Annotated in this window: 56 protein-coding genes, 1 tRNA gene and 9 pseudogenes (1 of these 66 running past the window's edge); 31 read left to right on the top strand and 35 right to left on the bottom strand. The window is 71.7% G+C overall.

The features are described from left to right. From ACN9MM_RS03100 to ACN9MM_RS03090, 3 genes are all read left to right on the top strand, one after another. A protein-coding gene (locus ACN9MM_RS03100; protein WP_426362158.1) for an RNA polymerase sigma-70 factor crosses the window boundary here: on the top strand, nucleotides 1–161 show its 3' portion. The gene continues 733 nt to the left of window position 1, outside the view; 161 of the gene's 894 nt are visible here — the last part of the coding sequence; the start codon falls outside the window, past its left edge; it ends in the stop codon at nucleotides 159–161. Nucleotides 162–248: 87 nt separating this feature from the next. Then, a complete protein-coding gene (locus ACN9MM_RS03095) occupies nucleotides 249–1058 on the top strand; it encodes an alpha/beta fold hydrolase (protein WP_426362157.1) in 810 nt (269 codons plus the stop codon). 32 nt (nucleotides 1059–1090) lie between these two features. Beyond that, on the top strand, nucleotides 1091–1912 hold the full coding sequence (locus ACN9MM_RS03090) for an SDR family oxidoreductase (RefSeq protein ID WP_426362156.1): 822 nt from the start codon (nucleotides 1091–1093) through the stop codon (nucleotides 1910–1912). Between the two features lie 25 nt (nucleotides 1913–1937). Here ACN9MM_RS03090 and ACN9MM_RS03085 read toward each other — a convergent pair whose 3' ends face one another. Beyond that, on the bottom strand, nucleotides 1938–2486 hold the full coding sequence (locus ACN9MM_RS03085) for a GNAT family N-acetyltransferase (protein ID WP_426362155.1): 549 nt from the start codon (nucleotides 2484–2486) through the stop codon (nucleotides 1938–1940). A gap of 167 nt (nucleotides 2487–2653) precedes the next feature. Between ACN9MM_RS03085 and ACN9MM_RS03080 the strand changes: the two genes are divergently transcribed. Continuing rightward, the gene (locus ACN9MM_RS03080) at nucleotides 2654–2902 is read left to right on the top strand and encodes a hypothetical protein (RefSeq protein WP_426362154.1); all 249 of its coding nucleotides are present in this window, start codon (nucleotides 2654–2656) and stop codon (nucleotides 2900–2902) included. 18 nt (nucleotides 2903–2920) lie between these two features. Beyond that, nucleotides 2921–3385, top strand: coding sequence for a hypothetical protein (locus ACN9MM_RS03075; protein WP_426362153.1), 465 nt, complete (start codon nucleotides 2921–2923; stop codon nucleotides 3383–3385). A 59-nt stretch (nucleotides 3386–3444) separates the two neighbouring features. Here ACN9MM_RS03075 and ACN9MM_RS03070 read toward each other — a convergent pair whose 3' ends face one another. Further along, nucleotides 3445–4347 carry an NAD-dependent protein deacetylase gene (locus ACN9MM_RS03070; RefSeq protein WP_426362152.1) on the bottom strand — a complete coding sequence of 301 codons (903 nt, stop codon included), beginning with the start codon at nucleotides 4345–4347 and terminating at the stop codon, nucleotides 3445–3447. Nucleotides 4348–4537: 190 nt separating this feature from the next. Here ACN9MM_RS03070 and ACN9MM_RS03065 point away from each other — a divergent pair, with 190 nt between their 5' ends. Next, nucleotides 4538–5155: an HAD family hydrolase gene (locus ACN9MM_RS03065; protein ID WP_426362151.1), complete on the top strand. Its 618-nt coding sequence runs from the start codon at nucleotides 4538–4540 to the stop codon at nucleotides 5153–5155. Between the two features lie 33 nt (nucleotides 5156–5188). Here ACN9MM_RS03065 and ACN9MM_RS03060 read toward each other — a convergent pair whose 3' ends face one another. Next, nucleotides 5189–6229, bottom strand: coding sequence for a vWA domain-containing protein (locus ACN9MM_RS03060; RefSeq protein WP_426362150.1), 1041 nt, complete (start codon nucleotides 6227–6229; stop codon nucleotides 5189–5191). Nucleotides 6230–6446: 217 nt separating this feature from the next. On the opposite strand from ACN9MM_RS03060, the gene ACN9MM_RS03055 reads away from it, so the two are divergent. After that, complete coding sequence (locus ACN9MM_RS03055; protein ID WP_426362149.1) at nucleotides 6447–6755, top strand: hypothetical protein; 309 nt, start codon at nucleotides 6447–6449, stop codon at nucleotides 6753–6755. 238 nt (nucleotides 6756–6993) lie between these two features. Here ACN9MM_RS03055 and ACN9MM_RS03050 read toward each other — a convergent pair whose 3' ends face one another. From ACN9MM_RS03050 to ACN9MM_RS03020, 7 genes are all read right to left on the bottom strand, one after another. After that, nucleotides 6994–7848 (bottom strand): ABC transporter permease, encoded by an 855-nt coding sequence (locus ACN9MM_RS03050; protein ID WP_426362148.1) that lies wholly within the window; start codon nucleotides 7846–7848, stop codon nucleotides 6994–6996. After that, nucleotides 7845–8930 carry an ATP-binding cassette domain-containing protein gene (locus ACN9MM_RS03045; RefSeq protein ID WP_426362147.1) on the bottom strand — a complete coding sequence of 362 codons (1086 nt, stop codon included), beginning with the start codon at nucleotides 8928–8930 and terminating at the stop codon, nucleotides 7845–7847. The genes ACN9MM_RS03050 and ACN9MM_RS03045 overlap by 4 nt, the downstream gene beginning before the upstream one ends. A 112-nt stretch (nucleotides 8931–9042) precedes the next feature. Beyond that, complete coding sequence (locus ACN9MM_RS03040) at nucleotides 9043–9198, bottom strand: VenA family class IV lanthipeptide (protein ID WP_352019973.1); 156 nt, start codon at nucleotides 9196–9198, stop codon at nucleotides 9043–9045. A gap of 141 nt (nucleotides 9199–9339) precedes the next feature. Next, nucleotides 9340–12060: a class IV lanthionine synthetase LanL gene (gene lanL, locus ACN9MM_RS03035; protein WP_426362146.1), complete on the bottom strand. Its 2721-nt coding sequence runs from the start codon at nucleotides 12058–12060 to the stop codon at nucleotides 9340–9342. Between the two features lie 179 nt (nucleotides 12061–12239). Beyond that, nucleotides 12240–12899, bottom strand: coding sequence for a CoA transferase subunit B (locus ACN9MM_RS03030; protein ID WP_426362145.1), 660 nt, complete (start codon nucleotides 12897–12899; stop codon nucleotides 12240–12242). After that, nucleotides 12899–13675: a CoA transferase subunit A gene (locus ACN9MM_RS03025; RefSeq protein ID WP_426362144.1), complete on the bottom strand. Its 777-nt coding sequence runs from the start codon at nucleotides 13673–13675 to the stop codon at nucleotides 12899–12901. The genes ACN9MM_RS03030 and ACN9MM_RS03025 overlap by 1 nt, the downstream gene beginning before the upstream one ends. Before the next feature lie 171 nt (nucleotides 13676–13846). After that, nucleotides 13847–15340 (bottom strand): extracellular catalytic domain type 1 short-chain-length polyhydroxyalkanoate depolymerase, encoded by a 1494-nt coding sequence (locus tag ACN9MM_RS03020; protein WP_426362143.1) that lies wholly within the window; start codon nucleotides 15338–15340, stop codon nucleotides 13847–13849. Nucleotides 15341–15639: 299 nt separating this feature from the next. On the opposite strand from ACN9MM_RS03020, the gene ACN9MM_RS03015 reads away from it, so the two are divergent. The 3 genes from ACN9MM_RS03015 (at nucleotide 15640) to ACN9MM_RS03005 (ending at nucleotide 20004) form a co-directional block, all read left to right on the top strand. Then, nucleotides 15640–16434 carry a 3-hydroxybutyrate dehydrogenase gene (locus tag ACN9MM_RS03015; protein ID WP_426362142.1) on the top strand — a complete coding sequence of 265 codons (795 nt, stop codon included), beginning with the start codon at nucleotides 15640–15642 and terminating at the stop codon, nucleotides 16432–16434. A gap of 77 nt (nucleotides 16435–16511) precedes the next feature. Next, nucleotides 16512–17876, top strand: a complete 1365-nt coding sequence (locus ACN9MM_RS03010; protein WP_426362141.1) for an MFS transporter — start codon at nucleotides 16512–16514, stop codon at nucleotides 17874–17876. Nucleotides 17877–17967: 91 nt separating this feature from the next. Then, the gene (locus tag ACN9MM_RS03005) at nucleotides 17968–20004 is read left to right on the top strand and encodes a helix-turn-helix domain-containing protein (RefSeq protein ID WP_426362140.1); all 2037 of its coding nucleotides are present in this window, start codon (nucleotides 17968–17970) and stop codon (nucleotides 20002–20004) included. Between the two features lie 258 nt (nucleotides 20005–20262). Here the strand turns inward: ACN9MM_RS03005 and ACN9MM_RS03000 are convergent. Next, a pseudogene (locus tag ACN9MM_RS03000) lies at nucleotides 20263–20350 on the bottom strand. A gap of 34 nt (nucleotides 20351–20384) precedes the next feature. After that, nucleotides 20385–20576, bottom strand: a complete 192-nt coding sequence (locus ACN9MM_RS02995) for a hypothetical protein (RefSeq protein WP_426368960.1) — start codon at nucleotides 20574–20576, stop codon at nucleotides 20385–20387. Between the two features lie 1099 nt (nucleotides 20577–21675). Between ACN9MM_RS02995 and ACN9MM_RS02990 the strand changes: the two genes are divergently transcribed. The 3 genes from ACN9MM_RS02990 (at nucleotide 21676) to ACN9MM_RS02980 (ending at nucleotide 22893) form a co-directional block, all read left to right on the top strand. Further along, nucleotides 21676–21942, top strand: a complete 267-nt coding sequence (locus tag ACN9MM_RS02990; protein ID WP_426362139.1) for a DUF4235 domain-containing protein — start codon at nucleotides 21676–21678, stop codon at nucleotides 21940–21942. Nucleotides 21943–22240: 298 nt separating this feature from the next. Further along, nucleotides 22241–22594 carry a PRC-barrel domain-containing protein gene (locus tag ACN9MM_RS02985; protein ID WP_426362138.1) on the top strand — a complete coding sequence of 118 codons (354 nt, stop codon included), beginning with the start codon at nucleotides 22241–22243 and terminating at the stop codon, nucleotides 22592–22594. A gap of 71 nt (nucleotides 22595–22665) precedes the next feature. Then, a complete protein-coding gene (locus tag ACN9MM_RS02980) occupies nucleotides 22666–22893 on the top strand; it encodes a DUF3253 domain-containing protein (protein WP_426368651.1) in 228 nt (75 codons plus the stop codon). Between the two features lie 169 nt (nucleotides 22894–23062). On the opposite strand, the pseudogene ACN9MM_RS02975 reads toward ACN9MM_RS02980, so the two are convergent. The 6 genes and pseudogenes from ACN9MM_RS02975 to ACN9MM_RS02950 all read right to left on the bottom strand — a co-directional run. Further along, a pseudogene (locus tag ACN9MM_RS02975) lies at nucleotides 23063–23303 on the bottom strand (thiamine pyrophosphate-binding protein); the annotation flags it as partial. A 109-nt stretch (nucleotides 23304–23412) separates the two neighbouring features. Further along, a pseudogene (locus tag ACN9MM_RS02970) lies at nucleotides 23413–23673 on the bottom strand (glutamate synthase-related protein); the annotation flags it as partial. Beyond that, nucleotides 23592–24137, bottom strand: coding sequence for a hypothetical protein (locus ACN9MM_RS02965; RefSeq protein ID WP_426362137.1), 546 nt, complete (start codon nucleotides 24135–24137; stop codon nucleotides 23592–23594). The gene ACN9MM_RS02965 and the pseudogene ACN9MM_RS02970, both read right to left, overlap by 82 nt. Nucleotides 24138–24196: 59 nt before the next feature. Then, the gene (locus ACN9MM_RS02960; RefSeq protein ID WP_426368650.1) at nucleotides 24197–24595 is read right to left on the bottom strand and encodes a CDGSH iron-sulfur domain-containing protein; all 399 of its coding nucleotides are present in this window, start codon (nucleotides 24593–24595) and stop codon (nucleotides 24197–24199) included. A 134-nt stretch (nucleotides 24596–24729) separates the two neighbouring features. Further along, the gene (locus tag ACN9MM_RS02955) at nucleotides 24730–25398 is read right to left on the bottom strand and encodes a HemK2/MTQ2 family protein methyltransferase (protein WP_426368649.1); all 669 of its coding nucleotides are present in this window, start codon (nucleotides 25396–25398) and stop codon (nucleotides 24730–24732) included. Nucleotides 25399–25444: 46 nt separating this feature from the next. After that, nucleotides 25445–25666, bottom strand: a complete 222-nt coding sequence (locus ACN9MM_RS02950) for a DUF6479 family protein (RefSeq protein WP_426362136.1) — start codon at nucleotides 25664–25666, stop codon at nucleotides 25445–25447. 248 nt (nucleotides 25667–25914) lie between these two features. Between ACN9MM_RS02950 and ACN9MM_RS02945 the strand changes: the two are divergent. Then, nucleotides 25915–26275, top strand: a pseudogene (locus tag ACN9MM_RS02945) (catalase); the annotation flags it as partial. 340 nt (nucleotides 26276–26615) lie between these two features. Beyond that, complete coding sequence (locus tag ACN9MM_RS02940) at nucleotides 26616–27800, top strand: zinc-dependent alcohol dehydrogenase (RefSeq protein WP_426362135.1); 1185 nt, start codon at nucleotides 26616–26618, stop codon at nucleotides 27798–27800. Between the two features lie 511 nt (nucleotides 27801–28311). On the opposite strand, the gene ACN9MM_RS02935 is transcribed toward ACN9MM_RS02940, so the two are convergent. The 6 genes from ACN9MM_RS02935 to ACN9MM_RS02910 form a co-directional block, all read right to left on the bottom strand. Next, complete coding sequence (locus ACN9MM_RS02935; RefSeq protein WP_426362134.1) at nucleotides 28312–28455, bottom strand: hypothetical protein; 144 nt, start codon at nucleotides 28453–28455, stop codon at nucleotides 28312–28314. Between the two features lie 35 nt (nucleotides 28456–28490). After that, nucleotides 28491–28622 (bottom strand): hypothetical protein, encoded by a 132-nt coding sequence (locus ACN9MM_RS02930; protein ID WP_426362133.1) that lies wholly within the window; start codon nucleotides 28620–28622, stop codon nucleotides 28491–28493. Nucleotides 28623–28752: 130 nt separating this feature from the next. Then, complete coding sequence (locus ACN9MM_RS02925; protein ID WP_426368648.1) at nucleotides 28753–28974, bottom strand: ANTAR domain-containing protein; 222 nt, start codon at nucleotides 28972–28974, stop codon at nucleotides 28753–28755. A gap of 462 nt (nucleotides 28975–29436) precedes the next feature. Continuing rightward, on the bottom strand, nucleotides 29437–30462 hold the full coding sequence (locus tag ACN9MM_RS02920; protein WP_426362132.1) for a PHP domain-containing protein: 1026 nt from the start codon (nucleotides 30460–30462) through the stop codon (nucleotides 29437–29439). Next, on the bottom strand, nucleotides 30459–31352 hold the full coding sequence (locus ACN9MM_RS02915) for an SDR family oxidoreductase (RefSeq protein ID WP_426362131.1): 894 nt from the start codon (nucleotides 31350–31352) through the stop codon (nucleotides 30459–30461). Before ACN9MM_RS02915 ends, ACN9MM_RS02920 begins: the two co-directional genes overlap by 4 nt. 30 nt (nucleotides 31353–31382) lie before the next feature. Continuing rightward, complete coding sequence (locus tag ACN9MM_RS02910; protein WP_426362130.1) at nucleotides 31383–32012, bottom strand: flavodoxin family protein; 630 nt, start codon at nucleotides 32010–32012, stop codon at nucleotides 31383–31385. Between the two features lie 303 nt (nucleotides 32013–32315). Between ACN9MM_RS02910 and ACN9MM_RS02905 the strand changes: the two genes are divergently transcribed. From ACN9MM_RS02905 to ACN9MM_RS02895, 3 genes and pseudogenes are all read left to right on the top strand, one after another. Further along, the gene (locus ACN9MM_RS02905; protein WP_426362129.1) at nucleotides 32316–32846 is read left to right on the top strand and encodes an SRPBCC family protein; all 531 of its coding nucleotides are present in this window, start codon (nucleotides 32316–32318) and stop codon (nucleotides 32844–32846) included. Nucleotides 32847–32978: 132 nt separating this feature from the next. After that, nucleotides 32979–33448, top strand: a pseudogene (locus ACN9MM_RS02900) (TIGR03557 family F420-dependent LLM class oxidoreductase); the annotation flags it as partial. 68 nt (nucleotides 33449–33516) lie between these two features. After that, nucleotides 33517–33705, top strand: a complete 189-nt coding sequence (locus tag ACN9MM_RS02895) for a hypothetical protein (protein ID WP_426368959.1) — start codon at nucleotides 33517–33519, stop codon at nucleotides 33703–33705. Between the two features lie 152 nt (nucleotides 33706–33857). Here ACN9MM_RS02895 and ACN9MM_RS02890 read toward each other — a convergent pair whose 3' ends face one another. Beyond that, complete coding sequence (locus ACN9MM_RS02890) at nucleotides 33858–34991, bottom strand: IS630 family transposase (RefSeq protein WP_426362128.1); 1134 nt, start codon at nucleotides 34989–34991, stop codon at nucleotides 33858–33860. Between the two features lie 201 nt (nucleotides 34992–35192). Here ACN9MM_RS02890 and ACN9MM_RS02885 point away from each other — a divergent pair, with 201 nt between their 5' ends. Further along, nucleotides 35193–35933, top strand: a complete 741-nt coding sequence (locus ACN9MM_RS02885; protein WP_426362127.1) for a Type 1 glutamine amidotransferase-like domain-containing protein — start codon at nucleotides 35193–35195, stop codon at nucleotides 35931–35933. A 231-nt stretch (nucleotides 35934–36164) separates the two neighbouring features. Here the strand turns inward: ACN9MM_RS02885 and ACN9MM_RS02880 are convergent, their stop codons facing one another. The 3 genes from ACN9MM_RS02880 to ACN9MM_RS02870 all read right to left on the bottom strand — a co-directional run bounded on the left by ACN9MM_RS02880 (nucleotide 36165) and on the right by ACN9MM_RS02870 (nucleotide 39690). Beyond that, nucleotides 36165–36947, bottom strand: coding sequence for an oxidoreductase (locus ACN9MM_RS02880; protein WP_426362126.1), 783 nt, complete (start codon nucleotides 36945–36947; stop codon nucleotides 36165–36167). A gap of 73 nt (nucleotides 36948–37020) precedes the next feature. After that, the gene (locus tag ACN9MM_RS02875; RefSeq protein WP_426362125.1) at nucleotides 37021–37599 is read right to left on the bottom strand and encodes a TetR/AcrR family transcriptional regulator; all 579 of its coding nucleotides are present in this window, start codon (nucleotides 37597–37599) and stop codon (nucleotides 37021–37023) included. A 156-nt stretch (nucleotides 37600–37755) separates the two neighbouring features. After that, the gene (locus ACN9MM_RS02870) at nucleotides 37756–39690 is read right to left on the bottom strand and encodes a molybdopterin oxidoreductase family protein (protein ID WP_426362124.1); all 1935 of its coding nucleotides are present in this window, start codon (nucleotides 39688–39690) and stop codon (nucleotides 37756–37758) included. 761 nt (nucleotides 39691–40451) lie between these two features. Between ACN9MM_RS02870 and ACN9MM_RS02865 the strand changes: the two genes are divergently transcribed. From ACN9MM_RS02865 to ACN9MM_RS02845, 5 genes and pseudogenes are all read left to right on the top strand, one after another. Beyond that, entirely contained in the window at nucleotides 40452–40814 is a 363-nt protein-coding gene (locus ACN9MM_RS02865) for a plasmid stabilization protein (protein ID WP_426368647.1), read from the top strand. Nucleotides 40815–42294: 1480 nt separating this feature from the next. Next, complete coding sequence (locus ACN9MM_RS02860) at nucleotides 42295–42690, top strand: hypothetical protein (RefSeq protein ID WP_426362123.1); 396 nt, start codon at nucleotides 42295–42297, stop codon at nucleotides 42688–42690. A gap of 47 nt (nucleotides 42691–42737) precedes the next feature. Continuing rightward, a pseudogene (locus tag ACN9MM_RS02855) lies at nucleotides 42738–43722 on the top strand (IS630 family transposase); the annotation flags it as partial. Nucleotides 43723–44700: 978 nt separating this feature from the next. Then, nucleotides 44701–44940: pseudogene (locus ACN9MM_RS02850) on the top strand (transposase); the annotation flags it as partial. A gap of 304 nt (nucleotides 44941–45244) precedes the next feature. Continuing rightward, a complete protein-coding gene (locus tag ACN9MM_RS02845) occupies nucleotides 45245–45709 on the top strand; it encodes a hypothetical protein (protein ID WP_426368958.1) in 465 nt (154 codons plus the stop codon). Between the two features lie 76 nt (nucleotides 45710–45785). On the opposite strand, the pseudogene ACN9MM_RS02840 reads toward ACN9MM_RS02845, so the two are convergent. After that, nucleotides 45786–46093 (bottom strand): annotated as a pseudogene (locus ACN9MM_RS02840) (gas vesicle protein K); the annotation flags it as partial. 211 nt (nucleotides 46094–46304) lie between these two features. On the opposite strand from ACN9MM_RS02840, the gene ACN9MM_RS02835 reads away from it, so the two are divergent. Then, on the top strand, nucleotides 46305–46529 hold the full coding sequence (locus ACN9MM_RS02835; protein WP_426362122.1) for a DUF6479 family protein: 225 nt from the start codon (nucleotides 46305–46307) through the stop codon (nucleotides 46527–46529). Between the two features lie 49 nt (nucleotides 46530–46578). Continuing rightward, a complete protein-coding gene (locus tag ACN9MM_RS02830; RefSeq protein WP_426368957.1) occupies nucleotides 46579–46860 on the top strand; it encodes a hypothetical protein in 282 nt (93 codons plus the stop codon). Nucleotides 46861–47019: 159 nt separating this feature from the next. On the opposite strand, the pseudogene ACN9MM_RS02825 reads toward ACN9MM_RS02830, so the two are convergent. Then, nucleotides 47020–47262, bottom strand: a pseudogene (locus ACN9MM_RS02825) (SpoIIE family protein phosphatase); the annotation flags it as partial. A 193-nt stretch (nucleotides 47263–47455) separates the two neighbouring features. Next, complete coding sequence (locus ACN9MM_RS02820; RefSeq protein ID WP_426362121.1) at nucleotides 47456–47686, bottom strand: hypothetical protein; 231 nt, start codon at nucleotides 47684–47686, stop codon at nucleotides 47456–47458. Nucleotides 47687–47953: 267 nt separating this feature from the next. Here ACN9MM_RS02820 and ACN9MM_RS02815 point away from each other — a divergent pair, with 267 nt between their 5' ends. Both ACN9MM_RS02815 and ACN9MM_RS02810 read left to right on the top strand, forming a co-directional pair. Then, complete coding sequence (locus ACN9MM_RS02815) at nucleotides 47954–48508, top strand: hypothetical protein (protein ID WP_426362120.1); 555 nt, start codon at nucleotides 47954–47956, stop codon at nucleotides 48506–48508. 613 nt (nucleotides 48509–49121) lie between these two features. Further along, entirely contained in the window at nucleotides 49122–49553 is a 432-nt protein-coding gene (locus ACN9MM_RS02810; protein ID WP_426362119.1) for a hypothetical protein, read from the top strand. A gap of 228 nt (nucleotides 49554–49781) precedes the next feature. Here the strand turns inward: ACN9MM_RS02810 and ACN9MM_RS02805 are convergent, their stop codons facing one another. Both ACN9MM_RS02805 and ACN9MM_RS02800 read right to left on the bottom strand, forming a co-directional pair. Continuing rightward, a complete protein-coding gene (locus tag ACN9MM_RS02805) occupies nucleotides 49782–49925 on the bottom strand; it encodes a hypothetical protein (RefSeq protein ID WP_169749533.1) in 144 nt (47 codons plus the stop codon). A 206-nt stretch (nucleotides 49926–50131) separates the two neighbouring features. Next, entirely contained in the window at nucleotides 50132–51241 is a 1110-nt protein-coding gene (locus ACN9MM_RS02800) for a protein kinase domain-containing protein (RefSeq protein WP_426362118.1), read from the bottom strand. A 264-nt stretch (nucleotides 51242–51505) separates the two neighbouring features. Here ACN9MM_RS02800 and ACN9MM_RS02795 point away from each other — a divergent pair, with 264 nt between their 5' ends. The 3 genes from ACN9MM_RS02795 (at nucleotide 51506) to ACN9MM_RS02785 (ending at nucleotide 52701) form a co-directional block, all read left to right on the top strand. Beyond that, entirely contained in the window at nucleotides 51506–51727 is a 222-nt protein-coding gene (locus ACN9MM_RS02795; RefSeq protein ID WP_426362117.1) for a DUF6458 family protein, read from the top strand. A 60-nt stretch (nucleotides 51728–51787) separates the two neighbouring features. Further along, entirely contained in the window at nucleotides 51788–52162 is a 375-nt protein-coding gene (locus ACN9MM_RS02790) for a PRC-barrel domain-containing protein (protein WP_362259498.1), read from the top strand. A gap of 86 nt (nucleotides 52163–52248) precedes the next feature. After that, nucleotides 52249–52701: an SRPBCC family protein gene (locus ACN9MM_RS02785; protein ID WP_351825240.1), complete on the top strand. Its 453-nt coding sequence runs from the start codon at nucleotides 52249–52251 to the stop codon at nucleotides 52699–52701. A 25-nt stretch (nucleotides 52702–52726) separates the two neighbouring features. Here the strand turns inward: ACN9MM_RS02785 and ACN9MM_RS02780 are convergent. Both ACN9MM_RS02780 and ACN9MM_RS02775 read right to left on the bottom strand, forming a co-directional pair. Further along, nucleotides 52727–52798 (bottom strand) — tRNA-Trp (locus ACN9MM_RS02780). 565 nt (nucleotides 52799–53363) lie between these two features. Then, nucleotides 53364–53516 (bottom strand): hypothetical protein, encoded by a 153-nt coding sequence (locus tag ACN9MM_RS02775; protein WP_426362116.1) that lies wholly within the window; start codon nucleotides 53514–53516, stop codon nucleotides 53364–53366. Nucleotides 53517–53738 lie beyond the last annotated feature (222 nt).

Genomic DNA, 53738 nt, shown 5'->3' with positions numbered 1-53738 from the left:
CCCGGATCAACGGCGATCCGGCGCTGATCGTCCGGCTGGACGGAGAGATCGACACCGTCCTCGCGATGCGTGTCGACGACGGCCTCATCACCGGCCTCTACGCCGTGCGCAACCCCGAGAAGCTCGCGCACCTGGGGCGGGGAACCTCCCTCGGCCGCTGACCCCGCCCCTCCCCGCGGAGGCCGCCGAGTGGTCCCCCCGGCCGTCCCGTTCCTATCCTGGAGGAACGAGAGGTGAGGAGGGCCGAGATGGCCGCCGTCGCCGTGCACAGCGCCGTCCTGGGGGAGGGGCGCCCCACGCTTCCGTACGCCGAAGCCGGCCGGCCGGGAGGCATCCCGCTCCTCCTGGTGCACGGCTATCTGGACTCCTGGTGGACGTTCGAGCCGCTGCTGCGCCTCCTGCCCCCCGGCCTGCACGCGTACGCCCCCACCCAGCGGGGCCACGGCGACGCCGACAAGCCGGCCGACGGCTATCTGCCGGAGGACTTCGCCGACGACCTGGTCGCGTTCATGGACGCCGTGGGCATGGAACGGGCGGTCCTGGTCGGTGGATCGAGCGGCGGGGTGCAGGCCCGTGTCGTCGCGGGCCGCCGGCCGGACCGGGTGGCGGGCCTCGTCCTGCTCGGCGTCCCGGCCACCCTCGCCGACAAGCCGCAGGCCGCGGAACTCTGGGAGACCGTACGGGCGTTGCGGGACCCCGTGGACCCCGCCACCGCGGAGGCGTTCGTCGATGGAATGACCGTGACCCCCATGGGGCGGGGCTTCCTGAAGACCGTCGCCGACGAGAGCCTCAAGGCCCCGGCCCACGTCTGGCGCGAGACCCTGCGCGGCCTGCTGGAGACCGACCTCAGGGCCACCCTGGCGGGGATCCTCGTCCCGACCCTGGTCGTCTGGGGCGACCAGGACCCCATCCTGACGCGCGAGGACCAGCAGACGATCCTCGACGCGATCCCCGACTCCCGGCTCGTCGTGTACGAGGGCGTGGGCCACGTCGCGTACTGGGAGGCCCCGGACCGAGTACTCCGCGACCTGATGGCCTTCATGGCCGACCGCACCTGAGGAACGGCCGCCCAGGGCTAGCCTGAGGCGGCATGACGGTACTCATTGTCGGCGGCAGCGGATACCTCGGAGCCGAACTCGCCCGCCAGGGCGGTGCGGTGGGCCGGGACACGGCCGCCACCTTCCACACACGGCCACGGGACACGCCCGGGGTGTCGTGGCACCGCCTGGACCTGCGGGATCCCGGACGCCTGGAGGAGGTCCTGGACGAGACGGAGCCCGGCGCCGTGATCAACGCGAGCAGCGGCGACGCGGACTGGGCGGTCACCGCCGAGGGCGGCATGCGCCTGGCCCGCGCGGCGGCCCGGCGGAACATCCGGCTGGTCCATGTCTCCACCGACGCGGTGTTCTCGGGCCGCCGTGACGCGTACGACGAGACGTGCCTGCCGGACCCGCTCACCCCCTACGGCGCGGCGAAGGCGACGGCCGAGACCGCCGTACGGCTGCTGTGCCCGGACGCGGTCGTCGCACGGACGTCCCTGATCCTCGGCGACGGCCGGTCCGAGCACGAGCGCCTCGTGCACGGCCTGGCGGCGGGCACGCGGCGCGGCGTGCTCTTCACCGACGACGTCCGGTGTCCCGTCCACGTGCGCGACCTGGCCGCCGCGCTCTGGGAGCTCACCCGGTCCGACCGGACCGGCGTCTTCCACCTCGCCGGCCCGCAGGCCGTCAGCCGCCATGAACTCGGCACGCTCATCGCCCGGCGGGACGGCCTCGACGCGTCCCGGCTGGCGGCCGGGCGCCGCGCCGACACCGGGCTGCCCGGCGGTCTCCGCATCGTCCTCGACGGCCGTGCCAGCCGGCGCCGGCTGGCCACCCGCCTCCGCGGGGCCGGGGAGTTCCTGAGCCCGTGAGGCCCGGGAGCCCGGGCGCCACGGCTCAGACCTCGGGGAGGGACGGGTCCGGCGTCCAGGGGGCGGGGGCGGTGAGGGCCCAGCGCTCGTGGTCCCGCCAGGCGCCGTCGATGTAGAGGTAGTCGGGCGAGACGCCTTCGTAGCGGAAGCCCAGCCGCTGGACCAGGGCCAGAGAGGCCTTGTTGCCGGGCTGGATGGAGGCCTCCAGCCGGTGCAGCCGGAGGTCGTCGAAGGCGTGCTCCAGGATCAGGGAGATCCCCTCGGTCATGTACCCGTGCCCCGCGGACGGGGCGAAGGCCGCGTAGCCGAGGGACGCGCCCTGGTAACGGCCCCGGATCACCGAGTTGATGTTGACCGTGCCGGCGATCGCGCCGGTCTCCCGGACACGGATCAGGAACCCCAGGTTGCTTCCATCGTCGAAGCGGTGCATCCAGGCCTGGAACTCCTCGGCGGTGGTCGGCAGTTGCATCCACCGTCCGTGCAGCTCGGCGCTCGCCCGCACGAGCGAGCAGAACTCGTCCTGGTCGGAGAGGGTGAGCGGGCGCAGTTCGACACGTGTCGTCATCTTGGGCATGGCCCCACGGTAGGGCCTGCGAGGAGCCCCGGGCCCTCCCGTGTGACGGACGGGACGCGGCCGTGGGCGCGGGAACTGCCGGAGGACTGCCGTCGCCGAGTGCCGACCCCGGACCCCCGGCGTACCTACGCTCCTGACTCCCGATCACCACGAGACAGGAGTACGTCATGGAGAGTCCGAAGCGCAGGGCGGCCGCGGCCGGCGCCGCCGCACTGCTGGCCGCGGGCCTGGTGGCCGTGGTCGCCGGTGCCGAGAGCGAGTCGGGGCCCGCCGGGTCCGACCGGATCACCACGGTGGCCCAGCTCAAGGAGAGCATCGGGGTCGCCGCCGAGCGGGAGCGGCAGGACGGCGCCGCCGAGATCGGCGGGAACACCGGCGGCCAGGCCACGCGGCTCACGTCCCGCGCCGCCTGCTGAGGCGGGGAGGTGACCATCGTGGGCGGAGACCAGTCGGCGCGGACCTGGTGCCCCAGCGGCGACGCGCACGCGCCGGAGTCCGTCGTCCTGGGCGTACGGTCCGGGCAGGACGGGGGCGTGGTGTACCTCGCCGATCCGGTGCCGGCGTCCGAGGTGCTCGGTGACGTCCCCGACGGCATCGAGCCGCGCCGCATCCTGCGCTTCGCCTCGCACTGCGCGAGCGAGTGCGTGAACCGCAGGGGTGCCGACTGCACCCTCGTCGAGCGGGTGCTGGTGCGGCCGGTCGCGCGCGAGGACGGCTCCGTCCCGCGGTGTCACCTGCGGCCCCGGTGCCAGTGGTGGACCCAGACCGGCGTCGCCGCGTGCCTGCGCTGCCCCGCGGTCGCGACCCGCCACCGCGCCGACGACACCCTCGCCGAGCTCGTGGCCGACCCGGCGACGACCAGGGAACAGCTCGACGCGTGGATCGCGGCGGCCGGCTGACGCCGCCGCCCCGGCCGAAGCGGCGAGCCCCCGACCTCTGCCCGAGGCGGGGGCTCGCTTCAGTCGAGCAGTGCCCCGCTGTCCGCCGGAAGGTCCAGCTGCTCGGCGAGGGCGGTGAGCGCCGGGCCGAGGGGGAGTCCGACACGGGTGAGGGCCTGCCGGTCGCCGCGGGTCGGGTCCCGGTTGATGATCAGCACCGGCGTCCCGGCCTGGGCCGCCTGGCGGACGAACCGGAGACCCGACATCACCGTGAGTGAGGAGCCCAGGACCAGCAGCGAGGTCGCCCCTCTCACCAGCGCGCGGCAGTGCTCGACCCGGCGGGGCGGCACCGCTTCCCCGAAGAACACCACGTCCGGCTTCAGGACGCCGCCGCACAGCACGCAGGGCACCACACGGAAGTCCCCGACCTGCGCGTCGGTGAGGTCGGCGTCACCGTCCGGGTTGATCCCGGCCGCCACCGGCTCGAAGCCCGCGTTGGCCTCCTCCAGCCGCCGGGCGAGCTCGTGGCGCGGACTGTACGTACCGCAGGAGAGGCAGACCACGCGGGCCAGGCTGCCGTGGAGCTCGACGACCCCTCCGCTGCCGGCGGCCTGGTGGAGGCCGTCGACGTTCTGGGTGATCACGCCGGAGAGCAGGCCGTGGCGTGCGAACGCGGCCACGGCACGGTGCCCGGCGTTGGGACGGGCCCGGCCGAAGGTGCGCCAGCCGAGGTGACTGCGCGCCCAGTAACGGCGCCGGGCCTGGGCGCTGCCGGTGAAGTCCTGGTACGTCATCGGCGTGTGCCGGCTGAGGCTTCCTCCCTCGCCCCGGTAGTCGGGGATGCCCGACTCCGTGGAGATGCCCGCACCGCTGAGCACCAGCACGCCGCCGGCGCCCAGCGCGTCGGCGACCGGCCCCAGGTCCGTCGTACCCGGGGGCAGGTCCTCGTCGGGGGTCCAGCTCAAGGTGGGCCGCATGCGCATGCCGCCAGGGTACGGAACAGGTGCCCGGTACGCGCCCGCTCCCCGAGGTGGCGGAAGGCGACAGGGGTGTCACAGGCTCCGGAGATCGCTTGACCGTGCCCGGGAGGACGGGGGGACAGTGGGCCCGTCGGTGCTCCGCGCCGGCCGTGCGGCCCACCCACCGGGCCAGAACGACAGAGGGGGAGTTCACGTGTCCGCGACCTGCGTCATTCTCGACATCGGCGGCGTGCTGGAGATCACGCCGGACACGGGATGGGTACGGCGGTGGGACGGGCGGCTGGGACTGCCGCCCGGCACCGTGAACGAGCGGATGCGCGACGTGTGGCAGGCCGGCAGTGTCGGGAGCATCAGCGAGCAGGACGTGCAGCGGCAGGTCGCGGCACGGCTGGGTCTCGACGGTCCCCGGGTCGAGGCCTTCATGAGCGACCTCTGGGACGAGTACCTGGGGACCCCCAACGACGAGCTCATCGACTACGTACGAGGACTGCGCGGCACCTGCGCCCTCGGCATCCTGAGCAACAGCTTCGTCGGCGCCCGGGAACGCGAGACGGAGCGGTACCACTTCGACGAACTGGTCGAGCAGATCGTCTACTCGCACGAGATCGGCATCGAGAAGCCCGACCCGCTCGCCTTCGAGGCCGCGTGCGCCACCCTCGACGTGCTCCCGGAGCACTGCCTGTTCATCGACGACGTCGCCGTCAACGTCGAGGCGGCCCGGTCGGCCGGGATGCACGCGCACCTGTTCCAGGACAACGCCCGGACCATCACCCGCATCGCGGCCCACCTCGACACCGCCCGGGCGCGCTGAACGCCTGGATTCCGCGCCCGGGCGGGCGACCCGTCAGTTCATCAGCAGAAGACGCGTCCCCGAAACGAGCTTCCGGTTGACACTGGTGCTCTGCACGAAGATGGTGAATTCGTCGTTGTGGTCGGGCTTCACGCGCGTCTCCACGTCCGGAAGACCGAGCAGCGCCCGCGCCTGGGGACCCGTGTACACCCGGTCCGTCTTCTTCTCCAGAACCGCTATCTTCTTCCGCGCCTGAATCTTCTCCGGCTTGCTCAACTGGTAGAAAGCACAGCCCGTTCGGTACGTGTTCCCGGATTCGACGACCCATTCCCGGATTCCCGCGTCACGGGCCACCGGAACGAGCTGGAATTCCGTCGGATCCACCGGGGTGAGACCGGCCGCCTCGATGGTCTTCCTGTTGACGGCCTCCCCGCCCGTGGAGAAGACCGCCCGCGATCCGCGGATCCCCTTCGTACGGCCCACCATGAACTTCTCGGTGGCCTCCCGGATGACCTCCCCGGCCTCCTCCAGGCCCCGTGTGCTCGTGGCGTCCCAGACGGCGATGTTCGCCTTCGGGAAGCCGCAGTTCATGGCCTCCCGCTTGCCCATCTGGTCGGGGACGAGAACGGCGAGGGTCCAGTTGTCCTCCTGCGCCTCGATCATCTCGGCCACGGCTCCGACCAGTTCACGCGCGCTGTTGCCGACGGCGTCGGGGCCACGGTGACTGGCGTTCTCCTGACCATCGGTCAGGACGAAGGTCAGGAAGCTGTGGTCGCCGTACAGCTGGGCGGTCTGCGCCAGCTCCCGCTGCGACTTGAGCGTGGCCGCGAGCAGGGCGGTCATTCCGCCGACCCGGTACAGCTGCTTCAGCGACGGCATCCGCAGAACGTCCTTGTCGTAGATGACGCATTCCACCTTGTCGGCGAACACGTACACCGTGACGCGGGTTTCCTGGTCCAGTTCCCGCGACCTGCGGGCGAGATAGGAGATCTGCTGGTCGGCGACCTCGACGACCTTGCGGCTCAAATGCGACATGGACGAACTCGCGTCCAGGACCAGGGCGACGTGATTGATGTAGTTCTGAGCTCCGGACAAGGCAGCTTCCCCCTCTTTCCGACTGATGCTTCCACCTTCTCACCCACCACTGACAATCGAGCCGAAGGAGAGAGCGGACCGGTGGTCTTGTCGGGTCATCCGTTGTGTGACGAGATGGCGTTGGCGGCATCCGGGTGGATGTGCGCCGCCGCCGCAACCGGTCCCGGACACGGCGCCGTCGTCCCGTACAGGTTGCACGACGACTGAGGAGGCATTCATGACCGTGTTCCAGGCAGTCCACGCGACTCCGGCGGCACTGATGGATCTGGACCCCTACCGCTTCCCCGCCGTGTGCGTCGACGACCCGTACGCGGAGCCGCGGACGGCAGGGCCCGTGGACCGCCCGGCCGTCCATCTGGCGCCGGCCGACCGCCGCCGTCTGGAGCTGCACGCGGCCCTCACGACGGCGGGCATCGCGCCCGTGCCGGGCGACCTCGACGCGGTCGAGGCCCTGTGCGCCCTGGACGACGCCACGCACACGGCGCTCCGCCGGTGGCTGGGCGCGCCGGGTGTGATCGCCGGGTAGGCTCCCGGGGTTTCGGCGAGCCGTGGTCCAGGAGCGACGGGGGCCGCGGCTCGCGTCCGGGAGACCGTCCGAGGGGGCATCACTCCCGCCCAGGCGGGCAGGGCCGGCTTCCGCGCCGTCCTGGCCCGGAGCGAGGACGGCCAGGCGGTGGGCATGGCGTACGGATGATGCTGCTCGACCTGCGCCCGTAGGGCGGGGATCCCACCGGGCGCCCATCGGGCGCCCGCCGGGCAGCGGATCACTCGGGGCGGTTGAAGCGGTGCGCGGCCCACCAGAGCGCGAGCGCCCCGGTGATCAGGAGGACGGCCGCTTCGAGGAGCAGGGGCGGCTGCCGGCCGGCCCAGTCGAGGCCGGCCGTCGCCGCCTGGTCCGGCACCCGGAGCGCGATCGTGCCGCGGAGGAGATCGACCGCGTACGCGAGGGGGTTGACGTCCGACAGCGCGCGGGCCCAGCCGGGCAGCGACGCGAGGGGGAAGAAGCCGCCCGAGAGGAACAGCAGCGGCATCATCACCACGCCGAGCAGCGTGTGGAACGCCTCGGCCCTGCGCAGGCTCACGGCCAGCGCCAGGGCCAGCGCGGTGACGGTGAACGAGGCCAGGACCATGCCGGCGAGAAGCAGCACCAGCAGGAGCGGATCGTAGGGCAGGCCCACCACACCCACCAGACCCAGCAGCACGGCGCCCTGGACCGTGGCGGTCAGGGAGCCGCCGGCGCAGCATCCCAGGAGCAGGGTGGAGCGGCGGACCGGGGCCATCAGGAGCTCGCGCAGATAGCCGCTCTGCCGGTCCGTGATCAGACGGATGCCGACCATGATGGCGGGTGTCTGCACCGTCATCATCAGGATGCCCGGGAAGAGATAGGTCTGGTAGCCGACGCCCAGGGAGGACCGGGGGATGAGCGCGGCCAGTCCGCCTCCGAGGATGAACAGGTAGAGCACCGGGTGCAGCACCATCAGCGCGGTGTGGCTGCGCTGGCAGGCCAGACGCAGCAGATCGCGGTGGACCAGGGCGTGGACCGCGCGCAGTTCGAGCCGCAGGCGGGTCGCCCGCCCGCCTCCGGTCCCGGCCGGGGACTTCCACGTGAGGGCGGTCATCGGCCACCGCCCGTGACCGGCGCGGCCGTGGCCGTCTGTGTCGGGCCGAGACTGCGGCCCGTGTGGTGGAAGAAGACGTCGTCGAGCGTGGGTGGCGTCGCGGACGCGGCGCGCACGGCGATCCCGCCCGCCTCGAGTGCCGCGCAGAGCCGTGGGATCCAGCCGCTGCCGCCCGGAACCCGCAGGCAGACGCCGTCCGCGTCGACGCCGACGGTGTGTCCGGAGGGCGCGATGCGGCGCACGATCCGCTCCGCCGCCGCGTCGTCACCTGTGCGCAGCACGACCCGGTCGTCGCCGATCGCGGCCTTCAGCGCGAGGGGCGCGCCCTGCGCCACCAGTCGGCCCCGGTCGATGATGGCGATCCGGTCGCAGTGCTCCGCCTCCTCCAGGTAGTGCGTGGTGACGAACAGCGTGCTGCCGTGCCTCGCGCGCAGCGCGCGCAGATGGTCCCAGACCTGCGCACGGGCGTGCGGGTCGAGTCCGGTGGTCGGTTCGTCGAGGAACAGGATCTCGGGGGCGTGCAGGAGCTGCCGGGCGATCTCCAGGCGGCGCCGCATGCCGCCGGACAGGGTCCGCACGGGGGAACGGCGGCGGTCGCCCAGGCCGGCCGTGTCGAGTACCTCGGCCGTTCTCAGCCGGGCCTGCCGGCGGGGCAGACCGTACAGGCGGGCGTGGATGTGGAGGTTCTGCTCGGCCGTCAGGTCCGGGTCCACAGCGCTGTGCTGGAACAGCATCCCGACCCGCCGCCGTACCTCGTGGGGCTGGGTGAGGACGTCGGCGCCGGCCACCGTGGCCCGGCCCGAGGTGGGGCGGGCGAGGGCGCAGAGCAGGGCGATCGTGGTGGACTTCCCGGCGCCGTTCGGGCCGAGGAAGGCGAACGTCTCGCCCCGCGCCACGTCCAGGTCCAGGCCGCGTACCGCGTGGGTGGTCAGCCCGTCCGGCCCCGGGTAGCTCTTGACCAGACCGCGCGTACTGATGGCGTACGCGGGCCCGGGAGGGTGGTGCGCGGGGGGCGGGCTCGTGGGCGCGGCCGTCGTGACGCCCGCCGGGGCGAGGTCGTCGGGGCCGGTGTGTCGTCGCATGTGGTCTGGTCCTCGTCTACGCGCCGCTGCTCCGGCCGCGGTCCCTGCTTCGGTCGACGGCTCCGGCCGGCGGCTGCCCGGGACAGCCGCCGGCCGGATGGTGCCAGGTGTCCTACGCGCAGCTGATGCCGATGCAGACCGTGTTGAGGAGGGTCAGCAGGCCGATGCACTCACACGTCGCGGCGAACGGCGCACCGTCGACGCCGACGGGGTCGGTCTCGGGGAGGGCGTGGAGCTGGGCCAGCAGTTCGATGTCCTGGTTCTCCATGGTTTTCTCCTTCTTCTGTGGGGTTGGCGACAGCACTGCTCTGCCGCTCGACCCGGCGCGCGGACGAGCCGGCGCCGGGAGTCTGTGGGGCGGATCCACGAGGGGGTCGGACCGGGGCGACGTCGGATGCGTCGTTCCGCGCTAGCGCGGCAGGTCGACCAGCCAGTGGCGCGGCCCGCCGTGGCGGATCCGCAGGAGGAAGGCGAGGATTCCGGCGGACCCGTCGCTCCAGCTGGTGGAGACGTCCCCGTACTCGGTGGGGAAGACCACCTGGTCCCGGCGGTGGGTCCTCTCGGCCAGGAGGAGGCCGGCGAGGTCCTCGGCCATGTCGTGGTAGACGCGGTCGCCCGTGGCGTCGGCCATGTCGAGGAGGAAGTCCCCGTTCCCCGCGAGGCCGTGGCACTGGCTCAGCGCGGCGCGGGAGGCGCGCTCCGTGACGGCGTACGTGCTCCGGTGGGCGAGGTCGCCGAACCTGTCGTCCTCGGTGACCTGCCACAGCCGGACGAGGAAGGTGCCGATGCCCGCCGAACCGTGGCACCAGTACGGCGCCGTGGGCACGTCACCGGCCTGAGAGGGCCACTGGGCCGCGTCGCCGGTGCGTACGGCGGAGGCCACGAGGCACTCCCCGACCTCCCGCGCCAGTTCCGCGTGCTCGGCGCGCCCGGAGAGGTGCGCGGCGGCGAGGAGGAAGCAGCCGATGCCGGCCGTCCCGTGGGCGAAGCCGAGGTAGCGTGCGCCGGCCTCCCGGGACGCCGCCTCACCGGGGACCGCCCAGCCCACTCCGCCGGACTCGCGCCGCACGGCGGCGACCAGCCGGTCGGCCGCGTCGACGGCCAGCTCGGCGAAGCGGGACTCCCCGGTGCGCTGCCACAGGTGGAGGGCGGCGAACCCGCTGCCCGCGCTGCCGTGGGTGATGTCGTGATGGGGCGTCTCCAGTTGCGGCGCCAGGGTCAGCTTCAGCGCGTGGTCCATGAGCCGGCGGTCGTCGAGGGCGTGCCCGGCGTCATACAGCGCCCAGGCGGTGCCACGGCCGCCGAAGTGCAGTCCGGGGCGCGGGGACCGGAGGTCGGTGCGGTCCGCGATCCAGTGGCCCGCGGTGGAGAGCAGCCCGGGCAGACGCGGGTCGGCCGTGTGGGTGAAGTACCGGGTCAGCACGGCCAGGACTCCCGCCGCGCCCTGCTGCACGGTGCACGGATCGCTCTCCCCGGCCAGGGTCGACACGGGCCACAGCCGCCGGTCGTCCGCGGGGGTCATGGAGTCGACGAGGTGACCCACGAGTCCGGCCACGACGTCGTCCAGCGCCCCTGCCGCCGCACCGTCCTCCGCCGCCCGGACCGCCCCGCCGCCCCGCGAGCCGGTCGCGGTGGCCGCCGTGGCGGCCGCTCTCCCGGGCCGGTCCGCCGGGGCCGCCTCCCGCAGCGCCTCGCGGGCCGCGGCCGGGTCCCAGCGCTCCGCGGGATCGTCCCGCATCAGGCCCAGGATCATGCTCACGATGCCGTCGGGGAGCCGGAGCGGCCCGGTGCACGCCGTCAGCCATGCGGCGAGCCGCTGCTCGGCGGCTCTGCCCGCCGGCTCCTCGGGCAGCAGGTTCGGAACCTTCCCGGCGAGGACGAAGCACGCGGTGGCGCCGAGGCTGTAGTAGTCGGCCGTCGGCGACACGGGCGCGTCGGTCAGGCGCTCGGGGGCGCTGAACCCAGGGGTCCCCACGCGGGTCGGGAGCGCGGTCTCGTCCTCCAGGACGGCCAGTTCCAGGTCGATGAGGCGCAGTTCACCGTCCGGGCGGACCATCACGTTGCCCGGTGTGAAGTCCCGCAGGACCAGTCCACGCGCGTGTGCCTCGGCCACCAGGTCCACCAGGCGCGCGACCTGCGCCAGCGCGTCGGCGCGATAGCCTTCGCCGCCCACGTCCCGGAAGTGTTCGGCCACCCAGGTTCGCAGGGTGATGCCCGGCACCTCGTCCTGGGCGAGGAACAGGTGCCCCGCGTGCTCGAACACGGCCACCGCTTCCGGCGCGAGCCCCGTACCCGTGAGCTTCTCCAGTGTCCTGGCCTCGGCCCGCAGCCAGTCCCGGACGTCGCCTCCGGAGGCGTCGCCCTCCACGTGCGGCCGGGCCTCCTTGATCACCACGCCCGCGCCCGTCCGGGCATCGCTGCCCCGGTACACGCCGCCCTTGTTCGTCTGCCGGATGGCCTCCCGCACCTCGAAGCGGCCACCGAGCACCACCGCACGACCACTCTTCGCGTCCCCGCCGCGGGGTGTCACCGGCACCGCGGCGGGGAACGGACAGACGGCCCAGGGCGGAGGGGAGTACTGGCCCGTGCGCTTGTCCTCCACGGGGTTGCCGTCGGGGTCCTCGATGAACCACACCAGCAGTCCGTCCTCGGACAGCCGCCGCCGGCCGACGAAGGACCCGTAGCGGTAGTGCACCAGGCTGCGGACGGCGTACGGCTGGTCGGACAGGATGCGGGGGCCGGCGAGTCCCGCCGTGGCCGCGTGCAGTTCCTGGGCGAGCGCGGCCGCCTCCGCGTCGGAACGCGGGTAGACGGTGATGAACTTGCCCGAGCTGCCCCGGGGGGTCGCACGGGAGTTGAGCGCGCCGACCTGCTCCAGCGACCGGGCGAACTTGAACCCCGACCGCTCCCGCAGCAGTACCTCCAGGGCCTTGGTGAGCACCGTCGGCGCGGAGGCGACCGTCGCCGACAGGTGCAGCTTCCACCCCTGGTCGCGCCGGGTCCCGTCCAGGGGCGCGACCCGGCACCACATCTCGTCCGCCTCGACCGCCCAGCGCGGGCCGGTGCCCGTGGCGTGCAGCGATCGGCGGAGGACGTCTTCCAGCTCGACTTCGGTGGTGTGGCTCGTCATTGCGTGTCCCTCTCAACGGTGAGTACCGCTGACGGGAAAGTGCCCGGTGACATAAACGGACCAACACACACCCACCTGGATTCACTTCATTCAGCGAGCGCGCGACGTGCGTATCTGATCAAGAGGCGCGCCCGGCGCAGTCGGCGGCGCACTGCTGGTGCCGCGTCGAAAGACCCAGGTCAGGCCCTGTGTGCTGCCTCCACGTCGGCCGGCACCGTCAGGTCCGCGTCCGTCGCCGCCCGGATCTCCTCGACCGTGACGCCCGGGGCGAGCTCGACGAGGACGAAGCCCTCCGGGGTGACGTCGACGACGGCGAGGTCCGTGACGACGCGGTGGACGACGGCCCGGCCGGTCAGCGGCAGCGAGCAGGTCTCCACGAGCTTGGGGGTGCCGTCCTTCGCGGTGTGCTCCATGAGGACGACGACCCGTCCGGCGCCGTGGACGAGGTCCATCGCCCCGCCCATGCCCTTGATCATCTTGCCGGGGATCATCCAGTTGGCGAGGTCCCCGGAGGAGGAGACCTGCATGGCGCCGAGGACCGCGGTGTCGATGTGGCCGCCCCGGATCATGCCGAAGGACAGCGCGGAGTCGAAGAACGAGGCGCCGGGCCGTGCGGTGACCGTCTCCTTGCCGGCGTTGACGAGGTCGGCGTCGAGTTCGTCCTCGGTCGGGTAGGGGCCGACCCCCAGGATGCCGTTCTCCGACTGCAGGACCACCTCGATGCCGGGCGGCAGGTGGTTGGGGATGAGGGTGGGCAGGCCGATGCCGAGGTTGACGTACGAACCGTCCGTCAGCTCCCGGGCGGCGCGGGCCGCCATCTGCTCGCGGGTGAGGGCCATCAGGCGTCGCCTTCCTCTCGGACGGTGCGGCGCTCGATGCGCCGTTCGGCGGCCGGGTCGCCGGGCGTGACCCGGATGACCCGCTGGACGAAGACTCCGGGGAGGTGGACCTCGTCGGGGTCGAGTTCGCCGGGTTCGACGAGGTGGTCCACCTCGGCGACGGTGATCCGTCCGGCCATGGCGGCCAGTGGGTTGAAGTTGCGGGCGGAGGAGCGGAACACGAGGTTGCCGTGCCGGTCGCCGATGGTCGCGCGGACCAGCGCGAAGTCCGTGGTGATGCCGTGTTCGAGCAGGTGCGGGCGACCGCCGAAGTCCCGGGTCTCCTTGGCCGGTGAGGCCACGGCGACCGTCCCGTCGGCTGCGTACCGCCAGGGCAGCCCGCCCTCGCCGACCTGGGTCCCGGTCCCCGCCGGGGTGTAGAAGGCGGGGATGCCGGCGCCGCCGGCCCGCAGCCGCTCCGCGAGGGTGCCCTGGGGCACGAGCTCGACCTCGAGCTCTCCGCTCAGGTACTGGCGGGCGAACTCCTTGTTCTCGCCCACGTACGAGCTCGTCATGCGGGAGATCTGCCCGGCGGCGAGCAGGAGGCCGAGGCCCCAGTCGTCGACGCCGCAGTTGTTCGACACGATCCTCAGGTCGCGCGTCCCGCCCTGCCACAGGGCGTCGATGAGCGTGCCCGGTATGCCGCACAGCCCGAAGCCGCCCACCGCGAGCGAGGCGCCGTCGGGGATGTCGGCCACCGCCTCCGCGGCGCTCGCGACTGTCTTGTCCAGACCCATACAGGTCCCTTTCCCTCGGGCAGCCGGGCCGACCGTGCTGGTCAGAGCCGGTGCCAGTACAACCGACGGGCAGCGAGCCTAGGCAGGCCGCGGAGGCGGGACCATGGCTGCCGTCCACACATCGCCCCCGGTGGAGGTGGTGGTGACCACCTCCACCGGGGGCGTGCGCGGTCAGGCCGAACAGCCTGAATCGGCCACGACGTAGTACCCGGGCGCGGTCTGCTTGAGGGTGTGCGTGGTGAACGTGTTCCACAGCCCCATGGCCTGCCCCGAACCGGTGGCGTAGGTGTAGCCGCCGCTCTGATAGGCGCGTCCGGCGGCCGTGTGGTCGTAGTTGCTGGAGGTGTGGCACGTGGGCGTGTACCCGGTCGTGGTCGCGGTCACGGCCGCCGAGACGGCGCCCACCGCGCCCGAGGCGTCGACGGCCGCGACCGTGTAGCTGTACGCCGTCCCCGTCGCCAGACCCGTGTCCGTGTACGCGGTCGAGGAGGCGGTGCCCACCTTCGTACCGCCGCGGTAGACCTGGTACGAGGCCGCGCCGGCCACCCCGCTCCAGCCGAGGGACACGGTCGTGTCGGCGGCCGAGGTGACGGTGAGGCCGGTCGGGGCGGGCAGGGAACCGGGGCCGGGTTCCTGCCCCGCGCCGTCGAGGCCCCAGAAGCGGGCGGTGTGGTAGCTGGAGCAGACGGCGTCGAGGTAGTACGTTCCGGTGGCGCCGCACTGGTCCGGGCCGCTGCCCGGGTCGACCGCGAGGCCGTGGGGCATGCCGGAGACGGAGTAGACCTGCACGGCGGGGCTGCCGGAGGGGTCGTCGTACTCGCTGAGCGTGGTGCCCCCGCCGAGGCTCGACGTGCGCGTGGGCGTCTGGCCGATGCCCCAGACGTCGGTCCACTGGTCGCGCAGCTCGGTGGCGTTGGCCGGTTTCACGGTGGTGTCGGCGGTGCCCTGCCAGATCGCCACCCGGGGCCACGACGTGGTGCCCGCGGGGGCGGCGGAGCGCACCAGGGCACCCCATTGCGCGGGGGTCTTGTCCGGCGGGCTGTACATGCAGGTGTACGCGGCGGAGACGCTGGTCGCGCAGGACGCGGGGAGCCCGGAGTCGATGGAGCCGCCCGCGAAGACGTCGGGGTAGGCGGCGAGCAGGTTGGCGGTCATGCTGGCTCCGGCGGAGAGACCGGTGACGTACACCCGCCGGGTGTCGCTGCCGTACTGGGCGACGGCCTTGTCGACCATCTGCCTGATCGACAGCGCCTCGCCCTGGCCGCGTGCGCTGTCGCCGGGCTCGAACCAGTTGAAGCAGGAGTTGGCGTTGTTCGCGCCGGTCGTCTGCGGGAGGACCAGCGCGAAGCCGTAGCTGTCGGCGAACTTCGGCCAGCCGGAGTTCGCGTAGTAGTCACCCGCGCTCTGCGTGCAGCCGTGCAGTGCGACGACGAGCGGCGCACCGGCCGGCAGCGCGTCGGGCACGTAGGCGTACATGGACAGGTTTCCGGGGTTGGAACCGAAGCCGGTGACCTGGGTCAGACTCGCGGCGGACGCCTGTGGGCCCACGGCGACCAGGCCACCGGTCAGGGCCAGCGCCCCGGCTGCGGCGGTGACCCAGCGCCGGACGCCCGCGGCGAGGCGGCGGCTCTTCGTGAAGCGGTACGGAGGGTGCGGCTGTCCCATGACGACTGCCTTCTGTCGGGGTGGACACGGGTGCGCCGACCGATGCCGCCGTGGGGGCCGGGGACGGTCGGTGTGGCGTGAATCATCGGGGTGCCCGCACCACCGCTGACATGGGCCGGGCAGACAGCCTTGGCCGGGCCCCTGTGTGACAGCGATCCATGGCAGCCCGCGAGGCCACCCGGGTACCGCTTCTCACCGCCTCCACCCCCTGACATGGCGGATGCCACCACCCCCGGGCTGTGGTTTGTGGTGGCCACTGACATGGGACGGGACCGAGGCTCTCCCTACTGTTTCCGGCCATGACGAACACATTTCCCCGTCCGATTCCGCTGCCGCCGCCCACCGCGGCGCTCGACCTCAGCGGCCGTACGGCCCTGGTGACCGGCGGCGGCAGCGGCATAGGCCGGGCCTGTGTACTCGCCCTGGCACAGGCGGGAGCCGTCGTCCACGTCGTCGACCGGGACGCCGCGGCGGTCAAGGCGGTCGCGGAGACCGCGGGCGGCCGGGCCCACGTGGCCGACCTCGCGGACCCGGCCGCGATCGACGGGCTGCCGGCCGACGCCGACATCCTGGTCAACAACGCCGGCCTCCAGCACGTGGCTCCGCTCACGGAGTTCCCCCCGGAGCGCTTCGAGCTGATCCAGAAGGTCATGGTCACCGCGCCGTTCCTGCTCATGCGCCGCGTCCTGCCGCACATGTACGGGCAGGGGTGGGGCCGGATCGTCAACGTCTCCAGCGTCCACGGCCTGCGGGCCAGCGCCTACAAGTCCGCCTACGTCGCCGCGAAGCACGCCCTGGAGGGGCTGAGCAAGGTCGCCGCGGTCGAAGGCGCCCCGCACGGGGTGACCAGCAACTGCGTCAACCCCGGATACGTCCGTACGCCCCTCGTCGAGGGGCAGGTACGGGACCAGGCCGCCGCCCACGGCATCAGCGAGGGCGATGTGCTCACGAACGTCATGCTGGCCCGCTCGCCCGTCAAACGCCTCCTGGAGTCCGAGGAGGTGGCCGCCGCCGTCCTGTGGCTGTGCGGCCCGCACTCCGGCTACCTCACCGGAGCCTCCCTGCCGCTCGACGGCGGCTGGACCGCCGGCTGAACCACCGCCCCACCACATGCCATCCGCACCCTCCCGTCCTCTCCTCCCCTCCCGTCCCCTGAGAACCCGGTGACCCCATGTCTGACACCACCACGCCGAGAAGCGGCATCGGCCGCATCGTCGCCGCGAGCCTGATCGGCACGACCATCGAGTGGTACGACTTCTTCCTCTACGGCTCGGCAGCCGCCCTCGTCTTCAACACGCTGTTCTTCCCCAGCGCCGACCCGCTGGTCGGCACCCTGATCGCGTTCATCACGTACGCCATCGGCTTCGCCGCCCGGCCCCTCGGCGGCGTCGTCTTCGGCCACTTCGGGGACAAGATCGGCCGCAAGAAGTTGCTCGTGGTCAGCCTCCTCATGATGGGCGGCGCGACCTTCGCGATGGGCCTGCTGCCCACGTACGAGACCCTCGGCGCCGGAGCACCGATCCTGCTGACCGTGCTGCGCCTCGTCCAGGGCTTCGCGCTGGGCGGCGAGTGGGGCGGGGCCGTCCTCATCGTCTCCGAGCACGGCGGCGCGGAGAACCGGGGCTTCTGGGCCTCCTGGCCGCAGGCCGGCGCCCCGGGCGGCAACCTGCTCGCCACCGGCGTGCTGGCACTCCTCGCCGCGTTCCAGTCCGAAGAGGCCTTCCAGTCCTGGGGCTGGCGCGTCCCCTTCCTGCTCTCCGGCGTCCTCGTCGTCATCGGCCTGTGGATCCGCGTCTCGGTGTCCGAGTCGCCCGTCTTCCTCGCCGCCCAGGCCAGGGCCGAGGCCGCCGCCGCCCAGGGCGTCAAGGAGAAGGCGCCGGTCGTCGAGGTGTTCCGGCGCAGCTGGCGCGAGGTGCTCTCGGCCATCGGCACCCGCTTCGGCGAGAACATCTCGTACTACATCCTGACCTCCTTCCTCCTCGTGTACGTCACCGTCCACCTGGAACTGCCCAAGAGCACCGCCCTCAACGCCGTCCTCATCGGCTCCGCCGTCCACTTCGTCACCATCCCGCTGTGGGGCGCGCTGTCCGACCGCATCGGACGCAGGCCCGTCACCCTGATCGGCTCCGTGGGCATGGCGCTGTGGGCGTTCGCCTTCTTCGCCCTCCTCGACTCGAAGTCCTTCCCGGTGATCGCCCTGGCCGTCACCGCCGGCCTGCTGCTGCACGGCGCGATGTACGGACCGCAGGCCGCGTTCATCTCGGAGATGTTCGACACCAAGGTCCGGTACTCCGGTGCCTCCATGGGCTCCCAGCTCGCCTCGATCGTGGCCGGGGCCCTCGCGCCGATCATCGCCGTGGAACTCCTCAAGGACTACGACTCCTCCACCCCCGTCAGCCTCTACCTCTGCGTGGCCGCCGTCGTCACCACGATCACCGTGGCGGTCACCCGGGAGACCAGGGGCCGCGACCTGGCCGACTCACGGGACGAGGAGCCGGCCGGCGCTCCCGCGGTCCCCGCGGGAGACCGGGCGTAGTCGGGAGGGGCCCGGTCCGCCGCCCCGACGGGGGCGGCGGACCGGGCCCTGCACCACCCCCACCCACCCACACGGCCCGCGAGGAGGCCCCATGACCGCCGGCCACCGAGCCGACACCCGGACACCCGCACCGACCGACACCCCGGCACCCGCCGAGGCGACGGCCGAGGGCGTGAAGCGGACGTCCCCACCCGCCGAGGGGGCACAGGGGACGTCCGCCCCCGCCGAACCGGAGGCGGCCGCCCGCCGGCTGCTGGACCTCCTCGCCGCCGACGCGCACGCCGAGGCACTCGCCTCCCAGCCCGCCCGCTCCCGGGCGGCCGGTGTCGCCGCACCGGACATCACGTGGATCGAGGAGGCGACCGCGACGGCCCTCTCCGTACGGCGCGTGCTCGACCAGTACCGCCGCCGCGAGGCCGAACTCGTCGCGCTCTTCGACACCGCCGGCGATCTCGCCGCCCTGCGCGACCTCGACGCGGTGCTGCGTGCCATCGTGCGCCGGGCGAGGACGCTCCTCGGCTCCGATGTCGCCTACCTCACCCTCAACGACCCGCTCGCCCGCGACACGTTCATGCGCGTCACGGACGGCTCCGTGTCCGCGGCCTTCCAGCAGCTCCGGCTGGGCATGGGAGAAGGCCTGGGCGGCCTGGTCGCCCAGACCGCACGGCCCTACGCCAGCACGGACTACCGCACCGACCACCGCTACCGGCACACGGGCACCATCGACGACGGCGTGGCGGAGGAAGGTCTCCGCGGGATCCTCGGAGTCCCGCTGCGGCTGGGGGAGGAGATCATCGGCGTGCTGTTCGCCGCGGACCGCACCCCGCGCGAGTTCACCCCCGACGCCATCGCCCTCCTCGGCTCGCTCGCCGACCACGCCGCCGTCGCGATCGACAGCGCCCGGCTCCTCGACGAGACGCGCACCGCCCTCACCCGGCTCGAAGCCGCCAACGCGACGGCCCGCGCCCACGGCGAGGCCCTCCACCTGGCCTCGGACGCGCACGACCGCCTCACCCGCCTCGTCCTGCGCGGCGCGGGCATCGACGACGTGGCCGCCGAGATCGCCGCGCTGCTCCGAGGGGGCGTGGCCGTCCACGACACCGACGGCAGCGAGCTGGCCCGTTCCGGCACCGGCCCCGTCACGCCCTCCGCCAAGACCCTGGCGGCCTCGCGCACGGACGGCCGCGCGATCCGCGCCGACGGGGTCTGGACCTCCGCCGTGCTCGCCGGCACCGAATCGCTGGGCAGCATCGTCCTGACCGGACGGGCCGACCTCCCCGAGGCCGACCGACGCCTGTTCGAACGGGCCGCACTGGTCACCGCGATGCTGCTCCTCATGCGCCGGTCCGTCGCCGAGACCGAGGACCGGGTCCGCGGCGAACTCCTCGACGACCTGCTCGTCGACCCCACCACCGCGCCCCGCCGGAACAGCGGAGGCCTGACCCTGCGCGCCCGCCGCCTCGGCGTCGACCTGAGCCGCCCCCACGCGGTCGCCGTCCTCGACAGCGAACCGTCGCTGCGCCCCCGCCTCGCCGAGGAGACCGCTCGCAGAGCCCGCCGGCTCGGCGGCCTGGCGGGCACCCGGCACGGCCACGTCGTCCTGGTCGCCCCCTCGGACGAGCCCGGGACCCTCGCCCGCACCCTCGCCGCGGACCTCGGCCGCGCCCTCGGCGCACCCGTCACCGCCGGCGCAGCCGGCCCCGCGCGGGGACCCGAGCAGCTCGCCGCGCTCCACGCCGAGGCCCTGCGCTGCGTGACGGCGCTCCACGCCCTCGACCGCACAGGGGAAGGCGCCGACAGCGCGGAACTCGGCTTCATCGGCGTCCTGCTGGGCGACCGCGCGGACGTCGGCGCGTACGTCGAGCGCATGCTCGGCCCCGTACTCGCCTACGACTCCGAACGCGGCACGGACCTGCTGCGCACCCTGCGCGCCTACTACGACCAGGGGGCCAGCCTCTCCCGCGCCAAGGACGCGCTGCACGTCCACGTCAACACGGTCGTCCAGCGCCTCGACCGGGTCGCGCAACTCCTGGGCCCCGACTGGAACACGCCGGCCCGCGCACTGGAGATCCACCTGGCGCTCCGCGTCCACCGGCTCACCGGAAGAGGAGCGGGTCGGGGGGCGTAGCCTGCCCCCGGCCCCTGTGGATGCCGCTCACATCACACGCCGGCACACGTGAGGGCCCGGGTCATTCGTCATTGCGTCGTGTCCTGCCTTCGGACCACCGCCGATCGAGCTCGGCAGACCAGATTCGAACTGGCACTTCGACGCGCCAGGGCCCGGGCCCGGTCGATCCGGCGATGAGCGGCGCATGCTGAGTCTGGAGCAATAGTCTGAGATTGACCGCGGTCTGCCTCTGCCTGGTTGGGCCATCCCGGCCGGAAATGCCGGGAGGAGGACTCGAACCTCCACTGGAACCGCGGATGTCACGACAAGGCTCAGCTTCAGCTTTGCGCTCCTCGCGCACCCCGGCCGTGTTCTGTGGCCGGGGAGTCCGTGTGTCCCGGCTACCCGAAGAGGTAACCGAAGACGGCGTCGCCGACCCGCTGGTCGGTGACCTCGGCGCTGTTCGCCTCCGCCTTGACGTGGTTGCGCGGCACCTTCTTCGTACGGACCGTGCGCACGACCTCGGTCTTCCACGCGTCCGTCGACGGGCTGATTCGCTCCAGGCTGGACCCAGTTCTGTCGTCCAATGTCACGCCCGTCAGGAGTGAGGCGAGGGCGACGGATGCTTCTTAGGAATCGGCGGCTTTGTCGTATCGGGTGGCGCTGCCGCGGCATTGTGGCGCTTGGAGACCGCGCGGTCGAAGGCAGGCGGCCGGCCTCTGCGGCAGCCGCGCCGGGCGCGGCTCGCGTTCGAGCTGTAGCCCTTGTCGCCCAGGACGTGATCGGGTCGGATGCGGGGGCGCACCAGCAGATTCTTGGTCTCCTGGTGGTACAGCGACTGAACCCGTCCTGACCTGCTGAAACGGCGGTTCATGCGGTCATCTGGCGGGCTGGTCCGGCAATGGTCCGGATCTTGGTACGTGCTCGCCGGGACGGCAGGGATCGGGCAGGAGCGGCAGCCGTGGGAGCGATCGGTAGCGTGGAGGGTGCTCTCTCCGGCGGTCTGTGCCCTCGCCTACGGCCGGTGGCCGTCGCAGAGCTATCCGACGGGATAGAAGCGCGCGGGCGCCCCGCATCGCTGCGCCCCTGCCCCGGCACTTGCCCCGGTAGACGATCGGCAGTGCCCCCGGCGCAGCTCACGGCGCCCGCCCCCGGCGTGGCCGGACGAGCAGAATCCTGTGGCGCGGGAGCGCGAGGGCTCCTGGAGCACGCCGGATGGTGGCCCCGCCGGTTGGCCGTCGCCGGGCACTTCCTCCAGGACGGGCACGGGAGACGGCGCGGCGGCCGACCCGGACCGTGCCCGTGCCAGTGGCGGTGCGTTGTCGCCCGGGCGGCACCACGGGGCCGAGCCCGTAGATCGTGGGGTCGGCCTTGCCGGGCGTGATCGCCTAGCTCCCGGGTAGACGCGAGAGCAGGCAGTGCCGGGACGGGTCGCGCAACGGAAGGGCGAGGGAGAGGGTGATCCACGATGAGGGACGAGACCATGAGGAAGACCGCCGTGGTGGCGGATGAGATCACGGGGAGCGCTGAGAGGGCCGTAAGGGCTGTACGCCAGGCCGCTTCTGCGCCCTTGTCCGTGTCCGAGGAGGGGTCCCAAGTGGGTCGGGTGGGGCATGCCAAGCGAGGGCCGGTACTGGCGGTCGGAGCCGGCTTGGTCGTCCTTCTGCTGGCGCGGCGTCGCCGTGTACGCCGATGAAGGCCTCCGTCGTGGCATACAAGCCGGTCGGGTTCGTGCTCGGGGCCGCTGGCGGCGCGATGGCGAGCGCCGCGTTCCGGAAGGTGTGGAAGGTGGTGGAGGGAACGGGGGAGGCACCCGATGCCACGGATGACGAACGTACCTGGCGCGAGATTCTCCTCGCGGCGGCCCTTCAGGGTGCGATCTTCGCTGTCGTCAAAGCGGTCGTCGACCGGTCGGGCGCCGTCGCTACCAGGCGCCTGACCGGGACCTGGCCCGGCTGACGTTCGTTTTCCCCGGCCGGGAAGGGGCAGCCGCCCAGGAAACCCGATTCGGGGTCGGAGGCAGTCATGGCTGAGCAAGGTGGTGCCGGAGGCGTACCCGCGCACGAGGGGCACGGTTCACGGCGGGCCGGTCGGCCGTACACCCCCCATGCTGACGAGGAGACGGCCGCGGCCGATACGGACGAGGCGAGCCGACTGGGCCGGCCGGTGCTCCTGCCGGGCCCGGCGTCGGGGCGTCGGCGCTGGGTCGGCCCGGCGGGCCGGAGCCGTGCGACTGGGAAGAAGCGTGGTGGGAACGATGAGTGAGGCAGGAATCTGGGGCTATGGGCAGGAAACCGGTTACACGGCCGGGATCGACCTGATCGGCTACGAGGTCGAGGCGACGGACGGCCACATCGGCAAGATCGACAGGCACTCCGAGGATGTGGACGCGGCCCACCTCGTCGTGGACACCGGGGTGTGGATCTTCGGCAAGCACGTGCTGCTGCCCGCGGGCACCGTTCGCCGGATCGATAGCGTCGACGAGAAGGTGTACGTGGACCGGACGAAGGCGCAGATCAAGGACGCGCCCGAGTTCGACGAGGCCAAGTACGCGGGTGAGCCGAGCTATCTGGAGCAGTTTGCCCGCTACTACGGCCAGCCCCACATGTAGCAGCGTCCAGCAGTAAATCGCCGCACGGGGGAGGCCCGATGGGGAAGGGACGGGAAGCACCTTGACGGACCATCCTGCACCTGCTGGAGCGGCGCGGGCGCACCGCGACCATCTGCCCTTCGGACGCCGCGCGGGCGGTGTACGAGGGGGACGGTGACGGCTGGCGGGCACTCATGGAGCCGGTCCGCCGGGCGGCGGGTCGACTGCTCGCGGCAGGCGAGGTGGAGATCACGCAGGCGGGTCGGACGGTTGATCCGGCCAGGGCCCGGGGCCCCGTCAGGATCCGCCGAGCCGGTTGATCCGCCCCGTCGTATGAGAGCGGGCGAGCGGGCTATCCGGAGCCGGGCGGTTTGGCGCCGTTGCCGGCCGTCAGGGCCTGGCGGCGTTCGCTTTCTGGCCTGTCCTCGGCGAGCCGCCGGCGCAGGAAGCCTGTGGTGGTCAGCAGAGCGTGGTCGGTGAGGACGTGGACAGGTGTACGGAGCCGGGCCCCACCGGGCCCGCGCACACCCCGAGCGTTCCGGAGAGTTGGGACTGCGCCCCGGCGGCGAAGGCCGCGACTTCCTCGTGCCGGCAGCCGACCCAGTTCAGGCCATCCGTGGTGCGGATCGCCTCGGTGAGCGGGTTCAACGCGTCTCCGACGACTCCGAAGACGTGCTACGCCCAGTTCCTTGAGCGTGTCGACGATGACGTGGGCGACGGTGCGTGCCACGGGAATGCCCTTCCGCCGGCCGTCGTTTCCGGCACGGGGCCGGGAACGAAGGGTTCAGTTGACCGTGGCCTCCTGGTAGCGCCGTACGCGTTCTGATCTGTCGGGGACGTCATGAAGTCCGGCGTCGTGTCCTCGTCCAGCATGGCCTTGCACACGGCGAGGAACTCGCGGCGCGAACCGACGCACAGCTTGAACCCGATGGGCTTGCCGGCCGCGAGCTCGCGCATCCTGGCCAGGAAACGCACCAGCTCGCGCGGCGTCGAGCACACGCGATGGAAGGGGGAGAGATCACGGTCCGCCCCTCGGGGACACCGCGGACCTTCGCGATCTCCGCGGTGACCTTGGCCCCCGGCAGCACGCCCGTTTGTCCGACCGGACCCGGAGAACCTGCGCCGTGCGGCAGGCCTCACAGGTACGCGTAGTGGCGGACTGGGCGGCCCGTACCGCGACATTGGCCGCGTCCCGCACGAGCGGTGCGGCCGGGTAGCCGCAGCCCGTCAGTGTCCACCCGCACAGCGCCGCCCAGGTCAGGGCTGCCGCGGCCGCCTTGGCGCGCTCGGTCCTGTGGGCCAGGAAGGTACCGAAGAGCAGGGCGTCCCCTGTGTCGACCGCGACCCGGCACAGGACGGCCGTACGCTGCGGCGAGCCTGCGGGGAGCGTGGCCATCGCGGCGCCGATGACCGCGTCCCGGACTCCCAGGGCCCGGATCAGCAGCGCGGAGGAGCCCTGCTCGGGCAGTCCGCAAGGCCGGGCCAGCAGCCGGGGTCTCCATGCCACCGCCACCCCGTACCCGAGGGCGGCCACGCCCATCACCCGTGCCGCTGTGGTGCGCACTCAGACCACTCCGTCCGGCAGGTCAGGAGAGATCTTCGCGGCGTGCATGGTGAGTCGCTCTATCCGCGTTTCGTGGCTGGTCGCCGTTGTGCTGAAGTCGGTGATCGAGTGAGGCCGGGCGTCGGTGAGGTACCACGTGGTGACCGGGCCCACCAAGCCGTCCCTCCTCTCCTCGATCTTGCGGTAGTGAGGGTGGAGAGCCGGCGGCTCCGAAGGGCGTCCGCCACGGCCCGGGACAGCGGCCCGCGCCCCTCGACCAGCGCGGGAGCGGTCGGGGCCACGGGGGCCGGGTGGGTGGTGTGGGCGGGTGCGGTCACGGCTCGTTCCTGTCCTCGGGTGCCGGGGTCGTGCGCGCGGGGGCGGCGGCTGGTGTCGCACCAGGGGTACGTACGGCTGCGGCGGCAGGTGCAGACGGCGACCATGAAGTGGTCCGACCGTGCGGTCGTTCCGTCGTCCAGGACGACCTCTACCGGGCCTTCGACCAGGACCGGACTGCTGCTGCCCGGGCGGCCCGGAGCGCTCTACGGCCACCCTGCGGGCGCGCCGGGACTGGGGAGTCCGTCCGACGGGCTCCTGCGGAGCGCCGTCCTGTTCAGCCGTACCGGGCACGGACGATCACCAGGTCCTCCTGCTCGTCGCCGTCCTCCGCCAGACCCTGCCGCTGAAGCCAGGTTCTGCGCGAGCGGAGTACCGGCCCCCAGGGCACCGAGGCCCGTTCGGTGACCTGCGCGGACATTCCGTTCCGGGACAGCCGCTCAAGGGTCTCCTGTGCCCCGCACATCCCCGAGTGGACCATCAGGAGAACGCCTCCCGGCCGCAGCAGGTCCGGGGCGGCCGCGCAGATCCGGTCGATGACGGCCCGCCCGTTCCTCCCGGCGTCCCAGGCGCGTCGGTCCCCCCGAGTGGGGAGCCGGGCGTCGGGGCAGGGCACGTAGGGCGGGTTGGCCAGGACCAGGTCGAAGCGGTGCCCCCGGGTCCGGGTGGCGAAATCGCCGTGGAGGATGCGCAGCCGCAGGCGATGCCGCCATCCGTTCAGCCGGGCGGCCAGCACGGCGGGCCACGCGATGTCGACCGCTGTGACCGCGGCGCCCCTGGCCGCCGCTCGCAGCGCGAGCGCGCCGGTACCGGTTCCGATCTCGACGACCTCGGAACCCGGGCGCAGGGGTTCGCGGGCCAGGGCACCGGCGAGCAGCAGGGTGTCGGCCTGGGGTCGGTAGACGCCCGGAAGGGCGATCAGACGCGGCCTCGGGCCCGTGTACATCAGGGCAGTACTCGGCACGGGCTGACTCCCGATCTGTCGTGAAGGGTCATGGGCGCTGCCGGGGGTCGGTGCCGGCGTCGTCGGGCGTCTGCCACGACCCGCGTCGGGCCCGTGCTGCGGGGCCCTGATCGGACGGACGGGCACCGAGGTCCTTGCGGGCCGCCGCGCGTCTGGTGCCGTACCAGAACGCGCCGACGAGCAGCACAACGATGACCACGCCGACGAGGATCAGGTAGAGGGACGGGAAAACGGAGGCTGCGAGGGGCACTGAGGCGATCATGGGCTGCGCCTACCCGCGATCCCGTGCTCTGCACATTCGCCCCGGATCCGCCCGTTTCCGTCCCGCGACCGGCTCGCCAGGAGAGTTCATCCCGACGCAGCGGGTAGGCGCCGTATGCATATGCCCTGAGCCCTGCGGGCGGGGAACCACCCGGGGCTCCGTTCCCGGCCGAGGAGGAGAGACGATGACGACCAACCAAGCCGACGGGAAACCGGAACGGGGCGAAGGCTCGGCCGGTGACGAAGGCCCCGGCCGATCCGGCGCAGCCGCTTCGGCCCAAGCCTGACCAGAGGGGCCCTGAAACCGTGAGTCCGTCCGGGCAGGCCACCGGGGTGGAGCAGGAGCGCCTGGCGCAGAGCGGCGCGTACCTGACCACGGCCGACCACTCCCTCCCTGAAGGCCGGAGCGCGCGGACCCGTACTGAACCAGTACCACCACCTGCGCGAGAAGATCACGCACTTCGACCACGAACGGATCCCCGAACGGGTGGTGCATGCCCGGGGTGCCGCCGCCCACGGTGTCTTCCAGGGGTACGGCACCGCCGGTGAGGTCTGGAAGGCCGCGTTCCTGGCCAAGGACGTGGAGGCACCCCTCTTCGACACGCTCCTGTGCGCCGGAGCCCCCGCTCCGGGCGGCGACGCGCACGGCGCCCGCGACGCGAAAGCCGGCGGAGCTGCGGAGGGGCCCGACACGCGGGTACTGCTGCTGCTCACACCGAGGCGTACCGGCACGGCAAGGCCCTCGGCGGCTGGAACGATGCCCCGGAGCTCTTCCGAGCCGCTGGCATCGCCTCGGAAGGGCCCGGCCTCATTATGAGCAGGGAGGGTCGACGGCGGTGGAAGCAACGGTGGCGGCCCTGGCCGGCCACCGCGCGTGGGACCGGTTCCCGTCCACGCTCTGAATCGCCGACGCACGAATACGCGACCGAGGAGGCGTGATGAAAGCAGTGACCTGGCAGGGCCGCCGCAAGATCGAAGTGGTGACCGTCCCGGATCCGCAGATCGTCGATCCCACCGACGCCGTGATCGAAGTGACGACGACGGGCTTGTGCGGATCGGACCTCCATCTCTACGAGGTGCTGGGGCCGTTCCTGGACGCGGGGGACATCCTGGGGCACGAGCCGATGGGCATAGTCGCCGAGGTGGGGCCCGAGGTCCGGCAACTGAAGGCTGGTGACCGGGTCGTCGTACCGTTCAACGTGTCCTGCGGGACCTGCTTCATGTGCGAACGCGGACTGCACTCGCAATGCGAGACGACCCAGGTCCACGAGCACGCCAGCGGCGCGAGCCTGTTCGGATACACCAAGCTCTACGGCCAGGTGCCCGGCGGTCAGGCCGAGTACCTGCGCGTCCCCTTCGCCGACACCCTCCCGATCCCAGTCCCCGAGGGGCCTCCGGACGAACGGTTCGTGTACCTGTCGGACGTCCTGCCGACCGCCTGGCAGGCCGTCCTCTACGCCGACGTCCCGCCCGGCGGCAGCATCGCGGTCCTGGGCCTCGGCCCCATCGGCGACATGTGCACCCGCATCGCCGCCCACCGCGGGGCCGCCAAGGTGATCGGCGTCGATCGGGTGCCCGAACGCCTCGCCCGCGCCGCCGGCCTTGGCGTCCAGGTCTTCGACCTCGATGAGTACGGAGATCAGCTCGTCGACGCGATCCGCAGCGCGACCGGCGGCCGCGGCCCGGACGCCGTCATCGACGCCGTCGGCATGGAGGCCCACGGCAGCATCGGCGTCCGGGCCGCACAGATCGCGACCGGCCTGCTCCCGGACACCCTGGCCTCCGCACTGATGAAGAAGGCCGGCGTCGACAGCCTGAGCGCCTTGAAGCTCGCCATCGAACTCGTACGCCGCGGCGGGACCATCTCCGTGTCCGGCGTCTACGGCGGAGCCGCCGACCCGCTGCCGCTGCTCACGATGTTCGACAAGCAGATCCAACTGCGCATGGGTCAGGCCAACGTCCGCCGATGGGTCGATGACCTGCTTCCCCTGCTGACCGACGAAGATCCTCTCGGCGTCGAAGGATTCGCCACCCACCAACTGCCGCTGGAAGACGCTCCGCAGGCGTACGCGGACTTCCAGCAGAAGCGGGACAACATGGTGAAGGTCCTGTTCCGTCCTTGACGGCTGAACAGGTCACGGCGCGTCTCCGCCTTCCGCCCTGCTGCGCCGGCCGGCGGTGACACGGAGGACGCACACATCGTCCCGGCGTTCACCCGGCGCCGCGAGGGAGGTCGCCAGGCCGCCGAGGTCGACGCGCGTCGCGGGTTCGGCAGCGACCGCGAGGGCGAGGCGCGAGAGGCTCTCGCCGAGGTCCTCGCCCGGCCTTTTCGTTCAGGCCGTCCGTGTAGACGCGGGTGCCGGGCTGGAAGCGGGCCATGATCACGGTGGCTGTGGTTGCTGTGACGTCGTCGCAGGAGTGCAGGAGCAGGTAGTTCAGCCGGGTGAGGATATTCCGGTCAGCGGGGTGCCGGTTCGACGACACCCACGGCAGGCCCACCTGGCTGCTGCGACGCCTGCAGGACTCCGCCGCCGTCGCGCGTGCGGCCGGAGCCGCGCGAGCCCGCAGAGAGGTCCAGTCGCGCTTCCCCCGCCGTAGTGCCGAAGCCGAGGGCGGAGCGGGCCGGCCACGGCCTCAGGGCAGTACCTCGTCCCGCGTCAGGCGCCGCCGCACCAGGGCTTCGGCGACGTCGGCGAGACGCTCGTGGTGGCTGCCCGCGTAGGCCGGCAGACGCTGGCCGCCTCCGGTGGGGGTGGTGTGGCCGGTGGCGGCGAGCATGCCCGCAGCGATGTCGAGGACGGCTTTCGCGGAGACTAGGAATCGACCCAGGGGCCCTCGGAGATCTGGGTCTGGAACATCTCGGTCAGCTCGACCCGTTCGTCCGTGACGACCGCCGACTGCAGACGGCCGCGGGCATCGGCGAGCATGACGCCGGCCGCGTCCATGCTGGTCAGGCGTACGCAGTGTTCGACCAGGCGGCGCGGAAGCGCGAGGGGGGCACGTCGTCGTCGGCGACGGTATCGGTGAGGCTGACGAACGCCTCGGTGATCGCCTGCTCGCGGTTCATGTCTCTCGTCACCGTCTTCTCTGCCGGTCCAGCCGTGCGGGGTGGACCTGGTCATCAAACCTGACTCTTCCGGCAAGGACGTCACGTGCCGCTGCGGTGACGCTCTGTTCCTGGGCGAAGGAGTGGGTCCGCAAACGGGCGAGGGCCTGCGGGGCGTCCAGGTCCAGGAGCGCCATGAGCATGGCGGTGGCCTGGTGGACCTCCTCGTGATCGCTCTCGGCCGCGTCCAGCCGTGCCGCCTCTTCGCCCGGCGGTTCGGGAGCCTGGATGGCCGGCAGCGCGGTGGTGATCGCGTCGGCGGTCGGGAAGGCGAAGGACCGTCCCGCTCGGAAAGCGGGCCGGGGCGGTCACGGTAGAGGTCGAGGGCCCGCCCCGACCGCCAGACCGGCCGCGGCCAGGGGAATCGAAAAGGCGGCACGCCCCCCGAGCGCGAAGGCCGCCTGTGCGAAAACCGGCCAGCGGCGCGCGTCGGTCAAGTACGACACGGTGATCTTCCGGTCGACTGCCCATGTGTCGACTGCGGCGAGGGCGCCTACCGGAGCAGGATACGGAGCACTGTCGAGGTCCAGTACCAGCGAGCCGACGGCGGTACGGATTCCTGTCAGCGCCTGTTCGAGACGCTCCGAGCACGCCGCATCATCCGCGCGGTCCCACGTCCGGCTTCGTCCCGGTGCTCTTGGCCACCTCGGCACTCACCCGTGTCCACCTCGACTCGACGACTGCCTGCCGCTTCTGGCCGCCAGCAGTCGCTCAAGCGGCCAAGTCGTGATCAGCCGATTCGCTTCCAGCCCGATCCGGGCCGCGCGTGCGTAGCCCGTGCTCTGCCAGTGCAACTGTTCGGGGGCGTGGGCGTCAGTGTCGACCGCGAACCGGCAGCCCGCGGCGGCGGCCCGCACGAGCAGGTCGTCCGGGGGGTCGCGCCGTTCCGGCCGGCAGTTGATCTCCACCGCGGTACCGGCTTCCGCACATGCGGCGAAGACCGTCTCGGCGTCGAAGCGAGACTGCGGGCGGCCCCGACCGGTGATGATCCGTCCCGTGCAGTGCCCCAAGACGTCGACGTGCGGGTTGCGGACCGCGGCCACCATGCGGGTCGTCATCGGCTCGGGTTCCGAGCGGAGTCTGGAGTGCACCGACGCCACGACGATGTCGAGCCGGTCGAGCAGGTCGTCGTCCTGGTCGAGGGATCCGTCGTCGAGGATGTCGCACTCGATGCCGGTGAGCAGCCGGAAGCGCGGGCCCAGCCTGGAATTCGCTTCGGCCACGGCTTCCAGCTGGCTCCTCAGCCGTTCGGCGCTCAGGCCGTGGGCGATCGTCAGCCGCGGCGAGTGATCGGTCAGGACGGCCCACTGGTGGCCCAGGGCACGGGCGGCGGAGGCCATGTCCTCGATCGGGCTGCCGCCGTCCGACCAGTCGGAGTGCAGGTGACAGTCCCCGGCGCTCGCAGCCACGAGGTTCCAGCCCGCTTCGGCGTCCGGGCCGACCTCGGCCTGCAGGCGGGCGAGGTAGGTCGGTACCGCCCCGGTCGATGCCTGCGAGATCACTTCGGCGGTGACCGGACCCACCCCGCGCAGTTGTGCGGCCTGCGCGGCGTCCACCGGGCCCGGTGGCATGTCGCGGACCGCGTCGGCTGCCGTGTGGAAGGCCCGTACCCGGTACGGGGATGCCCCGCGCCATTCGAGGAGGAAGGCGATGCGACGCAGGGCTTGGTCCGGGGTCATGGCAGGGGAGTTCCGCCGGTGGCGTTGACGATCTCGCCGGTGATGTAGGAGGTCTGGTCGGAGGCCAGGAAGACATACGCGGGCGCCATCTCCGCTGGCTGCGCGGGCCGGCCCAGCGGTGACTGCTCACCGAACTTCGTCGGGTCGGGCATCGTCGCGGGGATCAGCGGAGTCCAGACCGGCCCTGGCGCCACCGCGTTGACCCGGATCCCGCGCTTGGCGAGCATCTGGGCGAGGCTGTGGGTGAAAGAGATGATCGCGGACTTGGTCATGGCGTAGTCGAGGAGGTGCGGGCTGGGCTGGTAGCCCTGCACCGAAGCGGTGTTGATCACCGAGGCGCCGCGCGGCATGTGGGCCAGAGCGGCCTTGGTGAGCCAGAACATCCCGTACAGGTTGGTCTTCATCACCCGGTCGAACTGCCCGGTGGTGATCGCCTCGATCCCGTCCGGCTGGGCCATCTGGTAGGCGGCGTTGTTGACGAGCAGGTCAATGCCGCCGAGCTCGCCCACCGTCTTGTCGACGAGGGCGGTGCACTCGCCCTCATGCCGGATGTCGCAGGCGACAGCGACCGCGGTACAGCCGGCCTCGCGGATCAGGCGGGCGGTCTCGTCGGCTTCCTCGGCTTCCTCGGGCAGGTGGGTGAACACGACGTCGGCCTCCTCCCGTGCGAAGGCGAGGCAGACGGCACGGCCGATTCCGGAATCCCCTCCAGTGACGAGCGCCCTGCGGTGATGGAGCAGCCCGTGGCCTACGTAGGTGTCCTCGCCGTGGTCGGGGCGCGGGTCCATCGCCTCGGTCGAGCCGGGATGGTCCTGGGCCTGTTCGGGGAACGGCGGCCTGGGGTGCAGACCCACCGGATCGGTGAGGCGGGGCTGGTCGGGGGAGGACATCACAGTCTCCTTCCGGCGGGTTCACGGGAGTCACGGGGAGGGCGGGTAGGGGGCGCTCTTGAGGCGGCGGGCGAGGTGCGCGGTGTTCGCGGCGAGGGTCCGGGTCGTCGCGGCCGTCTTCTCGGGCGTCTTGTCAAGGTCCTGGTAATCCGTGCCCTGCATGGCCTCGCCGACCCAGTACGTCACCGCGTTCGGGGCCAGGGAGAACCCGACGTCGTTGAGGCCCTGGAAGAGTTCGGCACTGACGTGGTGGGCGCCGTCCTCATTGCCGACCACGCAGACCGCGGCGACTTTGCCGTAGGTGAGCATGCGGCCCTCGTCGTCGCTCTCGCCGAGTTCGGCGTCGAGGCGCTCCAGGACGCGCTGGACGATGCTGGAAGGGTGGCCGAGCCAGATGGGCGTGGACAAGATCAGGATGTCGCAACCCATGATCGTGTCGCGGATCTCCGGCCAAGCGTCACCGTTGCCCATGTCGACCTCGACCCCGGGTTTGACGTCGTGGTCGGCGATCCGGATCACCTTCCCCGTGACGCCATGATCAGCCAGGGCGGTCATGGTCTGCTCGGCGAGCAGCTGTGAGCTGGACCGCTTCGGCGACGGCGACAGCGTGCAGACCAGCGCGACGGCGCGCAGGGGCGTGGTTTCGGTGGTGGTGTCCATGTGGTCCGGCTACCCGGATGGCCGGGCCGTACCCGCCCTTCACGGGGTTCCCGCGCTACGCGTCGGTCGAGGTGTGTCTGCCACGGCGATTGGCACGTTGGATGCGATGGAGGATGTGACCAGCGTCCGCCCCTCGTTGAGCTGCTTGCACCGCACGTGCGTACGTCCCGCCATGGACGACACCGCCACGCAAGGGCGAGGCCCGGGTCGCGGGATTGAAGCACGGCAGGCCGGGCAGGCGCCGCATGGTCGGCGGGAAGCCGACGGGTACCGACGTGGCGACAGGGCAGGGAGGAAACCGTCATGAGCATGGTGAAGGAATCCATCGACATCGACGTTCCTGTGAGCAGCGTTTACAACCAGTGGACGCAGTTCGAGGAGTTCCCGCGCTTCATGGAAGGCGTGGAGGAGGTGCGGCAGACGGACGACCGGCATTGTCACTGGAAGACCAAGGTGGCGGGCGCCGAGCGTGAGTTCGACACGGAGATCGTGGACCAGGTGCCGGACGAGCGGATCGCGTGGCGGTCGGTGACCGGGGACGTGGACCAGAAGGGCGTCGTCACGTTCCAGCAACTTGACGACGCGCACACCCGGGTCAGCCTGGCCATGGACTTCGAGCCCCACGGCATGGCGGAGACGACGGGAGACATGCTCGGCGTCCTGGACCGGCGGGTCAAGGGTGACCTGAAGCGCTTCAAGGGCTTCATCGAGGAACGAGGCGCCGAGAGCGGCGGCTGGCGCGGGCGGATCACCCCTGCGAGTGCCGGCGGGACTTCCTCCACCGGGACCGCAATGCCCGGCACGACCCGGCCGGACGACCAGCGGTACGGCTGAGGCCCACCCCCGGCGGCCCCCGGGGCAGCCGACTGCCCCTGGAAAGGCCGCGTTCAAGGCGAGGGGATCGCGAGCGGACGGCTTGCGCCGACCTCTGCCCAGCAGTGACAGGAAGGGCGCGCATTCATGCCGATGCGCGTCGGGTACACGATGATGACGGAGCAGGCCGGACCGCTCGAACTGGTCTCCCACGTGGTGGGGGCGGAACGGACGGGTTTCGACTTCTCCGTCATCTCGGACCACTCGTTCCCCTGGCTGGAGTCGCAGGGGAACGCCCCCTACGCGTGGAGCGTGCTCGGGGCGGCAGCGCAGACCACCTCACGGATCCCGCTCATGACGTACGTGACCTGCCCGATGTTCCTCTACCACCCCGCGGTCGTCGCGCAGAAGGCCGCGACCATGCGGATCCTGTCCCGGGGCCGCTTCCGCCTGGGACTGGGCTCCGGCGAGAACCTCAACGAGCACGTCGTCGGCGCCGGACGGCCTGCCGCGCACGTGCGTCTGGAGATGCTGGAGGAAGCCGTCGGCATCATCCGGCGGATGTTCGGTGGACATATGTGAGTCACCACGGAGCCCACTACGACGTGGAGAACGCTGTGCTCACGAACGCGGTGATCTTCCACAACGCCCTGGACATCGCGGAGCTCGACCGTCAGCTGCTGGAGGAGGGATGGGAGATCGACCCGGAGGACCTGCGCACATCTCGCCGTACCTGCCCGAGCACATCAACCGGTTCGGCGAGTACGGCACGCACGAGCTCGGCATTCAGCCCGACGCGTACGAGCCGAAGCTCGCCGTCGACTTCACCTCGCTGCGTGAGCAGGACCAGACTACCGCTGGGCTCAGCCAGGCCGCTTGACGGCCCGTCCCAGGGACTTCCTCATGTCCGTCGTACTCGCCGCAGGGTCGAAGCGGTGCCCCGAGCCACCTCCTATGGCTTGGGGAACCGCTTGTCTCGTGGCGCGCTGTCAGACGCGGGTAGGTGCGGTGTAGCGCCTGACTAGTGCCGCATCAGGCAACGTTCGCCCTGTCGACCACTTCGCGTAGCCGTTCGTCGGCGGCGTGCTTGTTCCGCCAGATGATGTAGCGGCGGATCATGCTGCCCTGCTCCTTGTGGCTGGCATGGTCGGTCCCGTCCAGTGCGAAGTAGCGCAGGGCGGTGAACTGGGCCTCGATGCGGTTGAGCCAGGAGCTGTTGGTCGGGGTGTAGGCGAGCTCGACGTTGTTGGCAGTCGCCCAGTCGCCGACCCGGGTGTCCTTCTTCGTGGTCAGGTGCGGGGAGAAGTTGTCGAGCACGATGGCGATCCGGATCTTCGGCGGGTAGAGGCTGCGCAGATAGCGGCAGAACTCCAGGAACCTGGTGCGGTTCTTCTTCGGCTTGATGTGACCGTAGAGCTTGTCCTTCGCCAGGTCGTAGGCGGCGAACAGGTGCCGGACCCCGTGTGGGCGGGTGTAGGTCGCCCGCCTGCGGCGCCTCGGCTCGCGGCCGGGGTCCTTGTGCCGGCCGCCGCGTTCGGCCCACTGCCGACCGGGGTGGGGCTGGAGGTTGAGCGGGCCGAACTCATCAAGGCATAAGACGACTTCGGGTTCGCCATCCTCTGGTATGACCTCACCGTCGGCGATCGCGTAGAGGTGCTCGACGCGAGCCTTCTTGGCCGCGTAGTCGGGGTCGCGTGAGGTCTTCCAGGTCTTTATGCATTGAAAGGAGACGCCCTCCTCGCGGAGCAGGACCCGAAGGCCCTCGTGGCTGATGTCATCGACCACCCCCTCGGCGACCAGGAAGTCGGCCAGCTTGGCCAGGCTCCAGGTCGAGAACGGCAGACCGTGTTCGGCCGGCTTGGACTTGGCGATCTTCTTGATCTCGCGCCGCTCCGGCAGTGTGAACGTTCTGGGCCGTCCGTCCTTGTACTTCGGGTAGAGCGCCTCGCAGCCGTCGGCGTTGAAGTTGTGGATCACATCGCGGACCCGATCCGCGCTGGTGAACGTCACCTCGGCGATCTTCGCCACGAGCATGCCCTGTGCGGACAGCAGCACCATCTGGGCCCGCCGCCAGGTCACCACCGACCCGGTGCCTCTGCGGATGATCCGCAGCAACCGCCTGCCCTCGTCGTCATCAATCTCCCGGACCCGCACGCGTTCAGCCACGTGATCATTCTGGCCGTCCCTTCCGGACTGAGGAGTGGATCACGGGCTTGCTGTCGTTCTCGGTCCGCGGTTGCCCTGTCTTTCCTGAGTGGAGAGGACTTCAGGTCGGCGGAGGGCCTATTCGATTGCGGACGGACCCGATGGCTTGGCACCGTTCGGGACATCGTCCGCGTCTGGATCGTGAACTGAGGAGGCACCCTCGTGGCTGTCATTCCGAAACGTCGTCTGGCTCTCCTTGGAGGCGGCTTCTCCACCGACGAAGACGGTCTGCTGGATGACTGGGTACTTGAACAGGTGCGTGCGCCTCGGCCCAAGGTGTGCTTCGTTCCGACAGCCAGTGGTGACGCCCCCGCCTACGTCGGGCAATTCCTCACGGCATACCAGGCACGCTCCTGCGAGCCCAGTGTCTTGCAGCTGTTTCGGCGAAACCTTGATGACAACGACCTGCGATCGTTCCTGCTCTCTCAGGACGTCGTCTACGTGGGTGGGGGAAACACCGCGAACCTGCTGGCGGTCTGGCGTGCGCACGGCGTGGACCGACTACTGCGCGAGGCCTTCGACCGGGGGACCTTGCTGTGCGGCATCAGCGCCGGCGCCAACTGTTGGGCCGAGGGCTCACATACCGACTCCTTCGGGCCGCTGACTCACCTCTCGGATGGGCTGGGTGTGCTCTCCGGCTCGGTCTGCCCCCACTACGACAGTGAGCCGGGGCGTCGATCGTCCTATCAGACGGCCGTGGCGAACCACGCTCTTCCGGCCGGCTGGGCAGTAGAGGACGGCGTCGGTGCACTCTTCACCGACGGGCAGTTGACGGACACGGTGACTCGCACGCCTCAGGCCCAGCTGTATCGGGTAGAGCCAGACGGGGACAATGGAGTCAAGGAACGAGCTCTGTCATGCCGTCTGCTCGTCGCAGTACATCAGTCCACTCCGCCCGCGTGAACTGGTGATACCAAGCACTTGATGCGGTCCTCATCGGCGCGTCGTCCCTTAGTCCGGTTGACACCTCGATACCGCCCGGCGCAGCAGCCGGGCGGCACATCACCGCCGGGCGAACGTTTCCTGATGCGGCACTAGTGCGGAAGCTGGACCTGCGCCGACACCGCCAGTCGCCGCGGCCGCTCCACGAGTCATCTGTCGACGAGGTCGTGCAAGCAGCCATCGGGATCCGTCTCACACCGTCTTGATGCCGCCCCCCTCAACGACGTAGTCGGCGCCGGTTATGCTCGCCGCACGGTCTGAGGCGAGGAACGCGACGACAGTCGCGACCTCGTCGGGTTCGACCATGCGGCCGGTGGTCATGCCCATCGCCGCGGGCACCCCGGACACGAAGTCGCGATGCCCGACGCCGTTCGTCTCGGCGAGGCGGGCACCGAAGCCGTTGTCGTCCTCCCACATGCCGGTACGTGTCGGGCCGGGGGAGACGGTGTTTACGCGTACGCCCTGAGGGCCGAACTCTTCGGACAGCGCTTTGCCGAATGCGTTGAGACCCGCCTTCGCGGCACCGTACTCGATCGGGCCCGTGCCCGGCAGGCGCGCGCTCATCGACGAGATGTTCACCACGGAACCACGGCGTTCCAGGATGCTCGGCAGCAGTCGGCGGGTGACCCGGACCGTGCCGAACAGGTTGACTTCGAAGCTCTGCGCCCATAGGGCGTCATCGGTCGTAAGGAACCCGTTCAGGGTGAACGCGTCTCCACCGCCCAGGTTGTTGACCAAGATGTCCACGCCGCCGAGTTCTGCGAGTGCCCGCGCGCCCAGTTCCTCGGCGCCTTCCGGCGTACTCAGGTCGGCCGCGACCGGGTAGGCGCCGGTCTCCTTCAGTTCGGCCGTAATCGTTCGGGCCGCGCCGACCACTCGGACCCCCTCGGCGACGAGCTGCCGCGTAATCGCGAGGCCGACGCCTCGGCTGGCCCCGGTGACGACCGCTGTCTTCCTGACGAGATTGAGTTCCATGTCAGACTCCTTCAGGTTTTTGAACTACAGGTACAAAACAAGTGCATAAAAAGCCAACGACCGATAGCGCCGACTACAACGACCCCATCACCGCGTCCACGACCCGCTCCAACTGCGTCGCATCCTCGGCGGTCTTCGCCAGTACCCGCATGCCGATCACCGTCGCGAGCAACCAGGCGGCCACCGCCGCCGCGTCGCGTCCGTCGCCGATCTCGCCGGCCCGCTGACCTTCCTCGACAGTCGCCCGAAATGCGCCCTCTGTACGCGCGAACATCTTGCGTACGGTGTCGGCCGTCCCGGCGTCCGAGGGGGCCAGCTCGGCTGCGGTGTTGACCGCCATGCAGCCGCGCCGATCCTGGTCGCCCAGGTCGAGCTCGACCAAGGCCTCCAGTGCACCGCGCAGCCGGTCCTTCGCCGAACCGGGATGATCGAGGAGTTCCGTCAGCCAAGCGGCCTGCGAGTCGCGATAGCGTGCGAGCGCCCGTTCGAACAACGCGCGCTTGCTGCCAAAGGTGTTGTACAGACTGCCCTTGCCGATGCCGATCTCGTCCACGAGGTCCTGAGGCGTCGTTGCCGCGTACCCCTTGCGCCAGAACACACCCATCGCGCGCTCTACCGCCACGTCCGGATCGAACTGCTTCGGCCTGCCCATGGCACCACCATAGCTCCGTTTTTTACCTTGAGGTCAAATAACCGTCGCTTCTTGAGGCCACCACCCGCGCCCAGTCCGACGGATACGTCCCCCGGCGCGGTGTCGCAAGGGTGGAGCGGATCTACCGGATCTCGCTGACGACATGGGGATGGAAGCTCACGGGCGAGCCAGCGCCGACCGGGCCCGCCCGCCGGGGGCGCGAAGCCACCCGGTTTCCCCGTCGCCGCGATCGACGACCCGGCGCTGCCGGAGGTACTGGCCGAACTGGCGGCTGCGCGGGCGGACGAGATGGGCGCCGACACCGTCAACCGGGAGCTGTCCATCCCGTGCAAGGCGATCGGCTGGTGGCAGCGCCAGGGCTGGATCGAAGGCGATCCGACGATCGGCATCGAGCGGCGGCCGGCACCGCCTGACCGAACCAAGGCCCTGGCAGAGAACCAGATCGCCGCCCTGTGGCGTCTGGACGTCGGGCTCCGGGAGAAGACGCAGTGTCTTGAACTGTTGCTGCTTGGAGGCAGGATCCCAGTGGGTGGCGATCACCTCGTTCGCGGCGCGCCCAGGTGTCCCCGGCTTACCGCCCGGCGTGTCCCAGTAGCCGTAATGGAAGGGGACGAACAGGACGCCCGGGCGTACGGAGCCGACCCGCAGGCGGCCGCGCAGGGCCCCGCACCGGGTAGTGACCTCGACGAGGTCGCCCTCTGCCAGTCCGAGTCGGGCAGCGTCGGCGTCCGCGATCTCCACCCACACGTCCGGGGCGGCGTCCACAAGCTGGGGCACCCGGCCCGCCTTGGTTCGGGTGTGGAAGTGGTAGCGGGTGCGCCCGGTGGTCAGCTGGAAGGGGTGGTCCTCGTCAGGCCACTCCTGTGGCGGAACGTAGGGGGAGGGCCGGATGAGCGCCTTCCCGTCCGGGTTCATCGAACGGTACGCCTCCTCGCCCAGCGGTTCGCCCGTCACCAGGTCCTTCCCGTACGTCTCGCACTGGTCCGGGCGTGCCCATTCCACACCATCGGCGGAGAGGCGGTCCGTGCCGTCGGGGGCGTGCTCGGTGCACGGCCACTGGATGCCGCTGGGGCCGCGGAGTTTCTCGTAGTTCAGGCCGGTGTAGTCGCAGGGCCGTCCGGCGCTGCACCGCTTCCACGCCTCGAAGGCCTCCTCCGGGCCGCTCCAGTGGACCAGGCGGCCGCCGTCCTTGTCCTCGAAACCCATGCGGGCCGCATACTCGAGAAAGATGTCCAGGTCCGGGCGGGCGTCGCCAGGTGGGTCCACGTCCTTCTCGGACAGGTGGACGGTGCGGTCTGCGTTGGTGAAGGTGTCCGTCTTCTCTCCCCAGGTCGCCGCCGGCACACCGCAGATGCCCGAGGCCCACCGCGCCGTGCACGGTTCTACCTGCCGGCGCAGCGTCTTGAATCCGACCGTGTGACGAGCGATGAATCCCGGGTGGGTCCAGCCGCGCCGGATGACTTCGTGCAGCAGGGCATTGAGCAGCGCCACGTTGGTGCCGAGCCGGGGCGCGAGGTGTACGGTCGCCCGGCGCGCAACCGGCGTCAGCCGCGGGTCCACGCACAGCAGACGGGGCGGCTCGTCTCCGTCCAGCCGGTCCAGGATCCGCATCCACTGGACGACCTGCGTCTCGGCGATGTTGTGCCCGAACAGGGCGATCGCATTCGCGTGGTCGATGTCCTCGTACGAGCCGGGCTGGCCGTCGCTGCCGAAGGACTCCTTGAGGGCCTCGGCCGCCGTCGCCGTGCACAGACGGGTGTTGCCGTCCAGGTGCGGGGTGCCGATCCCGGCACGGGCGAGCGTGTAGTACTCCTCCAGGAAGAGCTGGCCCGAGGTGTAGGACGCCACCGCCTCTGGACGGCGGGACGCGATCAGCTCCCGCGACCGGGCGACGATGCGGCCCATCGTCGTCGGCCAGTCGCTGGCGACGAGGCGTCCGCCCTCGCGGACCAGTGGCCGGGGCAGCCGGTCCGCCGAGGCGTTCGCCTGCCACGCGTACAGGTCCTTCGGCTCCAGCCGGCCCCGGTTGACGCGGTCGCCGGCCCTGCCCCGGACCCCGACGATCCGGCCGTCCCGGACGACGACGTCCATCGCGTCACCGTAGGAATGCAGCAGCGACGCCGCCCGCACCCACGCGTCGACCTCCCGCTCGGCCACCCCCTCGGCCAGGCAAGGTGTCCGTGCGTACGGGCCACTGCCCGCCCTGACCGTAGGGGGTGCGGCGTCCCCACGGATCGGCGATCCGATCGCCGGAGACATGCTGCGTCACCGCAGAACGCCTCGATGTACGGCGCCTACCCAGAGCGCACCACCTGACACGGCTGGCATTGGTTCGGCGTCCCCCGCACCGAGCTGGGCAGGTGCCGAAGGCAGGTGAGCCCCCACGGAGCCAGTCGCCGCTCGGGAGGAGGCGGAACCCCACCCCGGCGCGCGCCACGTCATGGCGACGTCTCTGCGGCCCCTGGGCACGCCCGTACCGCTGGGCTTCCTGGCGTCGGCGGGAGAGGGCCCCGTCCCGCAGCACGTCGAGCGGTCGCAGCATCTGGTGACTGGGAGCGTCCGTCGTGATCAGGATTTCCAGTTCACCCGCATGCTGGATGTCGATCTCACCGGTCGCGTCGAGGACGGTAGGGGTGTGGGGGTCGCCGTCGGCCCGGCGATTCGTTCGCGTTCCGAATCCGGTAGCCATGTGAGGCCTCCGCGCCCCCTGCACGGCACCGCCGCCGATCGGGAGCGGTGGGCGATCCCCGCTTCGGCGTCGGGACTGAACGCATGGCACTGCCCGCGCAACGGCCGGAGACACCCGGAAACCGGCCCGGAAACCTCGGCCACGGGCTGGTGCGCCCTCCGGCATCAGCGCGAGATGCGGGCGCCCCTGGAGGCGCACACGATGGCTTTGTAGCCCCAAGCGCGAGCGCCAGTACGAGCACATCAAGGAATCCGGAGAGAAGCGCGGGATGTCTGAGTCCCGAGCCAAGGAAATGGCCTCCCGCACCGTCAACAAGGAACGCGCGCGATCGGGGGAGAGCAAGACGTCAAGCCGCAGCTCCACCCAGGGAAAGTCCGCATCCCAGCGGGGCGGCGAGAAGTCCGGCGGTGGCGGCGGCTCATCCGAGCGCACCAAGGACGACCTCTACCAGGAGGCGAAGAAGCGCGGCATCGAGGGCCGCTCGACCATGACCAAGCAGCAGTTGAAGAACGCCCTGGGCCACTGACTTCGGGCAGCCACACACTCCCGCCCAGGCCAGGGCGGAGGCTGGCACCCCAGCCCGGACTCGCCCGGACCGTAGATGGCTGTGGTTCGGGCGCCGCTGTTCGGTCCGGGCTCCTCCGCGCGGCGGTCTCAGCCCACCTGAGTGACGAGCTTTCGGTACTCCGGCCGTGGAGCGGTCAGATGGACGCGGACGTCGGCAAGGCAGTCCGTCAGAAAGGCGTAGGCCCCCGCGTAGCTCTCCCTCTGGGCGCCGCCGGCAGCAGCGGGCTTCCAGAGGATCAGCAGCTGTTCGTGTCTACCGTGCGCCTTCCCGGGAGGCGAAGGACAGTTCGTGGATGACCAGCCGCGGCTCCTCGGCGGGCAGTGCCTGGAGAAGCTCCTCGTGGGTCAAGTTGGCCTCCACCTCCACCTCCAAGACGTCCGCGAGATCCGCACGGCGCAACACCACCGTGTTGATCTCCCGCGTCCCTTCATGTGCCGGCGGGCCTCGACGGCCCCTTCGGAGAGGGACACGCCACTGCTCACAGGGATCTCGCCTCATTTCGTGGCCACTACCAAGGCTTCGACGGGGCAGTCCCTACCGGGGTTGCGGTGGACGTGCTCACCTGAGGTGTCCGGTGGGGAGGGGAGCTCCGCCCCGGTCTCCAGGTGGGTGACGGTGACGCCTGCGGCCGCGTGTGCCGGGCGTGGGTGCATGGGCCGCTCCCAGCCCCCGCCCGTCAGGAGTCGTCCCACGTGCTCGAACGCAACAGCTCAAGGGCCGCACGCAGGTCACGTTCGTCCTTCCCGCCGACAGCCCGGCCCGGCCGGTGGGCGTCGTCGGTGACGTCAACCACTGGAACCCCACGGCGCACCCTCTCCAGGTACGCGGCGACGGCATGCGTGCGGCCACGGTCGTCCTGCCCGCACACATCGGTCACTCCCTCCGCTGCCTCGCAGCCGGCGACCACTGGTTCGACGACGACCAGGCCGACGGCCCACGAGGGCACCAACAGGCGCGTCAACACCTGACGAGGGCGGCCGCATGGATGCCATCGTGCTGCTGCGCGAGGACCACGAGACCGTCGAGAAGCTGTTCAAGCGCTTCGAGACCCCGGACGACGACACGGCCGAACGCCGTCGGATCGCCGACGAGGGCGCGCGATCCGCTGGCCGTTCCCAGCGCCGACTCGAAGTGACCGGATCGCGGCACAGGCCGACCGGGCGCCCCTGGGGCCGGCTGCTTCTGGCGGCCGCGGTGGCGTTCGGAGCGACGGGGTGCGGAAACCCGGCGCCGCGACGCCGCGGCTGCGGCGGCAGCCGCCTTCGAAACCGCCGCCGCGGCGGCCGACGACCACGTTCGGGCCTGCGCTCTGTTGGCTCCGGAGACACGTCGGCAGCTGGAGCAGAACGCGCAGAAGGCGTGTCCTGCCGCGTTCGGGTCGCAGGAGTTGCCCACGACGCGCGGGATCCGGGACGTCGAGGCGTACGGGAGGCGGGCGATGGTGCGGATGGAGGGCGACACGCTGTTCCTGTCGCTTTTCACCGCGGGCCGGCCCGAGGCCGGCAGGCGGACGCCTGCGGCCTGGTGCCGCATCAGCCAACATTTGACCTGCCGGTACGGTCAGGGCATGGATACCAGCGGCCAGCCGACTCTCGATGAGATCGAAGACCTCTTCGTCGCGCTTGTCGAGGGTCGGTTGACCCGGGACGAGGTCGACCGCTGGGCCGGGCGATGGGTGGCCGACGACGGACTCGATTGGGACTACGTCTCCTGGTGGGCGCTGAGTCTCCTCCACGGCATCGATCTCCCTGCGGACGAGAGCGGCGGCTACCTGCACGACGACGAGCAAGTACGCGCATGGCTTGCCGAGCTGAGGAGACGCCGGACGATGTGATGCAGTCGAAGCCGTCTGCCGGTTCCGGTCACTGCCGGGCTGCGCGCTTGGCTGAACGGGTGCGGGTTCGTGAGAGCGATGACGATGAGGGCCTGCGGTTACTGCGGATCATTCGCAGAGGCACCGGATCGGTCGTGACGTGGCGGCGCGCGCAGATGGTGTTGCTGTCCGCGCAGGGCATGTCGGTGGCGAAGATCGCCGAGGTGACGTTCACCAGCCCTGACCGGGTGCGTGATGTGATCCACGACTTCAACGTCGACGGGTTCGAGGCGCTCTACCCGAAGTACAAGGGCGGACGTCCGAGGACCTTCACCCTGCCCGAGCGGCGAGAGATCAAGAAGATCGCCAAGTCCAAGCCGGCCGAGCATGGCCTGCCGCTTTTCGACCTGGAGCCTGGTCAAACTGGCCGACTTCCTGGTCGCAGAGGGGGTGGCCGACGACATCAGCCACGAAGGCCTTCGGGTCCTGCTCCGTGAGGAGGGCGTCCCCTTTCAACGGGTGAAGACCTGGAAGACCACCCGCGACCCTGACTACGAGGCCAAGAAGGCCCGGGTCGAGCACCTCTATGCCATCGCCGACGAGGAGGTCATACCCGAGGGCGGGGAACCGGCCGTCGTGTTCTGCATGGACGAGTTCGGCCCGCTCAACCTCCAGCCACATCCCGGCCGGCAGTGGGCCGAACTCGGCGGCAAGCACAAGGACCCCGAGCGTGATCCCAGACTGAGGCGGCGGGCGACCTACACGCGACCGTACGGGGTGCGGCATCTGTTCGCCGCCTACGACCTGGGCAAGAACAAGCTCTACGGCCACATCAAGAAGACCAAGAACCGCTCGAAATTCCCGGAGTTCTGCCGCTACATGCGCAGCCTCTACGTGGCCTACGTCCGCATCGCCATCGTCTGCGACGACTACTCCCCGCACCCGACCACCAAGCGCTGCCGCCGGTCGCGGACGGGGCCGAGGTCAACTCTTGTGGTGGCTGGTGCGATCACGGCGCCGGAGCCGTCATGGATGGCCCCCTTCACCGGGCTGAGCCCGCGGCAGTTCGGGAAGCTGGTGACGGTTCTGCGGCGCAAGGGTGCGGAGGCGGTCCGCAGGGGCCGACCGTGGAGCCTGACGCTGGAAGACCGGGGGTGGCCGAGGCGGATAGAGCGTTTGGTGAGGTTACACAGGCGCCAGCTCTACCCTGCCTGTGAAGCGTCCACTCACCTGATCGGCCAGCCAGTGGACTCGGGCGGTCTGGTCGTCGCTCCGGTCCCGGGAGTTCACGGTCAGCGTGAGGTAGGCGTACTTCTGCGAGATCTCTTCCAGCCCGGCCTCGGGAACCGCAGGCCATCCGTCCAGATCCCACCGAACAGCCGCGGGGTCCGGCCCCAGGTACGCACCGCGCCGATCGCTTCACACAGGTCGGTGGTTGTCAGGACCGCAGCTGCGAGAGAGTTACTAGCCCCGGAACCATAGGACAGCATCCACGGGCTGGCCCGAGCGGGTCGCTCCCGCCCCATGTGCACAGGAACGACTCGGGCACGGAGCCGCCACATGATCGACCGGACAGGACCTGGTCGGGGTTCGGTAGCACCAGAGCCCTCGTCGTGTAGAGCACAACCAAGTTCCCGAGGGAAGCACTGGAAGCACCCAGGTGCTCTCGAAAATCGGCGACATCGCTCTTCCGCGGTACGGGGTGCTCTCGCCGTTGAGCCACAAATGCTCTCGGTTCTCGGTTCTGGCACAGATCTTGGGGAGCCGTTGCGGAGTGTTACCTCGGTGTTCGATTGCGAGGGGCTGGCTGGTGTGAGACGGCGTACGCCTTGACGTCTGACGGTCCGGCGCTTCATCTGCGGGTCGACGGACTGCTCGCGCCGGACGTTCGCCGAGCCGTTCTCCCAGTTGGCCGCACCGTACGCACGGTTCACCACTCGGCTCAACCATGCCCTCGAGCGAGTCGGGCTCGCGCTGGCCGGACGGGCCGGCGCCCGGCTGGCCGCCCAGCTGGGCTTCGACGCGGGACGGATGACCCTGTTACGCAGGGTCATGGCGCTGCCCGATCCACAGTTCAGCACTCCGCGGGTGCTGGGCGTGGACGACTTCGCCATCCGCCGCGGCCAGACCTACTCCACCGTGCTGACCAGCGTCGAAGACCATCGCGTGGTCGACGTGCTCCCGACGCGTGAAGCCGGGCCACTGGCCGCCTGGCTGCTCCGCCATCCCGGCGTGGAGATCATCTGCCGGGACCGGGCGGGCGCCTACGCCGAGGGCGCTCGACGCGGCGCCCCCGATGCTCTGCAGGTCGCAGACCGCTTCCATCTGTGGCAGGGCTCGGCCGGGCCGTGGAGACCTGCGTCGCCGCCCACCGCGACTGCCTGCGCAACCCGACGCCCAGCGGCGTGCTGCCGCAGGACACCTGACCGGCTTCCGATCGGCCGCAGAACGACGCGGCACCCGTCGGCCGGCGGGCCGAACGTAAGAAGGCCGCACACGCCCTGGTCCACGAGATGCTGGCCCAGGGCCACTCACGCCGGGCGATCGCCCGGCACCTGGGCTGGGTCTCAACACCGTGCTCCGGTACACGAACGCCGCACGTTGGCAGGACACCATCCGCGAGAACAGGTCCCGGCCCAGCAGGCTGGACCCCTACAAGCCCTACTTGGAGCGGCGATTCGCCGAGGGATGCACCAGCGTCACCAAGCTGCACGGCGAGCTGGTTGCCGAGCAGGCTCCCGTCACCTACGGCATGGTCCGCACCCACATCGCCACCTTGCGCGGGGCTCCGACCGCCGCACCGCCGCGGCCGCCGACGGTGCGGCAGGTGACCGGCTGGCTCACCCGCCACCCCTCGACCCTGGCCGAGGAAGACCGCGCCGGCCTGAAGGAGGTCCTGGCCCGCTGCCCTGAACTGGACAAGGCGGCCGGACATGTCCGCAGCTTCGGCGAGATGCTCACCGACCGCCTCGGCGGCACGCTCCGCACCTGGATCGACGCAGTCGACGCCAGCCACCGGCTCTTCGCCGGGCGCAGGTGACACCGTTCCGCGGGTCCGGCACCCCTCCTCCCCTTGTCGGCCGCCCGGCTGCTGCCCCCGACCGCTCCTCAGCGGTCGGGGGCAGCAGTGTGCCGAGCGGGCCGAGGTCCAGGTTGAGCTCTTCGAGGGTGTAGCCGTGCTCCTCGCACAGTTCGGTCATGCGCGCGTGCAGGGCGAGGAGGGTGGCGCCGGGTTCCTCCTCCTGTTCCTCGGTCATGTCCTCCCGCGTCGACGCGGGAGGGCGGAGATCGACTCGGGGACGTGCCCCAGCAGCTGCGAGAGCACCTCCACCGCCGAGTGCATCGCCGCGACCTCACCGATCCCGTCACGTCGTGCCGGTGTCCTGCGGGCCGAGGCCTTCCGGGCGGTCCGGCCGGACCGCACCTCGCGGTCCCGGTCCTGCTCCGGGGGAGGGCGTCGGCCGCGGCCGGGCTGGGCCGGGGCCGTGCCGTCGGCCCCGGCCCGCGCCGGAACGGGGGAGCGAGGGCGGACTCTCTTCCGGCACGGTGCGCGCCGCGATTGCTTCGCCGATGCCGGGGTAGCCGCGCCAGCATCACTGTTTGCCCTGTTTTCATCCCATCAGGAAGGCAGATTCATGGTGCTCTCCCTAGTTACCGCCTCCGGACTCGCCGCGTCCGGATCGTCCTCACTGCTCCTGATCCTGGTGGGAGTGGTGCTGGTGGCCGTGCTGGTCGCCGCGTTCTGGTGGGGATCCCGGCGCGTCGCCCGTGGGCGGCGGAACGCCCGTGTCGCCCAGCCGCCGCCCGCGGAGGCGAGGCGGGATTCCTGGTCCGCCCCGGAGGAGGGGCCGGAGCGATGAGGAGGGACGCGTACGTCCCGCGATTGAGCGATTGAGCGGAGGAGACGCCATGGGCGAGAAGAAGCAGCGCAGGACGGACGAGGGCCGCGGCAGCCGGCCGCGCACCACACCTGCCGACGCGGTGGGGGAGAGCGGCGACGAGGAGGCCCGGAGGGAGGCCGATGAGGCCGTGTCCTCCGGGGGCCCCTCCGGCGGCGGCCGCGAGGCCGGCGAACGCCGCGGGACCGCCGGCCGTGAGGCCACCGACCGGAAGGGCGCCGGCGGTCACGCCGCCAAGTACCAGCGCCCCGGGGTGGGGCGCGAGGAGCAGACGCGGGGGCACGCCGGCTGACGGATGCGCTGGATCAGGCGCCGCAGCGCCTCGGGCGCGGGAAGACCCTCGGTCAGACGCGGACGACGATGTCGGCCCGGCGCCGCTCGCCGAACGGCTCAGCTCGCCGGTGGCGGGGCGCGCGTCGGTGACGCCGTCGGTGAAGAGCAGCAGCCGGTCGCCGGGCCGCAGCTGCGCCGTATGGACGGGTGGGGGACCGACGCCGTAGCCGGTCAGTCCGAGGGGCGGGCGGAGGGTTCCGTTGAGCGCGCCGGTCACGATGCGCCGGTCGCGGATCAGCAGCGGGGGCGGGGTGGCCGCGTCGATCCACTCCAGTGGGCCGGTGGCGGTGTCGAGGTCGCCGATCACGCAGGTCGGCAACCGTTCCGCGATCCGGGGCTCCAGGGTGCGGTCGATCTCCACCGCGATGTCGTCGGGGCCGCCGTCGGCGAGCCGTGTGGAGCGACAGGCGCCGGCGCCGCGGCGCTGCGGCCGCCGGACGCCAGGTCGTGGCCCATGGCCTCCGGCAGCGTCAGATGCCGGACGTCTCCCGCCGGGCTGTGGTCGTACGCGTCCCCGCCAACGTCGTACGCGGGTTCCAGGACGGCGCTGGAGATCACCGCCGCCGTGCGGTGGTGCGCGGCGGCATGAAGGCCCACAGCAGCTCCGTCTGCAAGCCCATCGACCGGGTGCGCATGGGTCCCCGGGCCAGGATGTCGCCGAACGGCTGCCTGGTGGCCAGGAGCATGGCGACCGGGCCGACGAGGGCCTCGCGCCGGTGCGGGAGTGACGTGTCGATGTCCGGGGCAGTGACCCGCAGGACGTCCATCCGGGCGATGCCGTCCACGACCGGGATCCATCCCGAACGTTCCCCGCTGCCGGAGCACGGCCGGCTCAGCCGCACCGACTCGGTGCGGTTCGCGTGTCCCGCCGCGACCCCCGCCCTCGCACCCGCTCTCATGTCCGCTCGCCTCCGGATGCCGCCCGCCCCGTCCTGGATGCCCGGTTTGCCTTCTTGGGTGAGGGGCACCCGGACCTCGTTGAGTCCCGGGCCCCCGAACGGCCGGGGGACGGAAGAGCGCGACTCCGAGAGAACGCGAAGGGGTGAGAACCGATGTCGATCGGCATCGTTCTGGTCGTCGTCGCGGCCGTCGTCGTGGTCGGGTTCGCCGCCGCTGTGACGGTGGACCGCCGGCGGCGATCGCGACTGCGCGACCGCTTCGGGCCCGAGTATGAACGGGTCGTCGAGGCGACCGGCAACAGGCGGGCCGCGGAGCAGGAACTGGACGCCCGCGAACGCCGCTTCGCCGACCTGGAGATCAAGCCGGTGCCCGGTGAGGCGCGGGAGCAGTACGCGCGGCGGTGGATGCGCGTCCAGGAGGAGTTCGTGGACCGGCCCGAGGCCGCCGTCCACGACGCCGGCGAACTGGTGGCGGCCCTGATGCGCGACCGGGGTTACCCCGACGAGGGCTACGAGCAGCGGCTGCGTGACCTGTCGGTGCGGCACGGCCGCACCCTTGAGTACTACCGGGCGGCCCTGGAAGTCCACGCGATGAGCACACACAACGCCGCCACCACCGAACAGCTGAGGGGCGCGATGATGCACTACCGCACCCTCTTCGACGACCTGCTCGCCGACGGCGAGCCGACCGGCACCCGCCGGTCCTGACGCGGAGGCAGGAGAGATGCGAAACCACGAGACGTCCGAGCGCACGACCCGGGCGCCGGGTCGACGACACCACGCGGACCCGACGGGCGAGTACCCCGAGCGGTCGGAGGGCCGCCCCGAGCCGGCTGACCGCCCCGAGCCGCGGACCGGACAGGGCAGGTCCGGCCCCGGCCGTCCCGGGCCCGCGACGACAGGAGGCGACGCGGTGCGCCCGCCGGAGCACAGCCCGACGGTCGCACCGGCCCCGCCGCGGCAGTCCGGCGCGGAGGAGCCGGACGGGCGCCGGGGGGTCGCGCCCCAGGCCCCGTCCTCCGTCCCGCCCACGCCGTCGGGCCCCGCGACCGGTTCGGCGGCCCCGGGCAGCCCGACGGTCGCACCGACCCCGTCCCAGCCCGACCAGCCTCAGCAGGGCGCGTCGCAGCAGGGTGGGCCCCAGCAGGGTCGGCCCCGGCACGACCAGCTTTCACAGGGCGGGCCGCAGCATGATGAGCCGCAGCCCGGTCGGCCCAGGCACGATCAGTCCCGCTCCGGCGGCCCCGGCGGCCCGCCGCCCCCGCCCGCGGCGTCCCCGCAGGTACCGGTTCAGAGGACGCCCCTCGCGTACCCGCCGGCCATGCCCCAGACCCCGCCCCCGCCCTCCGCGCTCCCGGGCCCGGCGCCCGCGGCCCACGGCGGTCCCGCCCGGCACGCCGCCCCCGAGCCGCAGGAGCGGTCGCAGGTTCCGGACGACGGACGCGCCGCGCGACCCGGCGCCGCCGGAGCGGACGCGGAGGGGATCCCCGATCTCCTCGGCCCGGCCGAGGAAGGGGAGTTCCGCCGCCGCTGGCACGAGGTCCAAGGCCGGTTCGTCGACGACCCCCGCCAGGCGGTTCACGCGGCGGACGCCCTCGTCGGGGACGTGATGGGGACCCTGGCGGACACCTTCGCCCGGCACCGGCACAACCTGGAGGGGCAGTGGAGCCAGGGCCTGGAGGCCGACACCGAGAGCCTGCGCCTCGCACTCTGCCAGTACCGCGCCCTGCTCCAGCGCCTGTTGTCCACCTGACGCCCGGGGGTACCCCCGTGCCCGGCGGTGCGATCGGCCTCGCGGCCCGCACCGCCGGGCCGGCGGCATGTCCGGCACCGCTTCCCCGCAGTCGCTCCTCTCCGGCGATCCTGGCCGTACGGCGCCTTCGCGCGGCGGTGGCGCACGCGCCGCGCACGCACCGACGCCCCGCGCGGTACCTCGCGCGGGGCGTCGACGCTCCGGCCGTGAGGGCCGGGCGAGCAGGCGTCAGCGGTGGCGCAGCCTGCCGAACAGGCGGCGTGCCTGGGCGCGCCTGCGCGGGTCGGCCGTGGCGCGGCGAAGGGACGCCGCCGCGCCACGGCCCTGGGGGCTGCGGGCGAATCGCTTGATGCGGTCCAGCAGTGCGGTCATGGGATTCTCCTCCGATGTGGAACGCGCGGGACGGCTCCCGAGAGGTCGCCACCTACCGGAAGTACGCGGGGAGGAGGCCGGCGCACCGCCTCCGGACCCGGCCTCCGGCAACGCCCCCGCCTTCCTTCCGTGTCCTGGCACTCCGTATTGCCCCAAGCGGCCGTCTCACACCCCACGGATCCTGATCGACCGTCAGGCAGGGAGTCTCAGACGGTCGCTCGCGTGGGGAGTGGCAACGCCGGTGCGCTCGTCAGGGTCCCGTCCGCCGCCCCGTCCCGGGGCGCCGCCTCGCCGGCGGGCGCGCTGCCCAGCGAGCCGGTCAGCGTGAGCCCGAGTGTGACGAGGGTCGCCGCCACTGCCCTCCCGGCGGCGGGCCGCCCGGGCCGGGCGGCGGAGGACCGGCGCGGCCGGGGCGCCCGGTGCGAACGGTGTACCCCCGCCTCCTGGGAGCCGGGTGCGGCGGAAGGAGTGAACGTGCGTCCCGCGGTCCGCGGCTCGGCGAGGATCCGCGCGCAGGCGGTGGCGTCCGGGCGGGCCTCGGGGGAGCGGTCGGTCATCGCCGTGAGCAGGCGGGCGAGTTCCGCCGGGAGGCCGGACGGCAGCACCGGAGGGCGGTGCAGATGCGCCAGCGCCGCCTCCAGCGGCGCTCCGCCGTACTCCGCCTCACCCTTGAGGGTTTCGAGCAGCACCAGGCCCAGGCTGTACACGTCGGCCGCGGGCCCCGTCTTGCGGCCCAGGGCCTGCTCGGGCGCCATGTAGGAGGCGGTGCCGACGAGGGTGCCCGCGCCCTCGGGGGCGTCGTCCGCGGCCTCGACGCGGCGGGAGATGCCGAAGTCCGTGAGGTGCGGGGTGTCCGACCGGTCCAGCAGGATGTTCGACGGCTTGACGTCGCGGTGGACGACGCCGTGGGCGTGCACATGGGCGAGGGCCGAGGCCAGGGCGGCCCCCGTCCGGCAGGTCTCGGCGGGCGTGAGGACCCCGCAGGCGATCCGCCGCCGCAGGGTCGTCCCCCGGACGAGCTGCATCACCAGGAACGGCCGGCTCTCGTCGCGGCCCGTGTCGTAGAGGGTCACCAGGCCGGGATGGTGCATCCGGGCCAGCAACCGGGCCTCCTCGCCGCACTGGGCGTCGGTCCGGCGGGCGCCCGCGGGCCGGAACACCTTCACCGCCACGGGGCGCCCTAGCCGCAGGTCCAGCGCCTCGTACACGTCCGCCGTGCCGCCCCGGCCCAGGAGACCGTCGAGCCGGTAGCGCCCGGCGACGGTACGGGCCGTCCATGTGACGTCCGGATGTACGGGCCTCGCTCGGACCTGCATCGGGGGTCTCCCTGGGGGTGTGGCCGGCTCTCTGGCGACGGGCCGGGAGGCGGGTGCGTCGCCCGCCGGTGCGTGCGCGGGTCCGCGGCTGAACGCGTGCCCCGTCCGTCCATGAACATCCCCTGGAAGACGGCGAATCGACGTTCCGCCGTGCTCACGGGGCCGGGAGGGACCCGGTCCGCACGTCTCCGAGGACGGCGGAATGATCTCCGGAGACCCGGGTACGCGGACGTTGTCCAACCCGCAGGGGAGGAGCAACCCACCATGGGTCTGGGACTGTTCATCATCATGATCGCCGTCGGCGCCATCCTCACGTTCGCGACCGACTGGGAGCTCGCAGCGGTCGACCTCGATCTGGTCGCCCTGATCCTGATGGGCGTCGGCCTGCTCGCGACCGCCGTCTACACCAGCGTTCTGCGCCGCCGCCGGATGGTGGTCCCGCCGGTGGCGCCCACGGTCACCGACGACCGTCGTGACCTGCTCTGAGGCGGCCCGCACGTCCGGCGCCGCGCCCGGCACGAACACAGCGACAGAGGAGTGACAGCGATGACCGACCATCTGTGGTCCTTCAGCACCGAGTCCGGCCACCTGGCGGGTACCGATCTCACCGGGTGGCGCGTCGAGGCCTCCGACGGGCACATCGGCAAGGTGGACAAGCACTCCGACGAGGTGGACGACTCCTACCTGGTCGTCGACACGGGCGTCTGGATCTTCGGCAAGGAGGTGCTCATCCCGGCGCGGGCAGTGACCCGCGTCGACCTGGAGGAGCAGACCCTCCACCTCGCCCTGTCGAAGGAACAGGTGAAGGACTCGCCCGAGTTCGTCTCCGACAAGCACCTCGCGGACCGCCAGTACCGCGAGGAGATCGGCCAGTACTACCGCACGTCCTGGCCCTTCCCGGGAGGCATGGGCGGCCTCTGACAGGCCGCCGGTCCACCCCGGTACGCACAGCGCAGCAGCACGTCCCCGACGGGGAGACGATCCCCGTCCGAGAGAAAGGTGTCGCCATGTCCAAGGTGGAGGAGTCGGTCGAGGTCGAGGTCCCGGTGCGCGCCGCCTACGACCAGTGGACCCAGTTCGAGACGTTCCCGCGCTTCATGGACGGCGTGGAACGGATCGAGCAGCGTACCGATACGCTCACCCACTGGGTCACGGAGATCGGCGGGGTGCGGCGCGAGTTCGACGCCGTCATCACCGAGCAGATCCCGGACGAACGCGTCGCGTGGACGACGGTCGAGGGCGAGGCCCGCCAGGCGGGCGTCGTCACGTTCCACCGTCTCGACGCCACCCGGACGAAGGTCATGCTCCAGATGGACTTCGCCCCCGAGGGGCTGACGGAACAGACGGGCGACAAGCTCGGGTTCGTCAAGCGCAAGGCGGCCGGCGACCTCAAGCGGTTCAAGTCGTTCATCGAGGAGCGCGGCGGCCTGCAGACAGGCGGCTGGCGCGGATCGGTCTGAGGATCCGGCGCCGGCGCGCCCTCGGCAGGGATGAGGAGTCGAACCTGCGGCATCCGGTTTTGGAGACCGGCGCTCTGGCCGGCAGAGCTACACCCCTTCCGTGTGCCGCGGGCCACGCCGACGGGAGGCGGCGCCACCGGATGTCGCGGCGGGGAACGGACGACACCGCGCCCCCGGTACCTGCCGGGTTGACCGTGCATCGGACGACCGCCTGGCCGGGGGCGTAGCCGGTCTCCCGGCCTGCGGACGACCGTCGCCGAGGAACGTACCCGCCCTCGTTCCGTCCGTCCGGCCGTGCCGAAGCGCGGCCGGACGCGTGCCGGCCGCGCGTGGGGCGAAGAAGGGTGCATGGCCGCCCGAGGGGCGGGTAGGCGGGCCACGGCACCCGCCGCAGGACCACCTCTCCCTGCCGTCGGCCCGCGGCCACCCCCCACGCCACGCGCCGACGGCCTCGCGACCGCCCCGTTCGGGCCCCTCCCTATGCGGGGCGGTCGCATGCCCGGGGCCGTCCCTCGGCGGGCTACTTCAGCTCGATCTCGACGAACACCAGCGGGGCGGAGCCCGCGTTGACGACCTCGCGTTCGCCGCCGCCGGCCGCCCGGGCGGGTCGTAGGACTCGCCCGCCCGGAGCTCGGAGACGGTGACCGTGCCGCCTGCACCTATCACCCGGGTCCGCCCCCGTTGCTGACGGGGACGACGACGTAGTCGTACGCGTGGACGAGCCGACCGGTGGACTGACCGGGTTCGAAGTCCCAGCGGGTCATGCGGGTCCGGTCGTCCTCGCGCCGGATGCTCGCGCGGGCCGTGGTGGTCACAGGGTGCTCCTTTCGGCGTCGTCGTCTCCGGGCGCCGGGGAACGGAGCCGCCGCGCCCCCGGGGCGGCAGGTCAGCCGCCCGGGCCTGCCCCGGGCGAAACCGGACCGGGTGGCATGGATCCCGGTCGGCGGGGCATGCGGGTGTCGAGCGATGGGACACGCTCACGCCGGACGACCCGCGGTTCCCCCCTGCCGTGGGTCGGCGGCACCCGCGAGCGGCCC

Origin of the sequence: Streptomyces sp. E-08 (assembly GCF_049913095.1) — a bacterium.
In the GTDB taxonomy this organism is placed as follows: domain Bacteria; phylum Actinomycetota; class Actinomycetes; order Streptomycetales; family Streptomycetaceae; genus Streptomyces.
The sequence above is the reverse complement of the archived record's forward strand: the minus strand, read 5'-3'. Positions and strand labels throughout refer to the sequence as shown.

Bases quoted from the DNA above. Each gene is read 5' to 3' on its own strand.
- ACN9MM_RS03095 (WP_426362157.1), top strand. From the start codon at position 249: ATGGCCGCCGTCGCCGTGCACAGCGCCGTCCTGGGGGAGGGGCGCCCC.
- ACN9MM_RS03090 (WP_426362156.1), top strand. From the start codon at position 1,091: ATGACGGTACTCATTGTCGGCGGCAGCGGATACCTCGGAGCCGAACTC.
- ACN9MM_RS03085 (WP_426362155.1), bottom strand. From the start codon at position 2,486: ATGCCCAAGATGACGACACGTGTCGAACTGCGCCCGCTCACCCTCTCC.
- ACN9MM_RS03080 (WP_426362154.1), top strand. From the start codon at position 2,654: ATGGAGAGTCCGAAGCGCAGGGCGGCCGCGGCCGGCGCCGCCGCACTG.
- ACN9MM_RS03070 (WP_426362152.1), bottom strand. From the start codon at position 4,347: ATGCGCATGCGGCCCACCTTGAGCTGGACCCCCGACGAGGACCTGCCC.
- ACN9MM_RS03055 (WP_426362149.1), top strand. From the start codon at position 6,447: ATGACCGTGTTCCAGGCAGTCCACGCGACTCCGGCGGCACTGATGGAT.
- ACN9MM_RS03050 (WP_426362148.1), bottom strand. From the start codon at position 7,848: ATGACCGCCCTCACGTGGAAGTCCCCGGCCGGGACCGGAGGCGGGCGG.
- ACN9MM_RS03045 (WP_426362147.1), bottom strand. From the start codon at position 8,930: ATGCGACGACACACCGGCCCCGACGACCTCGCCCCGGCGGGCGTCACG.
- ACN9MM_RS03040 (WP_352019973.1), bottom strand. From the start codon at position 9,198: ATGGAGAACCAGGACATCGAACTGCTGGCCCAGCTCCACGCCCTCCCC.
- lanL (WP_426362146.1), bottom strand. From the start codon at position 12,060: ATGACGAGCCACACCACCGAAGTCGAGCTGGAAGACGTCCTCCGCCGA.
- ACN9MM_RS03030 (WP_426362145.1), bottom strand. From the start codon at position 12,899: ATGGCCCTCACCCGCGAGCAGATGGCGGCCCGCGCCGCCCGGGAGCTG.
- ACN9MM_RS03025 (WP_426362144.1), bottom strand. From the start codon at position 13,675: ATGGGTCTGGACAAGACAGTCGCGAGCGCCGCGGAGGCGGTGGCCGAC.
- ACN9MM_RS03020 (WP_426362143.1), bottom strand. From the start codon at position 15,340: ATGGGACAGCCGCACCCTCCGTACCGCTTCACGAAGAGCCGCCGCCTC.
- ACN9MM_RS03015 (WP_426362142.1), top strand. From the start codon at position 15,640: ATGACGAACACATTTCCCCGTCCGATTCCGCTGCCGCCGCCCACCGCG.
- ACN9MM_RS03010 (WP_426362141.1), top strand. From the start codon at position 16,512: ATGTCTGACACCACCACGCCGAGAAGCGGCATCGGCCGCATCGTCGCC.
- ACN9MM_RS03005 (WP_426362140.1), top strand. From the start codon at position 17,968: ATGACCGCCGGCCACCGAGCCGACACCCGGACACCCGCACCGACCGAC.
- ACN9MM_RS02990 (WP_426362139.1), top strand. From the start codon at position 21,676: ATGAAGGCCTCCGTCGTGGCATACAAGCCGGTCGGGTTCGTGCTCGGG.
- ACN9MM_RS02985 (WP_426362138.1), top strand. From the start codon at position 22,241: ATGAGTGAGGCAGGAATCTGGGGCTATGGGCAGGAAACCGGTTACACG.
- ACN9MM_RS02955 (WP_426368649.1), bottom strand. From the start codon at position 25,398: ATGTACACGGGCCCGAGGCCGCGTCTGATCGCCCTTCCGGGCGTCTAC.
- ACN9MM_RS02940 (WP_426362135.1), top strand. From the start codon at position 26,616: ATGAAAGCAGTGACCTGGCAGGGCCGCCGCAAGATCGAAGTGGTGACC.
- ACN9MM_RS02935 (WP_426362134.1), bottom strand. From the start codon at position 28,455: ATGCTCGCCGCCACCGGCCACACCACCCCCACCGGAGGCGGCCAGCGT.
- ACN9MM_RS02930 (WP_426362133.1), bottom strand. From the start codon at position 28,622: ATGGACGCGGCCGGCGTCATGCTCGCCGATGCCCGCGGCCGTCTGCAG.
- ACN9MM_RS02920 (WP_426362132.1), bottom strand. From the start codon at position 30,462: ATGACCCCGGACCAAGCCCTGCGTCGCATCGCCTTCCTCCTCGAATGG.
- ACN9MM_RS02915 (WP_426362131.1), bottom strand. From the start codon at position 31,352: ATGTCCTCCCCCGACCAGCCCCGCCTCACCGATCCGGTGGGTCTGCAC.
- ACN9MM_RS02910 (WP_426362130.1), bottom strand. From the start codon at position 32,012: ATGGACACCACCACCGAAACCACGCCCCTGCGCGCCGTCGCGCTGGTC.
- ACN9MM_RS02905 (WP_426362129.1), top strand. From the start codon at position 32,316: ATGAGCATGGTGAAGGAATCCATCGACATCGACGTTCCTGTGAGCAGC.
- ACN9MM_RS02895 (WP_426368959.1), top strand. From the start codon at position 33,517: ATGGGAGATCGACCCGGAGGACCTGCGCACATCTCGCCGTACCTGCCC.
- ACN9MM_RS02880 (WP_426362126.1), bottom strand. From the start codon at position 36,947: ATGGAACTCAATCTCGTCAGGAAGACAGCGGTCGTCACCGGGGCCAGC.
- ACN9MM_RS02875 (WP_426362125.1), bottom strand. From the start codon at position 37,599: ATGGGCAGGCCGAAGCAGTTCGATCCGGACGTGGCGGTAGAGCGCGCG.
- ACN9MM_RS02870 (WP_426362124.1), bottom strand. From the start codon at position 39,690: ATGGACGTCGTCGTCCGGGACGGCCGGATCGTCGGGGTCCGGGGCAGG.
- ACN9MM_RS02860 (WP_426362123.1), top strand. From the start codon at position 42,295: ATGGTGCGGATGGAGGGCGACACGCTGTTCCTGTCGCTTTTCACCGCG.
- ACN9MM_RS02835 (WP_426362122.1), top strand. From the start codon at position 46,305: ATGGTGCTCTCCCTAGTTACCGCCTCCGGACTCGCCGCGTCCGGATCG.
- ACN9MM_RS02830 (WP_426368957.1), top strand. From the start codon at position 46,579: ATGGGCGAGAAGAAGCAGCGCAGGACGGACGAGGGCCGCGGCAGCCGG.
- ACN9MM_RS02815 (WP_426362120.1), top strand. From the start codon at position 47,954: ATGTCGATCGGCATCGTTCTGGTCGTCGTCGCGGCCGTCGTCGTGGTC.
- ACN9MM_RS02810 (WP_426362119.1), top strand. From the start codon at position 49,122: ATGCCCCAGACCCCGCCCCCGCCCTCCGCGCTCCCGGGCCCGGCGCCC.
- ACN9MM_RS02805 (WP_169749533.1), bottom strand. From the start codon at position 49,925: ATGACCGCACTGCTGGACCGCATCAAGCGATTCGCCCGCAGCCCCCAG.
- ACN9MM_RS02800 (WP_426362118.1), bottom strand. From the start codon at position 51,241: ATGCAGGTCCGAGCGAGGCCCGTACATCCGGACGTCACATGGACGGCC.
- ACN9MM_RS02795 (WP_426362117.1), top strand. From the start codon at position 51,506: ATGGGTCTGGGACTGTTCATCATCATGATCGCCGTCGGCGCCATCCTC.
- ACN9MM_RS02790 (WP_362259498.1), top strand. From the start codon at position 51,788: ATGACCGACCATCTGTGGTCCTTCAGCACCGAGTCCGGCCACCTGGCG.
- ACN9MM_RS02785 (WP_351825240.1), top strand. From the start codon at position 52,249: ATGTCCAAGGTGGAGGAGTCGGTCGAGGTCGAGGTCCCGGTGCGCGCC.